This window comes from Flavobacterium longum, from assembly GCF_965137575.1.
Taxonomy (GTDB): domain Bacteria; phylum Bacteroidota; class Bacteroidia; order Flavobacteriales; family Flavobacteriaceae; genus Flavobacterium; species Flavobacterium longum.
Window position 1 is genome coordinate 1 of record NZ_CBCRZJ010000009.1, and the last position, 57671, is coordinate 57671.

The following is a 57671-nucleotide window of genomic DNA, read 5'->3' on the forward strand; positions in this document are numbered from 1 at the left end:
GGTTCACGTGGATCGGGAGCTCAACCACCGTGCGGCAGCCCGTGGCATCGTAGGCCACCGAGACGTACACCACCTGGTCGCAGGCGACGATGTTGGTATAGGAGCCCGGGGTGGCGATAGGAGTCTGCCCGTTCTGGGCATCGGTCAGGGTCTCATGGAAAGTCACCGTGATGCCCGCGGGGGGAACCGGCGAACCCAGGATGTCCGCGATGGAAAGCGTCAGGTCGAACGGTGCGAAGCAGTCGTTGTTCGGGTCGCAGACCTCAAGGGGCTGAGGGATTGCCGCCGGCGGGCCTTGGCTAACCGTCAGGGTGACCGGGGCCACCGAGATGCAGCCCGTGGCAAGGTCGACAACCGAGGCGTAAACCACCTGCGGGTTGACCGTATTCTGGAAATTGACAGGGTCGGCGATGTATGACGCGGCCGTGGCATCACCCGCCTGCGCACCCGCCTGGGTCAGGTAATACGAAACGCCCAATCCCGGAACGCCGCCCGAGACCGTAAGGGACTGGCTGGTCAGATCGAAAATCGAGATGCCCGTCGCGTCACCGCAGGCGTTCATCGAGGAGGCGAAGACCGCAGGGAGCGGATCGACCACAAGGTTGAAGCACGCCACGGCGAAACAGCCGCTGGTATCGTTGGTCAGCCTGGCGCATATCTGCTGCGGGCTGCCCGTATTGGTATAGGCCGTCGGGGTCGGGATCGCGTTGGTGCCCAGGACCGCATCGGCGTTGTTCACGTAATAGGTGACCGTAATGCCCGTCTGCCCGTTCAGGATCACGCCGTCCATGGTGGTCAAATCGAAGGATTCCTGGTTGTCCCCCGGAGCGTTGTAATCGCACAGGCGGTAGTCAGGGATCACCGGGTTGGGCACCGGTACCGGATCCACGAAGATATCGACGGTCTGCTGGCTCGAACACTGCGGCGCGGCAGGGTCGAATACCCTGATATGGATCGTCTGGGAGGAGGCCACGATGTTGCAGTAGGCAGAGGACGTCGCTATCGGGCTGGCGCCCGTCTGGGCGTCGGTGGCCGTCTCGTGGAAGCTCACCGAAAGGGCCGCATTGCCCCCGGTGACCTGCGCGATGGCCGGCGTAAGGTCGAAAAGGCACGAGAAGCCATCGTTGTTGTCGTCGCAGACATGGATGTCCGTGGCAGGCAAAGCCACCGGGCTGTTGAAGATCGTGATGGTGAAGCTGTGCTCGTCGGTGCAGTTCGGGGTCGTGCCCGTCTGCGCGAACACGTACATCGTCATCGAGGACGTGATCACGTCGCCAGCGGCATAGGACGTGCCCGTACCGCCGGGACCGCCGAAATATGAACCCGAGTTCAAAAACGGCAAAACATAACTGTCGCACGAAATCACGTTCGACGGGGCGTCGGCGATTGGAGCGGCACTTACATTCACTACAAAATCTGCCTCAGACGTGCAATTTGGCGTTGTACCGGTCTGTGAGAAGATATAAATCGTATTGGCGCCAACAGTGTCGATAACTGTGCCCGATACAATTTGTGTGGCCGCCGATCCGCCTGGTGCGCTGTGATAGGTTTGGCCGGCCGCGAGTGCGGGTAATGTATAACCGATTGATTCACAAACCGTAACATCTAGAGGGTTTGGCATGGCTGGTGTTTGATTCACCGTAATTGTGAAAGAAGCTTCCGCTGTACAATTCGGCACCGTACCAGATTGGGCAAACACATAAATCGTGGTCGTTCCCGGCGTAGTATAAACGGTTCCTGCCAGGATTTCGGTAGCGCCAGAACCACCAGATGCGCTATGATAAGTCTGTCCTGAAGGAAGCACCGGTAACGTATAGCCATCGGCACTACACACGACGACATTGGTCGGTACTGGAGTATTTGGCGTTTGGTTTACAGTGACGACAAAACTACCCTCGGCGGTACAATTTGGCGTTGTCCCCGTTTGAGAATACACATAAATCGTATTTGCGCCAACCGTGTTGATAGTGGTTCCCGCCGCAATTGTGGTCGCAGCCGAACCGCCAGACGCACTGTGGTACGTACTTCCGGCCGGCAATGCTGGCAACACATACCCTGTGGCGCTACAAACAGACACGTTTGAAGGGTTAATGGCCGTTGGCACCGCGTTTACGGTTACCACAAAACTACCTTCGGCCGTGCAGTTTGGCGTCGTGCCCGTTTGCGAATAAATATATATCGTATTTGCTCCGAGTGTATTGATTACAGTACCCGCTGCAATGAGTGTCGCCGCAGCGCCGCCCGATGCACTATGATAGGTGCTGCCTGCAGGTAATGCAGGTAACGTATATCCAACATCGTTACATACCGTCACATTCGACGGGTTCATTGCCGTTGGCGTGGTGTTGACAGTTACCACGAAATCGCCTTCGGCCGTACAATTTGGCGTTGTTCCAGACTGGGCGAACACATAAATCGTGTTTGCGCCCGGCGTATTGATGGTGGTGCCCGCTGCAATTTGAGTGGCCGCCGCTCCGCCCGATGCGCTGTGATAGGTTTGTCCGGCGGGTAAATTCGGCAACAGATAACCGTCACAAACCGTTACATCTGCGGGGTTCGGTGTCGCTGGAGACGGATGAACCGTAATCGTGAAACTCCCTTCCCTGGTGCAATTCGGCGTCGTTCCGGACTGTGCGAAAATGTAAAGTGTAGTCGTGGTATTCGGCGTATTGTATATCGTGCCCGCCACAACTTCCGTGGCCAGCGCTCCGCCCGATGCCGTATGATATGTTTGGCCAGCCGGCAAGATTGGCAACTGATAACCATCGTCACTGCAAACAGACACATTCGCAGGATTTGGTGTTACCGGTGTCTGAATAATGGTGATGTCAAATGAACCTTCAGCCGTACAATTCGGTGTTGTTGCTGATTGTGCAAATATGTAAACCGTTGTGGTTCCCGGCGTATTGTAAACTGTTCCAGCAGGAATTTCGGTCAATGCATCGCCGCCAGTGGCTGTGTGATAAGTTTGTCCAGCAGGCAATGCGGGTAAGGTGTAACCCACGTCGCTACACACGCTAACGTCGGCAGGATTTGGCGTGGCAGGCTGCGGATGGACCGTCAGTGTAAAATCGACCGTGCTGAAAGAAGTCGCATCGGCCACGTCTTCCATCCTGACATAAATGGTTTGCGGATTCGAAGTATTCTGGTACGCGTTGATGCCGGTCAAATCATTCGCGCCCGTATTTGCATCTGCCAGCGTCGTATGGAACGTAATAATGTAATTTGCCGGTGGATTCGATCCAAGAACCTCAGCGATTTGAGGTGTCAGGTCAAAGTCTTCAACGCCGTCGTTTGATAGGTCGTCACACAAAGCCAAATCTGGTGGGTTGTTCGCCGTACCGCAATTCTCATAGTGCAGTACAAAAGGGAATACAACGTAACAATCAAATCCTGAATTGGTTTCCAACACTTTTACCCAAATAATTTCGCCCTCGAAACCTGGATAATTTGTTCTTGGCCCGATAGGGGAAATTTCATTTTCAGCCTCGAACTGCGTGTGGTAGTAACCGATGTCATAGTTCGCAGGGTTCAATACACCGAACATATCGGGCTCAATTTGCGTCAAGTCAAAGTTGTCTCCAGGGCAAGCCGTAGCCTGACTTGGTTCATTACCGATTGGGATGACCGGGTCGCGGAACTCTACAACAATGCAGTCGATCTGCTCGCACGAACCTGTATAGGCGCGAACACAGTACTCGCCTTCTTGGGTTACAGTAATGGCAGGCGTCGTAAGTGGCAAGATGGCGCCATCGAGTGTCCATTCAAAATCATAAACGGTTGGGTCAAGTTCGGTATCAAGCGTCATGGAGGAACCATAACATCCGGCGGTTCCGGACGATACCAACATGTCGTTGCCTAAATCGGCTTGCCCTACGTTAAAACTTCCTGCTTCGATAAATACCGCTGAGTCAAATGCCTGATCCGTATAGTCGCCAATGACGAGTTTTATACTGTACAAATGGTTCGGGATTACGCTAGCAGAGGCTATCATAGGAACGGTTTGACCACGCATGTCTATGTCGGCATTTGCCGGATCGCCTTGGTTAAATTGATCGAAATACTGCGGATAAGATGACACGCAGCCATTATTGAACGCTTGATCCCTAATTGATGTCACTGATATCGGAACATTAGTACCCGGCACCACAGCGACATTCGTCAGTGTGCCTGTGACCTGGTCTTTCAGGATGAAAGCAAACACGTCCGAAAAACCGCACTGGAAGGTACCGTACTCATTGGAGGCAAAGAGAAATCTAAAACTGAAATTGTCCGTAAGCGGTATGAAATCAAATTGAACGTAAGACACATCCGACACAGCACCGCTATTTCCGTTATCATTGTTTACACCCCATAAGTCTTGATTATTTGTCGCTGGCCAACCAATGCTATTATTGTCTGGCAGCCCAGACGCGACCGTTGTAAATTGATCGTCGTTAAACGGCCCTTCACAAGCCTTGGCCTGCCCGCAACGGATCACCACACCACTTTTTAGCGGGAAATCGGAATTATTTCTATGGAAATATCCTACGCCAGGATTGGCAGATGAGCCTACCTGTGCCGTAAAATTTGAAACGTTGGCGCAATCAGAATCGATAAGAATATCTTCCACCAATTCCGGAACCGTATAAGTGCCTACATCTACGGTAACCCAACGCGGCCTTGGCGTATCGGTATCCGAACAACCCGGACAAGCCGGAACCGGATCGGGCGTATCACTGGTCACCGACACGGTATTGGTCAGGTTGACGAATGCGAGGTTATAGTTCAAGGGAACGGCAATCGTAACCGTGTACGTAACGGTTTGCCCGACAGCCAACGTCGCGATGGTATCCACCATATTGCCGGTGCCGCTTGGCCCTAAATCCGAAGACCATGTCATGTCAGAAATCCCCGGCGGCATGTTGTCGGTGACTTCTACATTGAGCGCCTCACTCGGCCCTTGATTGGTCACGGTAATCGTGTAGGTGGTATTTTCGTCCGTCAAATACTGAGTTTGTCCGTTCGTTTTTATTGTGACGATGTTGGCCTGCGGATCAGGAACATCCGTATCGGTACAATTCGGGCAAAGCGGATTTGGGTCAACGGTAGTGCTGTTCGTTGTGACCGTATTGACCAAATCAGTGGTCTGGTCGAAATTGGCCGGAACAGGCATTACCACGGTGTAAATGATCGTATCGCCCACCGCCATGTTCGGAATAGCATCACTCAAGTTACCAGTACCGGATGTACCGTTGTCGCCCGTCCAGGTTACCGTCGCTGGATTGATTCCCGCAGGCACCAAGTCTTGAATGGTCACGTTGGTTGCCGCAGCAGGCCCGTGATTGGTAAGAATGATGGAGTACGTTTGTGTACTACCGGCGGTGTAATTCAGGTCGTTGTCGGTCTTAAAAACAACAATGTCGGCACTGGCAGGAGCAGGCGCGACATCAGAATCAAGTGCGGTGTTGTTGGTGGCGTCGGTCTCGCCTATCGGTGCGGAAACCGAAGCGAGGCTGTCCAGCGTGCCCGTGTAGCCCACGGGGACAAAAATCGTAATGGTGTAGGTAATGGTTTCCCCCGCATTGAGCGTCGGGATCAAATCGTTCAGCGGAACATCCGTGCCACTGGAACCGTTGTCGCCAACCCAAGAAAACTGGGTAATTCCAACAGGAATCGGATTGGTGACGGTCACATTGTCTACATCGCCCGGGCCGTTGTTGGTCACCGTCACGGTATATACCGAAGGATAACCTACAATAAATGCCGATTGGTAGTTGGTGTTTGTGACCACTACGTCACCTTGCGCGCGGCCTTCAATGAAGCCAAAAACAATAAATAGCAAGAACAGTAATTTTCTTTTCATCGCAGCTTTTTTGTTGGTTGTTGGTTTGCTTTGCAACTTTTTTTAAAAAATAATAACAGCCTTTGTTAGGTAAGGACAAAGGCTAATCTTTTGTTAATAATTTTTTAATTCCCAAATATAATTATTTAGCGCAGAACATGTTTGTTAAATTTGCAAAAAAACCTCCCCATGAATAAAATCAGCATCAAGGAAACGCAAAACCCATCCATACTGAAGTTCGAAAGCACCGATTTCATCGTACCCAGCGGCAACTACGAATTCAAGAACATCGACGAGGCCAAATCGTCGCCGCTCGCCCAACAACTCTTCTACTTGCCATTCGTAAAAACCGTTTACTTGTCGGGCAATTTCGTAGCCATCGAACGTTACAGCATCGTAGAATGGGATGACGTAAAAGACGATGTCGCCGAACAAATCGAAGCCTATCTCGAAAAAGGCGCGCCGGTCATCCTCGAGGAAGCCGTTAAGGGCAAAACGCCCGTGTCTGTTTACGCCGAAATGACGCCAAACCCGTCGGCGATGAAATTCGTGGCCAACATCCGGCTCACGAAATCCATGGCAGAATTCAAGAACATCGACGAGGCTGCGCCATCCAACCTCGCGCAAGAGCTGTTCAATTTCCCATACGTCAAGGAAATTTTCATGGACGAAAATTACGTTTCCGTGACCAAATACGACCGTTTCAACTGGGAAGAAATCACCCAGGAAATCAGGACGTTCATCAAACAATTCATCGAAAATGGCGGCATCGTCATCGACGAAAATTACATCAGCCCGGCCAAGCAGGAAAAACAGCAGAACGCCAATTTCGACAACCTCGATGCCACTTCGCAGCAAATCATCAACATCCTCGAAGAATACGTCAAACCGGCTGTGCAAGCCGACGGCGGGAACATTCTTTTTGACTCGTATGATGAGCAGGAAAAGCGCGTAAAAGTCGTGTTGCAAGGCGCGTGCAACGGCTGTCCGTCGTCCACATTCACGCTCAAAAGCGGCATCGAAAACATGCTCAAAGACATGCTCCGCGACGAAAACATCAAAGTCGAAGCGCTCAACGCCTAAGAAAAAATTCAGTAACTTTAAGCGTTCCGGTTTCGGGGCGCTTTTTTTATTTTTTGAAGCATATTCCCGCTGTCCGGCTGTATCTTTTTCTCGGTTAAGAAACCTCAAAAAAGGATGCCGCTTCCATCGGGGCTAGGCTTCGCTCCCAACCCAAATGCCACTTCCATGAACGAACTTTCAAAAGAAACCAGCCCATATTTACTGCAACACGCAAACAACCCGGTGCATTGGAAAGCCTGGAACCGTGGCGCACGCGACAAAGCCACCGCAGAAAACAAGTTAATCATTGTCAGCTCCGGTTATTCGGCTTGCCATTGGTGCCATGTCATGGAGCACGAAAGCTTCGAGAACCAAGAAGTGGCCGATGTCATGAACCGGGATTTCATCGCCATCAAGGTCGATCGCGAAGAACGCCCAGACCTCGACGCCATCTACATGAAAGCCGTCCAAATCATGACCGGGCAAGGCGGCTGGCCCATGAATGTCATCTGTTTGCCCGACGGCCGCCCGGTTTGGGGCGGCACCTACTTCCCGAAACAAAACTGGATCGACGCGCTGGAGCAACTGGCCGACATGTACCGTACCGAGCCGCACCGCATGGAAGAATACGCAGACAAACTGCAAAACGGCTTGCAAACCATCAGCCTGATGCGCGCTGAGCAGCCAGTGGAAATCTCACAAGCTATGCTGGCGCCGCTGGTCGCGAAATGGGTCAAAAGTTTTGATTTGGACTTTGGCGGCCACGCCCGCGCACCCAAATTCATGATGCCTACCAACTGGAAATTCCTGCAACGGTTCGGCCACCAAACGCAAAACCCGGAAGTCCTGGCCCAAGTAGATTTAACCCTGACCAAAATGGCTTACGGCGGCTTGTTCGATACCGTCGGCGGCGGATTTTCACGGTATTCCGTCGATATGGAATGGCACGTACCGCACTTCGAAAAAATGCTGTACGACAACGGGCAACTGGTTTCACTTTACGCCGATGCCTACAAACGGACCCAAAACCCGCTATACCGGGAAGTCGTCGAAAAAACACTTGGCTTCGTGCGGCGCGAATGGGCCAACGGCGAAGGCGGTTTTTACGCCGCACGCGATGCAGACAGCTTAAACCCTGCCGGAAAACTGGAAGAAGGCGCATTCTACGTCTGGACCAAACCTGAATTAGAGCGAATCCTGGGCAATGATTTCGCTTTGTTTTCGGAAGTGTTCAACATCAACGATTTCGGGCATTGGGAACACGGCCACTACGTCTTGATCCAAACCCAGCCGCTCGCTGCCATCGCCCAAAAATTCAATATCGCCGAACAAGACCTGATTGCGCGAAAAAAAGACTGGGAAAAACAACTCTTCCGCCATCGGGAAAACAGGCCAAAACCACGGCTGGACGAAAAATGCATCACGTCCTGGAATGCCATCATGGGCAAGGGTTTCTGCGATGCGTTCAAAGCCTTCGGCCAAGAACAAGACCGCGACGATGCGCTGCAAACCGCACGTTTCATCACCCGGAAATTGTGGTCGCCCGACGGACATTTGTGGCGTTCATATAAAAACGGCCAGGCCGCCATCAATGCCTACCACGAAGATTACGCACATACCGTTGATTTTCTCATCGCTGCCTATGAAATCACCTTCGACGAACATTGGCTACGTGAGGCCAAAAGCCTGACCGACTATTGCTTTTCGCATTTTTACGACGACCACAACGGTTTCTTTCGTTTCACTTCAAACCTTGACGATGCGCTTGTGGCCGCACATTTTGAAACCGAAGACAACGTCATTCCGGCTTCCAACTCGGTCATGGCATCCAACCTTTATAAACTGTCGGTATTTTTCGGGAATGCCTACTATGAAACTGTTTGCGTGAACATGTTGAAACACATTATGCCAGTGGTTGATTATCCGTCGGCTTTTTCCAACTGGCTGAACGTCCTGATGGACTTTTCCGAACAACAACGCGAATTGGCCGTCTGCGGTGACCGCGCGACAGAATATGCGGCAGACATCAACCGGGAATTCCGCCCGAACGTATTGGTTTCGGGCACGGACAAACCGTCGTCGCTGCCATTCCTGGCGCAACGTTTCCAGCAAGGCAAATCACTTTTTTACATCTGCCACAACAAAACCTGCGGGCTTCCTACAGAAAACCCAGCAGAAGCGCGCGCCGCTTTACAGTGAGTTTTTTTTTATTACTTTAGCTTCATAACCAACACATTAAAATCATGGGATTAGGAAGTTTTTTCAAGAATCTTTTTGGCGGCGCAAAAGACAATGCAGACCAAGCAGGCCAAAAAGCCAGCGACACCGTTGACCAAGTGAAAGCCACAACCGAAGAATACGTGGACAAAGCCAAGGAAGCCGCCGCACCTTATATCGAAAAGGCCGAAGAATTCGTAGAAAAGGCCAAGGATTTTGCCGAGGAAAAAATCGAGCAAGCCAAAGAAGCCGCCGCACCTTACATGGAAAAGGCCGAAGAATACGCAGAGAAAGCTGGCGTTGTAGCCGGCGACGTCGTGGACAACGTCCGTGAAAAAGCCGCTCCGGTCATTGACAAGGTCGAAGATTTCGTGAAAGATGCCGCCGACACCGTCAAGGAAAAGGTCAACCAATTCGTAGACGACGGCTCGGAGAAAGCGGAAGATATTGCCAACCAAGCGACACAAACCGGCAACCGCATCGAGGAAGACGCGGATTAATGGGCAGAAAAGCGTAATTTTACAACCTTCCAAAACGGAAGGTTTTTTATGCTATGAGTACGTTTTTAAACATCCATTCGGCCGAAGAATATGCCTCGGCTTTTCTTCAGAAACTTGTTGACTATTCGCCAAGAGTTGTTTCGGCGTTTGTGGTTTTAATTGTTGGTTTGTATGCCATCCGGCTCATCAACCGTTTCGTAAAACGCGTTATGATCCAACGTGCGCTGGACCCGACGCTCTCGAAATTCCTCGCCGACATCTTGCTTTGGGCGCTGCGCGTACTGTTGTTCGTCACTTTCATTTCGAGATTGGGCATTGAAACCTCGTCGTTCGTGGCGATTTTGGGCGCTGCAGGTTTGGCCGTCGGATTGTCCTTGCAAGGTTCGCTGTCCAACTTCGCCGGCGGCATGCTCATCATTCTTTTCAAGCCTTTCCGCGTGGGCGATACGATTGAAGCGCAAAACGTGACCGGAACCGTCAGCGAAATCCAGATTTTCGTGACCAAACTCATCACCGGGCACAACCAGACGATTTTTATCCCGAACGGCATCCTTTCCAACGGTGTAATCATCAACTATTCCATGGAAAGCATCCGCAAGGCCGAACTCACGCTCGCCATTTCATACGATACAGATATCCGCCAAGCCAAAGAAATCATCACCGGCATCATGGCCGCCAACCCGAAAGTCCTGAAAGATCCGGAACCCGTAGTTGTAGTGCGAGAACTCACCGCGCAATCCATCATTTTGGCCGTAAGGCCTTGGAGTACCAATGACGATTTCGGGACGATGCCATCTGAAATCCTAGAAGCGTGTAAGGCAGCATTTGATAAGGCCGGATTGTCTATCCAACCGTATAATGTTGAAGTATCGCGATCGTAAATATGTTGGCCTTCTGTACGTTTTTAACTGACTTTCAACAAGATTTCGAGCATTTTTGACTACCTTGTCATAAAATTTTACTTATGAAAACTATTTTTCTCTGGAGTGCGGTGTTGACATTTTCGATGGGGTTTACCCAGACTTTATTCTACAACCCCACGACCGAAGGCAGGATGATTTATACAAAATCTGACGGTAAAAAGTTCGAGGGAAGCCCCTACTTTGAGGAAGTATTTAGGCCTGTGCGGTTCGATAACGGATCCGTTCGTCAACTCCGTTACAACGCGTACACCGACGCCTTGGAATATACATCTGAAGACAACGCTACGATGATGCTGTTACCCACCAAAGACTCTATAATAAGAACAGCCGATAACCGCCATAGGTATGTTTTCACGAGTTATATGTTCGAAAACAAACCTAAAGAAGGTTACCTGCTACACTTGGGTAATTTCAATAATGTCACACTGTATGCGAGACATTCGGTGACCTTAACCCCTGAATCGCCACCTTCTAATGGTTATAGCACTTACCGGCCTGCCGCATACAAAAAGATGCCAGTACAATACATGGTTAAAGTGGGCAACAATACCATAGTGCCATTTTCTACGAAGAAGAAAGAACTCGCTAAATTGTATCCGGACAAAGAATCACAGATTTCTGACTACCTCAAAAAAAACAAGGTGGATGCCGAAAACGAAGCCCAGATGATTGAGTTCGCAAGATTTCTCGGTACTTTATGATTTGCCGGCGATGAAATCCTTTAGGTAAAAAGGCTCGAAGTACGCGACATCCTCAAATTCCTTCCGCGAGAATTTATCAAGTGCGAGGCCAACCATTTCCTTGGCCGACGGATGCACAACAGCCTCGTGATATACGAATTGATCCGAATGCAAAACCGTTTTGATTTTAGACTGGCAATCGCCGATGATGTGGACTTTCCCCGCGGTTTCAGAAAACGAATCGGCCGTAATGATTTCAGCCTGTACGCCACGGATCAATTTATGCGACGGACTGAATACCGCGCTGTACACTTCCATGCGCCGCGCGTCGAGCATCGGGACGATCACACCGTCGGTGACCGATAATTGTCTGGCCAAAACTTCCAAAGTATCCACGGCAATCATCGGAATGCCGAGTGCGAAACACAACCCTTTGGCGGTGGAAGCACCGATGCGCAAACCCGTGTAAGAACCCGGTCCTTTACTGACGGCAACGGCCGACAAATCCCGGAATTCAATCCCGGCTTTCGCAATGGTTTCTTGTATAAATACGTGTAATTTTTCGGCGTGCGCGTAACCATCGGTAGCCAATTCCTGGCATTCGACAAGTGCGCCGTCGCGGGCCACGCCTACCGAACAATTCTTCGTGGCGGTTTCAATGTGAAGTATGTGCGCCATTAATCAACCGTTACCTGAACACCAGATTCGTCTTCTTTCTTGGCGTCTTTAGATGTGGATTTCTTTTTGTCGCCGCTCGCTTTCACCGCGTCGCCGGGCTTGAGGTCTTTGGTCACGGTCGTGTATGGCCCAACGATGACTTCGTCTCCTTTTTTCAATCCTTCCAGAACCTCGATGTTGGTGTCGTCCTGGATGCCGGTCTTGATGACACGGAGTTTGGCTTTTCCTTTCTCACGGACAAAAACACATTCAAATTTCTTGTCGGATTTGGCCTTGGCTTTGTCGTCTTTATTGGTCTCGCCGACCGGTTTTTTCGCCGAACTCGTATCCGATTTCACCACGACGGCACTAATCGGCACGCCGATGATGTTTTGTTTGCGCTTGGTGATGATGTCAACGGTAGCAGTCATGCCCGGACGGAATGGCGAGTAATTCTTAGGCTTGCCTTCCAGCAAATCCTGATACGATTCCTTCAATATCCTGACTTTCACTTTAAAGTTGGTGACTTGGTCGGCAGTCGTGGCCGTAGCCGCCGAATTCGCGATGCTGGTCACGACGCCTTTGAACTCTTTTTTGAGATACGCATCTACTTCTACATTGGCCGAATCACCGACGGAAATCTTGACGATGTCGTTTTCATTCACATCGACTTCCACTTCCATATTGTCAAGGTTGGCCACGCGAAGGATTTCGGTTCCCGTCATTTGCTGCGTTCCGAGTACACGTTCGCCCAATTCCACGCTGAGTACGGAAATCGTGCCGTCTGCCGGGGAATAAATCGTCGTCCTGCCCAAATTGTCCTTGGCTTCACGGACAGTTGCATTCGCGCTTTGCACGTTGTAATAGGCCGAATTCTTGGCCGCCAACGCCACTTCATACGCCGACACGGCTTTGTCCCAATCTGACTTTGATATAATGCCTTTTTCGTACAGGCTTTTGCTGCGCTCGTAGCTGGTTTTCGCTTCCTTGAATTGCGCGTCGGCCTGACTCAATCCGGCCTTGGTTTGCGACAATCCGGCGATGGTTCTGTTCAATCCCGAGGTGTACAAATCCGGGTTGATTTTTACCAGCAAATCGCCTTTCTTGACGCTTTGTCCTTCCTTGATCGGCAAGTCAATGATTTCGCCCGATACTTCAGAGGAAATCTTCACTTCTACTTCAGGCTGCACTTTTCCGGTAGCCGAAACCGTTTCAACGATGGTAATTTCGTCGGCTTTTGCGATTTCGACTTCTTTGCCTTCGTCCTTGTTGCCGATGGTGCCGGTTTTAGCGAGTACAACAAATAGGATGATGAGCGCCGAAAAGGTGCCGATAAGAATGTATAACGTTCTTTTTGACATGTCGTTTAATTTATGTTGATGGGAATGCCGAAGTAGAACTCGACGACTTTTACCCTAAAAATGTAATCATATTTCGCACGCAACAGTTCAGACTGTGCGTTGACAAACAGCGTTTGCGCCTGATTGAACTCGAACGCGTTCATCATCCCGACGGCCAGTTTTTCCTTGGCATAATTAAAGGCTTCCTGACGGGCTTCGAGTGCTGCCAATGCAGATTCATACGCATTGAGCGCGCCTTTCGCGTCGGTAAAAGCTTGATAGATATTGCGCTCCAGATCGAGTTCGGCTTGAGACAATGCGATTTGCGAACGGTCACGTGCTACTTTGGCGCGTTCTACGCCGTTTCGCGCAGCAAATCCGTTGAGGATTGGGATGTTCAATTGCAGGCCGAAAGAATGGCCTTTGTTGTCGCTGAATTGATCAATGACCGGGTCGGGTTTCCCGACCACCGGAAGCACGTTCGGCGAAAGCACGTTCTGGCCGGTGCCTTCCACCTGCCCTATGACCGAAAACGGCGTATTCGGGTCGGGAATTACGCCTACAACCTGATCGGCATACGCGGCGCGGGTCGTAAAACTGTAAAAGCCCTGCAACGTCGGATAATACGTTCCGCGGGCGATTTTGATGTCGCGCTCGGCAATTTCCATATTCGTGCGGGCAATCTTGAGTTCTACGCGGGTTTCCTTGGCTTTGTCGTAAATCGTTTTGGCCGTTTCGTTCATCGTCGGGCTTTCCTGGATCAGGTAATCCCGGTCTTCAATGTCGAAGGTTTCAAAATCGTCGAGCTGGAGCAATTGCGCCAACGATAATTTGGAAATGAGCAATGTGTTTTCGGCGGCGATGACCGCTTGTTTACTCGATGCTACCGTCGCGTTCATATCGAGCAAGTCGCCACGCGGAATGGAACCTGCATCCACCAAGGCATTGATGCGTTCTTGCTGCTTTTGGTTGATGCCTAGTTGCTCCTTTTGCACCTTCAGGTTTTCCTTGTTGAACAGGATTTGGAGAAATGCATTGGCGACGTTCAGGGAAATATCGTCGCGCACCTTCGAGGAGTTGTATTGCGCGGCGAGCACCGAAAGATTGGCCCGGCGCAAGCGGTTTTGGTTTTGTAAGCCTTTGAAGATGTCGACCCCGATTTGCACGCCGGCCGAGGTAAACTGTGTGGTTTGGTTTTCGAGCAAACCCGTGGTGATGTTCTGGTTCAAACCGATGTTCCAGGAATGTGATGCACTGGCGTTGATGGACGGCAGGAAATTCCCGAAAGCATCTTTCTTGTCAATGCCCGCGAGGTTGTTGTCCAGGTCGGTTTGCTTGATGGTGATGTTGTTCTTGAGCGCATGTTGCACACATTCCATCAACGTCCATTTCTTATCCGGCGCAGCAGGTTGATCGCCTTTTACTTGCGCATGCAACGACAGGCCAAACAACAGCACGAACGCCAAAAGCCGGAAGTTATTTTTCATAAATGAGGTCAGGTTGAGCCAGAGCAAATGTACAATATTTTGTAAGATGTCGGGCGCGTTCACATTCTTTTAAGAAGTCGTTTCACGTGCACAAGACTGGAATGTATATAAATTGTTACAACATCGGTTTCGGTTGGTTGCTTTTGCTAATTTTGCGCGAACATTTGAAACCTGTTTCCCATGAAACACCTAGCTTTTATTCTTTGCTTCGCATTTTTGCTCTCGGGCTGTTCATCGACCCAAAAAATCAACGCGCTGAAACCCGAACCGGACAACGCGGCGCCGCTGGCGTATGAAACCGCCGTGTCTTATTTGAACCTGCCGGTGTCCATCAAACTCAAGGACATCGAAAACCAAGCGAACAAATACATGACGGGCTTGATCTACGAAGACAATAAAATCGAGGACGATGACATCGAGATGAAAATCTGGAAACTTGCGCCGCTCACGATCAGCAATGACAACGGCAAGATCAAAACGGTGTTGCCGCTCAAGGCGTTTATCCGCTACCGCATCGGGACAGACAAATTGGGTGTTGACATGTACAGCACGCGAGAATTCAACCTCAACGGAAAAGTCGCCTTGCTCAGCGGCGTTAACCTCACGAACTGGAAACTCAACACCACGACTTCGTTACAGTCACTGGATTGGAACGAAAGCCCGACCACGACCATTATGGGCAAACAAGTCGCGATCACCTATCTGGTGAATCCGGCCATCAAACTGTTCAAGTCTAAAATCGAGAAAAGCATCGACGAATCCATTTCCAAATCGATGGATTTCAAACCCAACGTGCTTGACGCGCTCGAAAAAATCTGCACGCCGTTCGAGATGAGCGAAACCTACCAAAGTTGGCTGCGCATAGTGCCCCTGGAATTGTACACGACCAACTCGAAACTTTCAAAAGACGCGATATCGATGCAAATGGGCTTGAAATGTAACATGGAAACGCTCATCGGGCAAAAGCCGGCACCAAAATTCGACCGTAGCAAAATCGTCCTCAAGCCGGTATCGTCGATGCCCGATCATGTGACGGCCAACATCGTGGCGGTTTCAACCTACGAAGACGCGTCGAAAATCATGACCAAGAATTTTGCGGGCCAGGAATTCGCCTCGGGCAAACGCAAAGTCACCGTGCAAAACGTGAACATCTGGCACAAAAGCGGCAAAATGGTAATTGCGCTCGATTTGCTCGGCAGCATCAACGGCACGATTTATCTGGCCGGATTTCCGCAATACAACGCCGATACGAAGGAAATTTACTTCGACCAACTCGACTATGCCATCGAAACCAAAAGTACGCTGATGCGCACGGCCAGTTGGCTCGCCCAGGGTTACATTTTGCGGAAGATGCAGGAAAGTTGCCGGTATTCCATCAAACCCAATCTCGACGAAGGCAAACAGAACATCTTGCAGTACATGAAGAATTACTCGCCAATGCCGGGCGTGTTCGTCAACGGGAAAATGAATGACATCGAATTCCAGAAAATCCAATTGACCAACAAAGCGATTGTGGCGTTCGTAAAAGTGGATGGCGATGTGAATGTCACCATCGACGGGTTGAAATAATCAGCTTTTCTTTTTGCCGATTTGCGTCTTGTAGATGTAGAAGAAAATGATGGCGACCAGCACATACGGAATGGCCATCAAATACACGATGCCATCGTTGACCGCTTCGGCTTTCTTGGTGTTGCCTTCTCCTTCGAGTGCTGCGCGGCACATGGCGCATTGGGCGTTCGATGCCGCGGTCGTTAAAAACAGCGCCAACAGGAAGATTATCTTCGTTCCCCAACCCTGAGCCCTGAACCCTGAAATTTGCTTAGTGTGCATAATACGGGGAAATCATCAGGTAAACAACCACGCCGGTCACGGCCACATACAGCCATAAAGGAAAGGCAATTTTTGCAATTTTCTTGTGGCGGTCAAACCGTTGGGCCAGCGCCCGGACATAGGTCACCAACACCAGCGGAATGATGCCGATGGACAGCACGATGTGCGTCAAGAGCAGGAAAACATAGGCGTACAAAGAGGATCCGACAGCGGCTTTTTCTTCGTCTGAGCGGATGCCGTCGAAGTTCGTATCGCCGTATACCGTAGAATCGGCGGTCATGTGATACGCCACGTACATCAGCAGGAATAAGACCGAAAAACCAATGGCCGTAGTCATCAATTTCTCGTGCAATTTCCGGTTGCCTTTTTTGATGGCCATGACGGCCGCAACCAGCACGATGGCGGTTAGGCCGTTAATGGTGGCATAAATTGGCGGCAGGAATGACAATGGTTCGACCTGGATGCCGAAATCTTTTAGTTTAACTGAAAACAATACCGCCACGGCCACCGGAATGGCGATGGACACGATGACGATGAATTTGCTGAATTTCTTTTCGACCCCGATATTTTCTTGGTTACTCATTGAGCAAGATTTTAATGTCTTTGGTGATGGCTTCAATACCCGATTTTTCGATGCCGTCGTAATATACGATCGGGTTGCCGTACTCGTCTTTGCGGCAGCGGATGTTGCCCTTCTTGTCAATCAACGCAAAAAAGCCCGAATGTTCAAAACCGCCGGGGATTTTCGGGTTCTTGCCTGCATATACGTTGAACCCTTTATTGGCAAGATCGAAGATGTACTGTTGGTCTCCGGTGAGGAAATGCCAGTTCGATGATTTGGCACCGATGAGTTTCGCATGGTCTTTCAACACTTGTGGCGTATCATGCGTCGGGTCGATGCTGATGGAGGCGATGCCGAAATTCGGGTTGCCGAAAAACATGTTTTGGATGTCCACCATGTTGCGGTTCATCTTCGGGCAAATGGTCGGGCAGGTCGAAAAGAAAAACTCGACGATATAGACTTTGCCCAGGTAACTTTTGTCGGAAATCTTCTGGCCTTCCTGATTGGTCAGTTCAAATGCAGGGACTTTGCCCAACGTCAGGATAGACGTTTCGGAAGCTCCCGTTCCGCCGACGTTGTCCAGCCTTTCGCCTTTAACGACATCGTTGTTTTCGCAACGGCTGACAATTTTCGGAACGAACAAAATCCCGAAAACCAGGATGATGAACGCCACGCCGATATAGGATTTATTTTTCACGGGTAATGGATTTGGATGCGTTGTTGTTTTTCTTCAAAGCCGCTTTGTATTCATAGAGCAACACTTTAAAATCATCGAGCATCTTGTTGCTGAGTTCCGAGATGTGGAACGAATCATAGCCTTCTTTGTATTCATCGCCCTGACGGCCGCGCAGATTTCGCTTCTTGTCGAGCAAGTAAACATTTGAAGTGCCGACATCGGCGTTGAGCTTTCCTTTGAGTTTAAGTTGGGCATAATAGGCGTTGATTTCTTCCGGCGTGGCAAACACGAAATGCCAGTTGCCGGCTTTGGCCACGCCCTTGAATTGCGCCAAGATATAAGTCGCATCGCGCTCGGTACCGATTGGGCTGACATACACAAATTGCAAATCGTTGAACTCGTGGTAACGCTCGTAAACCCGTTGGTACACATTGTAAAGATTGCCCCGGTTCTTGAGCACGTTTTGCCCCGAAAAGCCCAACACGGTGATTTTCCCGTCAAGTGAAACACGCTGGCCGTTCAATGCGCTCCAACCGCTCGGAAGCTCGGGCACATTCGCGGTAACTACAGGTAATTTGGTGAAGTTGTTGACGCCCGACGCAAAAAAAAGATAGGCTACAATCGGCAAGACAAAAAGCACGAAAAGCACAAGTTTCTTTTTCATTTGGACGGAAAGATATTCGCTTGCAAAAATAAAAAAAGACGGTGTGAAAACCGTCTTTTTTGTGAATTAATATTACCTTTTAGAAATTCCACTTTATGGTGGAAGTCCTAAACACCTCGTAGATATAATCGGCCTCGACCAAGAGGATGAAAATAAGATATAGAACAAGGAAAATCACCGATGCGACCACGGACCAGCGCAAGCTCGCGCGTTCGCCTTCCATGTGCATGAAAGCCCAAACAATGTAGTATGCTTTGACGATGGTCAAAATGATGAAAATCCAGTTGAGCAGGTTCATGCTCAGGAAATTATTGTTGTGCAGTGCGGCCGGCTTGATGATACCGAGCGCCACTTCTACGATAGTCACGATAGAAAGCAATCCGAAAACAAACCAGATCCTCTTTGCGTTAGATTCGTGTGCGTGTGCCATGATGTTTATCTGATTGGAGAATTATACGAGATAGAAGAATGTAAATACGAATACCCAAACCAAGTCAACGAAGTGCCAGTACAAACCAACTTTCTCGACCATTTCATAGGTTCTGCGTTTTTCGTAGGTGCCCAACAACACATTGATGAAAATCAAGATGTTGATCAGCACGCCCGAGAATACGTGGAAACCGTGGAAACCAGTGATGAAGAAAAAGAAGTCTGCAAAGAGCTTGCTTCCGTATTCGTTGCGGTGCAGGTTCGCACCTTCTACAACGTAGTGTGCATTGGCCAACATCTTTTCAGATTCGGCGCGGGTCAAAATTTCTTTATGCTTGATTTTCTGCATGCCCGGCTGTAGACGCTTGTCTGCCAGGTCTTCCTTCGTACCTTGATAAATCCTTTCCGTACGGATCAGCAGGTTAGGATTAGCCGCAAAACCAGCCTGCACTTCGGCCACCGAAAAGCTTGGCAACGAAGGTTCGTCCATGAACCATTTCCCTTTGCTGCGCGTCAGTTGTTCACGCTCTTCCGGGAGTGTTGCCGCAAAATCTGCCAAAGCAACTCTTTTCCCTGTGGTATCAACGAACTGGAGCAAGCTGCCGCCTTTGGTTTCAATGGCACCGTACTCGCCTTTGATGAAGTTTTTCCATTCCCAGGCCTGTGAGCCAACGAAGATCAAACCACCAATAATGGTAAGCAACATGTAAACCGCCACTTTTTGTTGTTTCATCTGGTGCCCTGCATCCACGGCCAAAACCATGGTCACCGACGAGAAGATGAGGATAAAGGTCATGAAGGCCACATAGTACATCGGAGCCGCCACGCCGTGCATGAACGGAAAGTGCGTAAACACTTCGTCCGGCAACGGCCAAGTCTCGATGAACTTAAACCTTGAAAAACCATAAGCTGCGAGAAATCCGGAGAAAGTCAAGGCATCCGACACGATGAAAAACCACATCATGAGCTTGCCGTAGCTGGCGCCCATTGGCTCATTGCCGCCGCCCCATACTTTTTCTTCCGCTTTTACAATTGTCGCTTCCATAAAAGAGTTAGTCTGTTAAAAGTTTCCAAATTTACATTTTTTTCCTAAACACTTGCAAACATTGTTTTCATTTGAAGAAATATAAAAACAAAAACAAGTAAAGCCACAATATGTCCAGAAAGTGCCAGTACATCGCACCCAGTTCAATTCCAAGGGTTTGACCACTGTGGTATTTTTGTTTAAAATGATTATAAATTATAATCAGTAAAGAAATCATTCCGCCGGCAAGGTGCGCCAAATGGGCAACCACAATCACCCAAATGAAGGACACGGTAATCGCACCGGCGCCGCCCACGGGGAACATTTTTTTATCGTACATCGCCTCAAAACCCATGATCTGAAAATACGCAAACAAGCTTCCCAGAATGAGCGTCAGCAACAACATGGCCGTCACCAGACTTCGGTTGTCCTGCTTGATGGCGCGCTTGGCGAGATAGAACGAAATACTGCAACCGATAATCACCGCCGTGCTGATGTAAAACGGCGTCGGCATTTCGAAATTCTTCATCCAGTCTGTACGGGATTTGCTCACGACCCAGGCGCTGGTTAGTCCGGCGAACATCATCGTCATGCTCACCATCGCAAAACCCAGAATCAGTTTATACGAACGGGCGGTACGGGCTTTATGTTCGTCTTCAGACATTTGCGGCACTTTCGCTTTCAGGATATTCATGGCCATTATCTTAAGAATTTATCGATTATATAAGTCAATTGGAGCAACGTAATGTAAGACACGCTCACCAACATCAGCCTTTTCGCCGCCTTGGCCGAACGTTCGTTGTACAGTTTTACCGCGTGGAACAACATCCACAAACCCAGCACGAAAACCACCGACGCCGCCACCGGCGAGAGAAACAATTTCCCTGTATAACCCAATGCGGGCAACAAAGACGCAATCATGAGCCACAACGTGTAGAGCATGGTTTGCATCGCGGTCGACTTGTCTTTTTTCCCGGTCGGCAACATAAAAAAACCGGCCTTTTCATAGTCTTCGTACAAGAACCAGCCAATGGCCCAGAAATGCGGAAACTGCCAGAAAAACTGGATCAGGAAAAGCGTTCCGGCTTCAATCCCAAAATTGCCCGTCGCCGCAACCCAGCCCAGCATGAACGGAATCGCGCCCGGAAAAGCACCCACGAAAACAGACAACGGCGTCATGGTTTTCAGCGGCGTGTAAACACTCGTATACAAAAAGATGGAAATGGCGCCGAACATGGCCGTTTTCGGGTTGATCAAATAAAGCAACGTCAACCCAACAAGCGTCAGCACACTGGCAATGACCAGCGCGGTCTGCGAAGACATGCGGCCCGACGGCACCGGACGGTTTTTGGTGCGGTCCATTTTCGCGTCGAGTTCCTTTTCGATGACCTGATTGAACGCATTCGACGCGCCAACCATGCAATAACCGCCTACCATCAGCATCAGCAAAATACGCCAACTGAACGGATTTGCGCTGTCAAAACCCAGCAAATAACCGGCAATGGAAGAAAATAAAACGCTAATGGCCAAACCAGCCTTCGTGATTTCCTTGAAATCCGTAAACGCTGTCTTAAGCGAAAATGATGTGGCCGTATCCAATGCGGGATTCATTTGGTAAAAACTGGCGCAAAGATACGGCACGATTGTCTAGTAACAAAGCCTGAAAGTGACAAAGTTTGGGGCGTTGCCTGCGGCCCGCGCTATCCATTGCAATCTTTTGCGACAGCATCCGGAATCAAAACAAAAATCCCCGTCCGCAAAAGGATTTCCATTGCTATCGCTAACGCAGCGCGGTCAATCCGACGCTTTCACGCCAAGCCATTCCGCCTTTTCCACCTTGAAACCGTCGCCCGAAATCGCAAACGTGACCTTATTCCCGATCAGACATTGGTCATTTGAAACGCGGTCAATCGCTGGCATCGTGACCAACAAGCTATTTTCACGGGAACAATCAAAGTCAAAAAAAGGAAACTCTTCCGCCCACGTGCCGAGACAATCTTCGGCTGCATCTGCGGGCAAAAGCGCGTGGCGCAAAGCCTTTAAAAAATCTTCCCGCGCCTGAAGTTGCTTCCCGTCGAATAAAAAGATGTTGATGTCGTGGCCGCCCGTAACGTCGTCGGTAAAAACCAATCGGCTGCGTGGCCCGAGTTTGTAAATGGCCAATTTCCACGTGCCGTCCACGACCTGATAGTCCAAAAAATGCGGCGTGATGGTCTTGACGTTCATTACCGTTTCGGATGTATCCATCACAAATCCTTTGGTTTTGATGTCGTCAACCCATCGGCGGCGTTCAAATGCTTTCCATTCCCAACTCGCCATGGCGCTGTCGGGCAACAGGCATAGAATTTCGAGAAGTTCTTTGTTCGCATCGTAATCAACCCGCACTTTCTTGCCGTCAACTTTTTGGGCATCGTCCAAACTGACGCCCAAAACTTCCACTTTTGCATCAGGTTTACAGCCAATCAAAAGGGCAAAAGCCAACAGCGATGAAAGAATTATGCGCATCAATAATCGAAATACCAGTTGAAGATGTCGCACCGCAAGCCCACAGAAAACCACGTAGTCGAATCCTTAAAAGTGGTGAGCGTTTCCTGCGTCGGGTCAAAATTCCGGTAAATCAGACTCGCAAAAGCCTTGAGGTTCGTAGCCGGATTGATGAGATAACCCGCCTGAATATCGGCGATGAAAACCGTTGTCTTGTTGCCCTGCCCTACTTTGACGCCCTTGTCAAACGGCCGCCCGATTTCGTAATCCTTAAATATGTTGCCACCGTAGTTGAAGCCGTTTTCGGCGGTATCAAAATCAAGCCCGCGTTCCCCGAACGTAATCTTCGCATCGGCAAAATAGCGCCCGTTGTGGTAACGCGCCAACGCAATGAACTCGCGGAAATTGCCACCCCATTGGTGGCCCATGCTCTGGTTGTTGTGCGCATAATTGGTCAATGGGTCAGAATGGGCGTAAACGTACGGTCTAACGTGGTTATACTCGGCCTGCAAGAGCAAACCGTTAATGCCAAATGCGTTGAAATATTTCGCCCCGAACTGGTACCCGAATTTGTTTTTCCAACTGCTTTCGCCCGCTCTCATGTCGGCCAATGAAAATTCGTCAAGCAGGAATTGTCCGTATAGGTTTATACTGTTGTTCACTTTGTATTTGCCGGTTAAACCCAGCAAGGCGTTACCACTTCGCGCCGATGAAGCGAATTCCACCGAACGGTAGAAAATGAGTGGGTTCACGAAACTCATGTCAAAGCCACGGTCGTTGGTATCAGCCCAAACCACAGACTCGAAAAAACCCATGTTGAAACGTTTGGACATGTTCCAGCTCAAATAATGGTTCGCCATGTATTTCTTGGCGTACGTGCGCTCCACGGTCACTTCCGGACGTACATCCTTGAGCCACATATATGTATTGGTGTACTTGATTTTCCAGAATGTCGTATTGAGTTTGAAGAACGGGTACGGGCTCGCGCCGTCGCTCTGCAACAACGACCGGTAACCGTCGCCGATGAAATTCCTGCCGTAACCCAGCTGCATATTGAAGAATTGGTTCGGGGTGTAAGACAAATTGGCTTCGGCCAGTGGGAAATCGTATGCATCTTCCTTAAACCGTTTGGCTATGCCGATCCCTGGAATAATGGCCGGGTCGCCCGCGCCGGTTGCAATGGATTCCGCGTAAGCGTTGTAATAATCCGCAAAACGGCCTTGGCTTTCATAAAGCGTCGTGGTGAATGTTACTTGTTCGCCCAAACCGCCCTGAAATTGCAAACCTCTGGTGTTGACGTAAGTATAATCTACTTTACCTTCGGTGTTCTTGCCCAATTGGAGATCCAGAATCGGGTTGAGCGTAAACCAATAGCCTTCGCCCTGGATCTCGACCATGTTTTCGTTCCAGAGTTTGCGCCCGAGCCAGCCCGAACGATTCTTCTTGATCTTGTCGTTGGCCTCGGCGATGCTGTAATATTTGGCAACCTCTGCGTATGTAAACGGCTTTGAACCCGTGTGGTTGTTGCTTCCTACTTGGTTCAAGGCTGGATCAAACGTGGAATAATAATCGTGCGAAAACGGCACATTCAACTGGCTGGTGAGTTGCGGGTTCGTGAATTTCGAGTATTTGATGCTGTCAAATTCCGTGAGTTCCTTTTCAAACTTGCCTGAGGAATACGCCGGTTCTTTCACTTTTGCCGGCACCGCGTTCTCGCCCGGTTGCTGCAACGGGATGTTGATTTTTAAAGTGTATTTCGCATAGGTTGGCTTGCCGTTGTATGATGGCGGTGTCACCTGGGGCAACGCAGCGAATACGCGCTTGCTTTCGGCGGCCAGATCAGGCGTGCCATCGGCGTACAACACGTTGAACTTGCCCTGATCGGTCACTTCGAACAGCACCAGTACCGCGCCTTTGAACTCCTTTTGCGCATCCGGCACTTGGAATTTCTCAAAGACAAACTGCTGGACTTTCTGGTAAAAACAGGACTCGATGCCCGCGGCATCCTGGCCTTCGCAGCCCGGATAAACGGGATATTTCTCCAAGTTGGATTGGGCATGCGCCGCAAGGGCCACAACCGTCAACAATAAAACAAAGTATTTTTTCATAAACATCGTTAGTAGGCGTTTTGTGAAGTGCCGCCTTCGGCAATGGTTTTGGCGGCAGAAGTCCCGATGCGCGTTACCCCGAGATTCACCATCTCGACCGCTTCGTCAAAAGTGCGCACGCCGCCAGCGGCTTTCACCGGAAGTGGCGCGGCATTCTCGAGCATAATCGTAACCGAAGGAATCGTCGCCCCATTGGGTTTTCCGGCTTCGGTCGCGTAAAATCCGGTAGAGGATTTGACGAAAACCTGGTTGTAATGGCCTTCGAAATGCGTCACAACGACTGCCTTGATGAGCGCTGAAATACGCGCAATCTCCATGTCGTTGAGCGCCGCGACCTCGATGATCCATTTCACGGTTTTCATGTGGTCGAGGCCAAATTTCGTACAGGCGAATATTTCCTCTTTCAACAAATCGGTATCGCCATCTTTAAAAGCGTTGTAATTGCAGACGAAATCGAGTTCGTCGGCTCCGTCTGCAATGGCGCGTGCGGCTTCAGACAATTTGTCTTGAATTGAGGATTGGCCTTTCGGGAAATCGATGACCGTTCCTACCAATACGCTCGATTTAGCGGCATCGACCATTTTCCTGGCCATGGCAACGTGTTCGGGCCGGATCATCGCAAGTTTAAAACCCTCGGCGATGGCCTCGGCCACGCATTGCGTCACGACTTCGGTATTGGCCGATTCAGAAAGCCCGGCTTGTTGGGCCGTTTTGAGGTAAGTTGAATCAAGATATTGCCTGATTTCCATTTGGATTTGATTTGCGGGTAAAAATAAAAAAATCCCGCCGAAGCAGGAGTTTTTATGGTATTTATTCTTGATTTATTTCGCGGCTGTAATCCAACGCCCACAGCAGCATAACGCCTGCAAATGCGCCTATGAAATTGGCCAGCACGTCTCGGAGGTCGGCCATTCTCGTGGTGCAGCAACACTCCTGCGCCACTTCGATCAGGCAGCCGTACAATACCGAATACAGAAGCGATTTTCCGAGCAGCCACAATTTGGGCAAACCCCGGCTGCGTCTATAGTATTGATACCAAAGCACGACGAATAAAAAGTGCATGACACCGTGCACGTACTTGTCGGCGTTGGCCACACGAACCGTGGGGAATTCTTTAAAACTCACCAGACAAAGCACCGCAATGATGATGGTCCAGCTCCAGGCCAGTATGAGCCACGTTTTTTTAGGCACCGATAAGCGCTTTGTAATCGTCGGCCGAAAGCAATGCGTCAAATTCCGACGGATCGGAAACCTTTACTTTGATCATCCAGCCTTTTCCGTAAGGATCGCTGTTTACGGTCTCAGGATTCGTGTCCAGATGGTCATTGAATTCAATCACTTCTCCGGCCATCGGCAAGAAAAGGTCAGACACGGTTTTCACGGCTTCCACCGTACCGAAAACTTCTTCGGTTTCCAAGGTCTGGTCCAGGGTTTCAACTTCAACATACACAATGTCGCCGAGCTCCTTCTGGGCAAAATCTGTAATGCCGATGGTGGCCACATCGCCGTCAAGGCTTACCCATTCGTGGTCTTTCGTGTACTTTAAATGTGCTGGGATATTCATTTTATAAAGGTTTTGTTCTTATTTGTCTAGCCTTGTGGCAGCGCAAAAATACGTTTCGCCGGCCAATGTTTCATTAATTTTCGATGAATTTTTAGTTGCCGAAATTATACCGCAGCGTAAATCCAGCCCTGATGTTGGTCATCGGGAACGACGTCGAGATGACTGCCTTCGAGAATTGATGATCGTAATAGAAAATTGCCGTCAAATTCTTGCTGAACGAATAATCTGCGGTCAACTTCGCCGACCAGATGTTTTGCCCACCGGCCAACTGGTTGTTGTCGTAATCCAGGTAACGCACAATCGTTTTGTTGTTCCGGAACGAGAAATCGAGCTTGACGTTGATGTCGCTTTTGATCACGCCCTGCGGATTGTCGGCCAAACGCGAGGTTATGGTCACATCCTTGAAACGATACCCGATACCGGCCACGTATTCCATTCCGGTGACTTCGGTGAGCAAGTTGTTGTCAAAACTCATAGACAGCGCGCGGTCTTTCTTGAGTTCGGCCAAAATCTTCAGCGAATTCTTCATCTCGAAATCAAGTCGGATGAGCGGATTGAATTGCTCCACGAGGTTGATGTTTGAAATAATCGTCTTGCTGTAGAAGTTGCCCGCCTGATCGGTGCCGTTCGGGTTTTGGTCGTAATCAAAGTTCGAACGGAACGAGTTGATCGTGTAGGACGCACGATACGCGTGCTGCAACGAGAAGCGCTTGAACCTGTCCTTGAAGAATTTGTAACGCATCAGGCCGCTGTATTTCACGGTCCAGTTCGGGATTGGAATGTCGCGGAAAGCGCCTAAGGAAATATCGTTGGCGCGTTCGCCTTGTGCTTTGCTACTCAAGCCGGTGTATGCCGCCAGGAACGCCGGAAGCAATACCTGCTGGCTGTTCTTGCCGAAACCAACCGGATAACCTTCTGCGTCGGTCGGGAAACCGGTGCCGCCGTAATAGCGCTCGGCCAAACGGTTGGCGATGATGAGTCGGTTCGCCCGGAAATCATTGAACGCAGACGATTCGTTTTCATCGCTCGCCTTAAACGCGGTGGCCAACATCACGGTCGAAATCGAGAAGTTACCAAAAGTATATGGCGACTGCGACTGATATGGTTGCGCTTGGTTCAGATCCACATTGTATTGTTCCGAATAATTCTCGCTGTAATTGCGGTCTGCGGTCAGATCAATCTTGAAGTCCGGGAACAAATCCACGTTTGCGGTAAAGTTGAGCAACTTGTTTTCGGTGCGTGTGAAGTTCTGGTTGAAATCCGGATAGAGCGTCAACCAACCGCGTTTGGCGGCTTCGTAACGCACATCGTCCTGCGAACCGAGCACAAAGCCCAGCGTTGGCCGTGACGTGCCCCAGAACCCAATACCCGGCAAATAGCCCGGCAATACGGTACCGCGGTTGTCGGTGTAATTCATTTGTACGTTTTTCACGCTGGTCAATACACCGATCAGACCGTCGACAAACACGTTGCCTTCATTTTGTTTCGGCTGGGCCACCGGCGCCACTTTCTCGCCCGGTTTTGGCGGCGCGGCAGGTTTCGCCGGCGTCTTTTTCTTTTGTCCGCCTTTCACCAAGCCGATGTATTTGTAGAACGTGTCCATGGTAAGCGATGCATTCACTTTGTGCGACGCCGCATTCTGGATCGTGTTGCCCAATTCGTAAATCGTGCCGTTAGATTCCACTTGCTGCAACGCCAAGGATGCGCGCTGCCACTGGTAATCGCCTTGGTAGGAATAATTCGCCTTGACGAAACTCAGGAACGGGATTTTGTTGATCGGCAACTCGTAATTCACCACGAATTGCTGCGTCTGGCGGTTGGCTTCGCCGGCTTCGAAATAATCGTCCCACAACCCGATGCTGTTGTCTACGACGCCTTCATCGTCTATGTAATTCCGGACGATGTTATTCGTCGCCACCGTATAATTTACCTTGAGTGACTTGGTCAAGTTGTAGTTAAAGCCGTACTGGTAATTGAACAGGTAATTCCTGCGGTACAATGGATCGATCGGAATACCAGCCACTTCAACCTGACGGAACTGCTGCTTGTTGTACTGGCGGGTGATGTTCGTGTTGAAATTGATGCTCGACGGCAAGTAATTAAAGTTGAAATCCTGCAGCAACTTCCAGTACGAACTCTTCTTGAAAAACTTGTTCTTTTTGAACGGCTCAACGGCTTTCGGCTGGAACGTATAGGTATAATCCGCGGTCGTGTTCACCTGCTGGTCGAGGTAATTCTCAATCTCAAAATCGTGGTGTTCCACCTGATTATAAGAGTATGACAACGTGAGGTTTTCCGGATCGTAAACGTGCGGTTTCTGTTTTTCGCCACGCTCCTTCTTCACCCCGATGAAGTTGATGCTCTTGCGCTTGGTGTAATCAATGGCGCGGTTGCGGATGTTGTCGCGTTCGGCCTCGTCGGTAGTATTGTCGATCAATTGGTCCAGACGGATGTCCTGGTTGTACGGATCGTATTCCGGCGTGATGGTTTCTTCGCCGATGGCATAATTGAACGGCAACGTGATGCCCCACTTTTTCGGAAGCAATTTGCCGAGATTTAAGTTCGTGACAATGTTGTATTGCTTGACGTCTTCACGGCTTCTCTCGTTCGGGCCTTGTTCCAGCGCACCAAAACCAATCGTACTGATTTTACCCACGGCAGAAACCGTAGCGAAATCAGCAATGTTAGAATCGAGGTTCAGCACCGCGGCCATACCGCCTTTGTTGTCCATTTCGGCCAGACGCAACTCGTTGAACCACACTTCGCCGCAAACCGGATGCGGGTTTGACGCCGTTCCCGCAGGAATCGCCGGGTTGTAGGTGTTGTTCTTCACACCGACCATCAACGTCCTGACCAAGCCGAAATTCGGGTTACCCTTGATGCCCAGTCGCAATTCATTCGGGCGGCCCGCCAGCGAACCGTCCAGTTCGCCTTCGTTCAAGTATTTGATGCCATTGGCGTCGGCTACTGGCGACGAGCTTCCCATGGCGAGTATTTTCAGTTTGGTGAGCAACGCCAGCGACAGGTCAATCTCGTTTTCTTCCGGCCAGATTTCCTCAGCAGACTGCGCGTTCGGTGCGGTTACTTTCAACGGGATTTCCACTTCGTAGAAGTTCTCGGTAAAGTCGTTACCGAATCGGATGAAACCAATCAATTCGTCATTCTGCAACACCGGGTTGCCCGCGCCAGTCAATGTCTCGGCGTGCAGGAACATTTTCAGGCGTTTGAATTGGCGCATATCGACGCTCACGTTCTTGAACACCGCGCGCGAGTCGCCAGAAGAATCGCCCGTACCGATTGGGTCAGGCTCGCCTTCTTCCAAACCGCAGACACGCAAAGACAAGGATTGCTCGTTTTGCGACACCAAAGTATTGCCGTTGATGAGTTCCTCACGAACCACACCCGGAGGCGTCACGTAAGGAATCGGTTCGCGATCATTATTTTCCTGGATGTTCACGGCCTGTACGTCGAACGTCGTATTATCGTCGTCCACCGTCGGATCGGTCAGGTCGAGTGCGTTTACATATCGCCTCCATTCGCCACGCACCAAATCCATCGCCCCGAAACGGAACGTAATCTGGTCGTTGAAGCCCGTCGCGAAAATCCTCATGAACTGGATCGTACGGAAATCACTGATGCCGCCAATGGTATTCTCGGGAGATGAAATCGGAATTTTGTACTGGATCCAACGTGTCGTTGTGGCATTGGTTCCGGTAGGTAAGTTCACCGCCGGCACGTTTTCCTTGATATCTGTCACGTAGCGATCGGCCAATGAAATGCCCGGATGGACATCGATGCTGTATTCGTAATACGCATTGATGGTATTCATGGTATTGTCGCGGTTGATGTCTTCCACATCCGGAAGCGTCGTGGAACCACGATCGGTGTTGTTGACATCAACAGGCGAGTTGCCTTGCAGGCCATTATACTGGCGGTACCTTTCAATCACCGAACCGCTGGCACTCAGGAAATACTGATAGTTGTCTTCAGACGGGTCGGCCGCCGACGCAAACGCCGGGAATTGCGCGGCTTCATCGGCATCGTTCAAACCGTCCAGACCAACGTCTTGTGCGGTACGGTTACCGGCGTCGGTGTCGAAAGCGTAGATCAAGGATTGTGATGCAGGCACGCTACCCCAAATCGTGGACGACTGGATGGCATTTCCGCCGAGGCCGTTTTCGTATTGCTTGCGGCCATCTTTAAGTACGTCTTCGGAAATCGCGCCGAGGTTAAAATAAATCCGCCCTTCGTTGGTAGGGTTCGCCACGCCAGCATCAGGGTTGCCCGTGTTACCCGTGTCTACGTACGGATCCATCATCCAGAATTGGATGTATTCTACGTTGGCTTGTTCAAAATTCGTGGAGTTGATTGCGCGCATGATGCCGCCGAAATTGTTCACGGCATCGGTCGGCGTAAAACCGTTCGTAGCAGCAGCCAATGGGTTGTAGTTGTACGGCCCGCGTTCTGTTGGGTAGTACGTCAAATCCAGCGTGTTGATGACTTGCGATTGACCTACGGCAATGTCTACGTTCGGATACAATTCTTCGCTGTAGATGCGCCGCGTCATGTTATAGGCTACGTCCTGCGGTGCGAGTTCGCCCGGGGTTTGGGCGTAAAACGTCGGGTCGATGGTGTACCAGTTCAATTTCGCCCTGCGATAACCATAGGAAAGGTCGTTCGCGTCGGCACCGAAATCAGGGTACTCGGTGACATCGGCGTTGTGCACCGGCACCGATGATAGGAACCACGACAGTGGCGCACGCATATCGATTGTCGTTTGAGAACCTTCGAAATCATCCACATAAATGGTTGATTCGCCTTCAAACTGGTCGGCCTTTGGCGTGTCTGGTTTCAAGAAAGCGATTTCACCACGCAACGAAAGGTTGGACGGCACGTCGGTGTCGATGTTCGGTAATTTATTGGCCAATCGTGTCAAGAACGGCACTTCGGTCGCGTAATTCACGTTGGCGCCGAAGATGGTATTGTTTACCGACTCTTGCCCGTAGTTCGATTTTTGGGTAAACGGACGCTCGGTCATTTTCAGGAATGTTGCCCCAACGAGGAATTTCTCGTTGAATTTGTGCTCGACGTTCACACCCATAAAGCGGCGCGTTTGCTGCCCGAACACTGAGTTATTTTCTACGGAAACCTGAATCGGCGTACCCGAAGCCTGCAATGCCGGATCAAGGATTTGCACGCGGCCCAATTGGTAGTTCACGCTGTAATCAATACCTTCCTGCAACACGCGGCCACCGGCAGTTACGACCACGGAACCACGCGGTACGTTGAATGCCCCGATAGGAATACCGTCGCCGCCCGTGGATTTGAACCGTCCACGGAGTTGGAATTTATTTTTCTCACTTTCCTGCAACGCAGAGGCTTGCGTGCTGCGGTACAAATTGCGGAACACGTATTTGCGCTGGTTGTCGTTGTAGGTCAACGGATCGCCGTAAGTGTCCAATCCGCCGTCCAGGTGGAGTTTGTCGAACAGCGTTTTACCAAACGGTTCTACGGTCGTAAAAATCAGTCGGCCATTTTGTGTATCAACTGTCAATCCCGGGATGAAATCGAAAAAACCGTCGCCGCCAACCTGCGGGTCGTTGCTGGAGTTCAATCGGTCCATATTGAAGACTTTCAAAAGCGGCGTTTCGGCCACGGGCGCATTGGGCGGCGATGGCGGAAACGGCGTCGTGCCTACCGGCGTGATGTAGTTCAGCGGCGACGGGTCGGTGTACAAGATGTTAAACCTGAAATCTTCCTGCTCCAACTGGAACGCGCCCGGAATCTGGTAAATGTTCTTCATCATCAGGTTCCAGACCGGCTGGCTCACGCTGGTCAGGTTGCTCTTGAGCATTTTCAGGATCAAGCTTTGCGTCACGATCACCGTCGGGTTGACCGATGGGTCAACGTTGTTGGTTTGTGTGGCTTCAACGCCGTCGGTACCGAATTCACCTACTTGGTAAACCTGATCGCCAATCGTATATTGGTAGGCCACGGCCAGCACTTCGTCGTTAGACAAACGCTGTTGCAACGAGACGTAACCCAATTGCGGATGGTAGGTAAATTCGTTCGGCTGGAGTTTGCGCGCGTTTTCCAGTTTGGAATAGTCGCGGCCTTCACTAGGCGAAATTACGTTGAAACCGGAGTTCGCCGTCACGATTTCACGGATGTTCGAATTCAGGAGGTTGTCGCCGACGCCGATGTTTTCAGGGTCGAAATCGTTGTTGTTGTTGTCGGCCGGCGTATCCGGCGCCACGTTAAAGAAGTTGGCCGGCGGCGTACCGCTGAAGGCTGCCACCAGCGGATCTTGGTAACCGGTCAGTTCGGCTTCACCCAAATCCTGTAATGCGATGATGTTCCTTAGGTTATTCGCCTGCGTATTCACACGGTTCTGGCGGTTGGTCACCCAAACTTCGATGCGCGTGATCTGTACGCGGCTGTCAATGTAAGGGTAGTTTTTCATCGCCTGATCGTACTTGCTGCGGAAGTACTGCGAGAGGAAGAAGTGGCGGTCCGGGTCGTAGTCCAATCCAAACAATTCAAAGTCCTGGATCGTGCCGCCGCCTTGCGCCTGCACGGTTTTGGTCTGCGATTTCTGCTCCGAGAAAATACCGGTGACTGTCGTCTTTCCGAACTGCAACTGCGCTTTCACCCCAAAAAGGCTTTGCGCACCGCGGATAAGCGAATTCGTCAGCGGGAAACTCACGTTACCGACTTCGATTTTCTGGATGATGTCGTCTTCGGTCGGCGTATATTCGAGTTTGATCAGGTTCTGGAATGCAAAGGTCGATTCTGTGTCATAGTTCGCATTGACGTTCAATCGTGTACCCACTTTCCCTTGAAGGCTCATGCTGATGCGCTGGTCGAAATCAAAGGTCAGGTTCGAGCGGTTCCGCGGCGAAAACGAAGGGTTGTCTTGCCGCGTGTATCGGATACCCAAGTCCATTTCCACGGAACCCGTGGGCTTGACGTCGATGGTATTCCCGCCGAAAATCGTCTCGAAAAATCCGGAGTTCACGTAGTAGCGCGGCAACAAATCCTTCTTCTTCTCTTCGGCGCCGTCTTTCTTGCCGTCCATGGCGTCAGACTTTTCCTGGAAGTATTTGCGCATCGATTCGCGCGTGACCAATTGCTGGTATTCTTCCGGCGTTAAAATGATCGGGTAATTGATGTTGAAACCGTCCACCGATTGCGTGTAGATGTAGCGATTCGTGACCGGATCGTATGTATAAGCTTCGAGAATGCTCGGCGGATTCTTTAAATCGAGCTGGCCTTGTGAATAACCCGGAATGGAATCGTTCGGAAATGGCGGATCGTCCTGTGCAATGGCCTGAAACCCGATGAGCAACAGCACCATCAGGCAACTGAATTTCAAAATATGATTGGTCTTAGCGTAAACTGTTTTCAAGAACTATAGATTTTTTAACGCTTGTTTGATGATTGATTCAACTGTGGCGTCAGGCTGGGACGCGACAATTTTGTCGACAGTTTTTTCTGCCAACTTTTTGTTAAAGCCCAGCACTTCCAAAGCAGATAACGCCTCTTCTTTGTTTGTATTGCTTTGGCTGATGGAAACTTCGTCCAGATCGTAGACTTTTAACACTTTGTCCTTCAAATCCAGGATGGCGCGCTGTGCGGTTTTGGCGCCGATGCCTTTAATTCCTTGGATTGTAGCGATGTCGCCAGCACCCAAAGCATGAATGATCTGCTTCGGATCTAGCGACGAAAGCATCGTCCGTGCGATGGATGCCCCGATTCCGGAAACCGACAATAAAAGCTTAAACAATTCGCGCTCGGATTTTTCTACAAAACCAAAAAGCGTATGCGCATCTTCCTTGATTTGGAGATACGTGTAAAGCTTAAGATGTTCTGTATCAGGGATTAGCGAGTAGGTATGCAGCGATATGTTGACTTGGTATCCAACGCCGCCGCAATCTATGATGACCTCGGTTGGCGTTTTTTCAACGAGTTTCCCCTGTAAATGTGCTATCATTCCCGCTTAAGTAATGGCCAAATATAAAAAAATTTTGTTAAGGGAAGCCGAATAGTTATCACAACCCGCGGCGCACCCACAATATTTCCTTATCCGTGTTGCCAGCGCTTCCGGCGTTTCTCTTTTTCCTGTGCATCCACTACGGCTACGGCTACCATATTGACCATTTCCTCCACGCGTGCCCCGAGCTGGAAAATGTGCGCAGGCTTGTCCATGCCCATCATGATTGGGCCAACAGAATCCACTTCGTACAATTCCTTGAGCAACTTGTAGGTAATATTGGCCGATTCGAGGTTCGGGAAAATCAAGGTGTTCACTTTTTTTCCGGCGAGTTTCGAAAACGGGAATTTGTCCTTGAGCATTTCAGGATTGAGCGCAAAATCCGCCTGAACTTCGCCGTCCACAATCAAATCCGGGTAGTATTTGTGCAGGTAGGCCACGGCCTCGCGTACTTTCGACGCGCCAGTATCGGTCGAGGAACCAAAATTCGAGAACGACACCATGGCCACCACGGGTTCCATCCCGAAAAGCTTTACGGTTTTGGCGGTCATCAACGCGATTTTTGCCAAATCGTCGGCTGTCGGGTTTGGGTTGATGGCCGTGTCAGACAAAAACATCGCACCGCGCGAGGTCATCATCATGTTGGTCGTGGCAATCAGCGAAATGCCCGGCGCTTTCCCAATCAATTGCATCATCGGTTTGACGACCGTCGGGTAACTCCTGGAATAGCCCGAAACAACGGCATCGGCTTCGCCTTCGTTGACCATCATGGCCGCAAAATAATTGCGTTCGCGCATCCATTTCTGTGCATCGATTTTCTGGATGCCACGGCGTTCACGGGATTTCCAGAACGTGTCTGCATATCGGTCGCGGCGCGCGTCTTCCTCCTTCGTTTTAGGATCGATGATGGGCACTTCGGCGTCAAAACCGATTTCGGCCTTCAGGTCTAATATCGTGTCGCGGTTGCCCAGCAAAATCGGGAACGCGATCTTTTCCTCGTAAACGATTTGCGCCGCCTTGAGCACGTCGAGATGATCGGCTTCGGCGAATACGACGCGTTTCGGGTCGGTCTTGGCGCGGTTAGTGAGCAAGCGCACGGTCTTGTTGTCTGAACCCAATCGGGCCAGCAATTCTTCTTCGTATTCGGCCCAATCGTCAATCGGGAATTGCGCCACGCCAGATTCCATCGCGGCTTTTGCAACGGCGGGCGCTACAGTGGTAATCAAACGCGGATCGAAAGGTTTCGGGATGATGTAATCCTTGCCGAAAATCAGCTTGCGTTCGCCATATGCAATGTTCACTTGTTCCGGAACCGATTCCTTGGCGAGTGCGGCCAATGCCTTAACGGCGGCCATTTTCATCGCTTCGTTGATTTTGGTCGCCCGTACGTCAAGCGCGCCGCGGAAAATGTATGGGAAACCGAGCACGTTATTCACCTGATTCGGGTTGTCTGAACGTCCCGTGGCCATGATGATGTCGTCCCGTGTGGCTACGGCCAAATCATAGTCGATTTCGGGCGTGGGGTTGGCCATCGCAAAAACAATGGGTTTCGCCGCCATGTCGCGCAGCATGTCCGGCGTCATGATATTGCCGGCTGAAAGCCCGAGGAATACGTCGGCACCCTTGAGCGCGTCGGCCAAGGTCAATCCTGGTTTGGCTTTGGCGTATTTTTTCTGTATGTCAGACAAATCGTCGCGGTCGGCGGAGAGCACTCCAGCCTTGTCGAACATGATGATGTTCTCGGGGTTGACGCCCAACATCACGTAAAGGTTTGTACAAGCGAGTGCCGCAGAACCGGCGCCGGACACCACGAGTTTCACCTTGTCGATTTTCTTTTTGGCGAGTTCCAGCGCATTGAGCAATGCCGCCGAAGAAATGATGGCCGTGCCGTGCTGGTCGTCGTGCATGACCGGTATGTTCAGTTCTTCCACCAGCCTGCGTTCAATCTCGAATGACTCCGGTGCTTTGATGTCTTCGAGGTTGATGCCACCGAATGTGGGCGCTATGTTTTTAACCGTGTCAATGAACGCGTCGATGTCTTTGGTGCCGATTTCAATGTCGAACACATCGATGCCTGCAAAAATCTTGAACAAAAGCGCCTTGCCTTCCATGACGGGTTTTGACGCTTCCGGACCGATATCGCCCAAGCCGAGCACCGCCGTACCGTTTGAAATAACGGCCACAAGATTTCCTTTTGAGGTGTATTTGTAAACGTTGTTGACGTCCTTCGCGATCTCAAGGCAAGGTTCGGCCACGCCCGGCGAATACGCCAACGACAAATCGCGCTGTGTGGCGTATTTCTTCGTCGGGACAATCTGGATTTTACCCGGAATGGGTTTGGCGTGGTATAGAAGTGCTTCGCGGCGTTTGCTGAATTTGTTCATTGCTGGTTTATTCTGACTTGCAAAGGTAGAAGTATCGTGTTAATTGGAAATGGAAATTTTCACCATTTGTGGCATCGCCCGTCAAAAAAACGAAAAAGCCGCACCAACTGATACGGCTTTTCCACAACAACTAACTAAATATGATGCGTTTACTCCTGCAACAGCGCCTTGATGTTGATGTTGTCCGGCAGCCTGCCCACGTTCTGCAATTTTATGGCAGCCAGTTTCTGGGCCAGCGTAATGGTTTCCTCCAGACTTCTGCCGTGCAACTGCGCATAAAGAAATCCGGTCCAGAAAGCATCGCCTGCGCCGGTAGTGTCTTTCACTTCGGCGATGGGCATGGCTTTTTGGAAAAACAAACCTTGGTTCACGTCGGACACCACGACGCCTTCTTTCCCTTTGGTAAGGCAAATCGTGGACGCGCCCAATCCGTGGAAATAATCGAAAATATACTCTTCAGACTTCACGGCCGCAAACAGGCGGTAACAATCGTCTTCGCTCAACTTCACCAACGGATCATTGGCCACATACTGCTTCAGCACACGCTTGGCTTCCTCCCGGTCTGGCCAGATGCGCTCCGAGAAGTTTACGTCAATGCTGAGCTGCAAGCCCAGCGATTTGGCCTTCTGGGCGCGATTCAGGATGGTTTGCCGCGCCGGGTTTTTGCTCAGGGCGAAACAAGTAGTATGGAATACTTTGGCGTCGGCGATGACCGCATCGGGCAACTGGTGTGGAAAAATTTCGCAATCGGCCTGACGATATGGGATGAAATCTGGCGTGTCGGTTGATTTCGAGACGAATATGACCGACGTCGGGACGGTTTCAGACTTCTCGATGTAATTGGTATTTACGCGGTTTGACTTCAGTTTCCGGATGGCATAATCGCCCAATCCGTCCTGGCCGCAAGACGCCACCAAGACCGCATTCAGGCCCAGACGCGATGCATTCACGGCCACATTGGTTGGCGAACCGCCCAAAAACCGATGGTAATCTTTGGTCCTGTTGATGGATGTATTGACCTCATGGCCGATAAAATCGATCAAAACTTCTCCTATGCTGATGATGTCTATGGGTTTCAACTTAAAATGCTATTTTGAAATTTTGGTGTATTGACTGGTGCACCAATACCGTGGCCGCCGCACTCCAGGCGCAATAGCAGACGCCGTTGGGCTCGGCCGTTTTGGTGTTGAAGTTCTCGTAGAACGCATCGCCGCCGCGGGCATTCGCCAGATTGATCTTCTCGAGCAACAACGCCGCATCTTGCCGCGCGCCTTTAGACAATAATGCCATTCCAAAAAAACCATTTACCATGGGCCAGCTTCCGCCGTTGTGGAATTCATACGGATGATTCCGGAATTCATATTTGCAATTGCTTTTGAGCAGGTGCCAATCTGGGTCGGTAGGAAAAACCGGCGGCCAGAACGCGGGCAGCAATCCCATAGCCGTTTCGGAAGCCAAACGGATGGCATGCTCCAGTATCCTGGATTGAAATCCTTCTGTACCGATGTTGAGCAAAAGCGCCAGCGAATGAGCAAAAGCGTCAAACTGCGTTTTGTAACCGGCCGGCGAAAACGAGCACGGCATGTAATCCTGAAAATCGAGTTCGCGGTATGCGCGCTCGTGGTATTTTTCACCGCCAGTGCCCGGCGTGAAATTGATTTCGATCTGGTGTACAATGGCATCTATTTTTTGTTGGATGGCCTCGCCTTTCGCAAAATGGTTGTAGCTTTTTAACGCCCAGACACGCAACAACTGGTCGTACAGCACATAGCCGTCGGTGATGTATTCGTCTGCCCAGTTTCCGGAAAGCGGCACATACACCAAATGTTTGTTGTTGAATTCCCAAGCATCCAAAAGACCAAGCGCTTTTTCAATTTCGACTTGATATCGGGTTACATACGAAGCGTCGGACATATGATAGGCATACTGGCAAACCCCGATGATGAACCACGCCACGGCATCAACGCGGCCGGCCAAACCGCCGTAGCTGACTTCGGTTGCCTCTCCCGAAACCAACACATTTGAAGGAATCGTCCCGACGGAATGTTGGTTCCTTGCCAATGTATCCAAGGTGTTTTTGAACGCTGCCACCAAATCTTCTTCGCCGGAAGCCAAGGCAGCCAAGCCGCAAATCACACCGTCGCGTGCCCAAACCCTTTTGTAGTTGGTCGTGTCTTCGGCGCTGGCCAAGAAACCTTCGGGCGAAACAACGCTTCGCAACAAACTGATTGCTTTATGGTAGCCGATGTCATTCACCTTGTACGATTTGATTTTTGTTTTTGACGGTGATAAAAAGAGTCAGCACACCGGCGACAATTAAAAACACGCCGGCGAGCTTGATGACGTTGGTCGGATTATTCCCGAGCCAGTCGTACACGAAGTATTGCATGGTCAGGATTTGGATGGCCATCGGGATAACGATAAACATGTTGAAAATGCCCATGTACACGCCTGTTTTTTCCTTCGGGATGGAACCGGCGAGCAACTGGTACGGCATCGCCATCGTGGATGCCCATGAAATGCCCAACCCAAAGGCGTAGACGAAAATGGTCGTGACGGGAATGTTGTTGCCAAAAGGATTGTGCATGATGAAAAGTACGTCGGTATTGTTTAAAAATGGGATAGTCAACAACCCGACGCCGCCCAAGGTGAGCGCGATGAAATGAACGCCTTTTGCCCCGATTTTAAGCGCCAAAGGCACGAGTAAGAATGCCACCATAAAGCAGATAATGTTGTACGTACCATTCAGGCTGCCGGTGAGCAACTGGGCTTTTGAGAATTCCGCCGAAGCCTGATCTGTGGTGCCGAACAACGACAATGACAACGACGATGTGATGTATTGCCAGTAACAAAACATGGCGTACCAAGTGAAGAATTTCACCGGAATCAGTTGTTTCATCGTGAGCGGCATCGTTCGGAAGGCTTCGGTGATGTCGTTCCAGACCGATTTTAGGATGTTCTCTTTTTTCTTTTCGCGAATGATTTCCAGTTCTTCGTCGGTGGGCGGATACTCTTTGGTAGTCATGACCGACAACAACACCGAAGCGATCGACGCAAACGCACCGATGAAAAATGCCCAATACGTGTACGCCGGAATACCGTTCTGCATTTTATCGGTAATGGCCAGAAACCCTAAAGACACCAAAATCGCGGGTGTAAAGTTGGCCAGCGTGATGCCAAAACCGGTAAAAAAACTCTGCATCAAAAAGCCAAGCGACATTTGTTTTTCGTTGAGCTTGTCGGCTACGAATGCCCGATACGGTTCCATGGCCACATTGTTGGCGGCATCGAGAATCCAAAGCAGGCTCGCCGCCATGAACAACGTCTTTGAAAACGGCATGAGCAACAACGCCAAGCTGGACACCAATGCGCCAATGAGGAAAAATGGCTTCCTGCGGCCAAATTTCGGTGACCATGTGCCGTCGCTGATTGCTCCAACTATCGGCTGAACAATCAATCCGGTAATTGGGCCTGCAAGCCACAACATCGGCAAACTGCCTTCGTCCGCGCCCAAATATTTGTAGATGGCGCTCATGTTACTTTGCTGCAAACCAAAACTGAATTGAATCCCGAAAAAGCCGAAATTCATATTCCAGATTTGCCAAAAGCCCAGGTTTATCTTTTTGCTCATGCGTTATTCCAGTTTCTTCAGAAAGTCTTCAAAAGGGATGTCATTGGTAAAGATTACGCCTTTTTTGTCGATGACAGGAATCTGCAAATTGTTGGTGCTGATGTTGTGCTTTCGAAGTTTCGAGAGCATTTCCTGCAACGCTTCGGGGTTTCGGTCGATGTCGTAAAAAACGAACGCGATGTTGTGCTCGGTAAGGTATTTCTTGGTGTCGATGCAATGGTGACAATCGTTGCTGCCGTACACGATGATGACTGATTGACCTGCTTTTTGCGCAGCATCCGGCCGGACTTCCTGCGACCAGCCTTGGCCGACGCACAGCATCAAGAAAAACAAGAGCGCCACTAACTTTTTCATTGGGAGCGTTTTAAAGAGATTTAAAGATAGGCGTTCTGCGTAAAAATAATTCCCACACCAAAAAGATATGGTATAGGAATTATTCAAACTAAACATGAAATCTTGATTTTAGAACCTGTAAGACAACGACATCGAAATCGATCTTCCCGGCAACGGCCTCGCCCTGACAATGTTCGTCGTGTTGTCTGTGATGCTGCCTTCTTCAGCTTCGGTGATGGCCAACGTGTTGAACAGGTTGTTTCCAGCCAAATTCAAAGACAATCCTTTGGTGATGCCGACTTCCACAAAACCGTTGACGATGACATAACCGTTCATCACCAACTCATTGTTGTCTTGCGCGTATGCTTTGGTTTGCCCGATGAAACTCAAACCGACCATGTTTTTTCCTTTAGAGAATTTGTACGTCGGGATGAAGTTGTACATCAATTTTGGTTGCCTTCTCGGTTCGTTGCCATCATTGGCACCAGAAGTGATTTCGGCTTTGGTATAAGTAAAGCCACCGCGGAGGTTCAAGTCGTTGTTGACACTGTAAGACGATTCGATTTCCAGGCCCATCGAACGGTAATCGTTCTCGATGATGCTGTTTGACGTGGCTTCGAAACCGCCTTCCTCTGTTGTGGTCGAGCTGAAGAATGTAGCATAAAGATAGCCTTTGTCGAATTTACGCTTGTAACCGATTTCCGCTTGTGCGAGATAATCCAAGGCGTTGATCTTGTCGCCATCCAGATAGTCCAGTCCCGAGAACAGGATTCGGTCTGCCTTGGCCGATGCGCCTTTGCTGTAACGGGCAAACACAGATTGCTTGGCGTCGAGCAGGTAATTGGCGCCCACAGAATAAGACACATAATCATAGTCATAATCAACAGCGGTCGTGTTGGCGGTATTGATGGCCGACACGCTGGTTTCCGGAGCCGAAATGACGTTGTCGTTATTGATGTCGTAAACCGTTTGCGACGATCCGGCGAATGAACCGTTCACTTGACCGATGTCGAAACGGATGCCGCCTTCCAAAGACAATTTATCGGTGGCTTCGAAAGACACATTGGCGTAAGGCGCAGACACATTGTATTGTGTATCGTAATTCCGGGTGCAGCAGTTGCCCCAGAACGGCACGCCGTACGCGTACAATCCGTTGCTGGAAAGCAGGTTTCCTGAACCGTCGGTAACGTTGATCAAACGCGGATTGTTGTCTGACACTTCCTGCAGGTAGGAATTCCACAGCCATGACATTGAAATATTTTGGATGGATTTGAAGTAACCGGCCGTGATGCCTACTTTGTCGAATTTCTTGGTGATCCGCAAATCGTTCATGAAGTTGTTGAAATTGTTCAATTCTACGTCGAACATATGGATTCTGGACACCAAACCGTTCGGGTTGTTGAACGGCGTTCCGTCATTGGCGTAAGTCAGGGTTGAACCCGCTCCGAAAGAGTTCGCAATGGTTGCAGCCGAAGCGACTTCTGCCGGGAATGGCGTAATGAACTGACCGCTATTAGAGGAGAACCGGCCATTGTTGGTCACTTTCCAGCCGTCGGCCAACTCGAAATTCACCGATGCGCCTATGCTTTTCGAAACCGGATGCATACCGTCGGCGACATTGCCCCGGCGGATGTTGCCATTGCCGTCCAAGCCCACGTTATGGAGTAGATAGGGAGATTGTTGCGTGGCGGATGTGGCATCGAAACCACTGATGCTTTCCCAGTTCGGGTCTGAGTTGGTGCCCGTTACCTTAATCGGCATCGGCATGTACGCGGCTGCCCTGTCGTTCAGGAATTTCGCATAAACCGTTACCGATCCGCTTTCAAATTCCTTGGTGACATTCATCTTGAATTGGCCGCCGTTGTTGGCCGTAAAACCAGGGCTTCTGACGCCTTCTCCGGTACGGTAAAACCCGCCTGCGTGGAAATACAATCCGTCGCCAATACGCGCGCCGTATTCAATGTCTGTCCGGAAATCGCTGTAGTCAAGTCCGAAACTGGTGGCCATGCTGCCGCCTTCGGTTTTGCCCGTTTTGCTGATGAAGTTGATGATGCCGCCCGGCGAGTTTGAGGACAACGTCGAGGCCGAACCGCCGCGGATGGCTTCGATCTTGGCGACATTGCGGTCAAATCGGGTGAAAATATCAGCGGTCGCAAACGCGATATCACCGTAAAGCAACACCGGCAAACCGTCTTCCTGAAGTTGTAAATATTTTGAACCGCCAGAGGAAATCGGAACACCGCGAACAGAGATGTTGGCGTTTCCTTCGCCGCCCGAAGATTCGGAACGGATGCCTGGAATGGTGCGGAAAATTTCGGCCGTTGACCTTGGCGCAGACTGTTCCACTTGCTTTACATCGAGTGTCGTGATGGAAACGCTGGACTTTATTTTCGCCCGCGGATTGACCACACCGGTCACGACGATTTCTTCCAAAACCTTGGAATCTTCCTGCAACTGGAAGTCGAGCGTCGTGCTTCCGCTGACATCGGCGGTTTTTTGCTCGGTGGCGAAACCAACGTAGGAAACCGTCACGGTAACCGAACCGTCGGCAAGTGATGTAAACGTGTACACTCCGTCTGCATCGGTCAGCGTTGATTTGGAATTGCTCAATACCACGTTTGCACCTGCAATGGCGCTGCCTTTGGCGTCGGTCACTTTTCCTGATAAACTACTGTTTTGAGAAAAAGAAACATTGCAGAGCAGCACAGCCACTACAAACAACATCTTTTTCAGAAATTGAGTATTTTTTTCCATCATTTGTAATTTGTTTGATTAGTAATTTTTGTCGGTCTATTTTCCGAAATTATATTTTTACTTAACATATAATTAAGGAATCGTTACCGAAAACGTTTTCGAAATCACCGAAAACGTTTTCGATTGGAAATTGCGGGGTTTTTATGATATTTGTTAAATGAGAGACATTACGTTAAAACAAATTGCCGAAACCTTAGGAATATCCATCACGACAGTGTCCAAGGCGTTGAAGAATTACCCGGACGTGAGCCAGAAGACACGAAAGGCAGTTTTAGAGTTGGCCGAATCGCTCAGTTATACGCCCAACAGTTTCGCCGTAAATCTCCGGACGAAGGAATCGCGCACCATCGGGCTGATCATTCCTGAAGTCGTGCATCATTTTTTCTCCAATGTCATCAACGGGATTATTGACGAAGCCGAAAAAAACGGCTACTTGGTCATCATCCTGCAATCCAACGAATCGCTCGAACTCGAAAAAAAGCAAGTGGAACTTTTGATGCAGAAACGGGTTGACGGCATCATCATGTCTTTGTCGAACGAATCCAACGATGACCTGCACATCAAGGAAATCCTCCGAAAGGAAGTGCCTTTTGTGATGTTCGATAAAATCTCGAAGCTCATCCCGTGCTCCAAAGTAATCATCAACGACCAGAAAGCGGCGTTCAATGCCGTGAACCATCTGATCGAGAAAGGCTGCCGAAAAATCGCGCACATCCGCGGCCCAGTGAATCCTCAAAACGCGATAGACCGGTTTCTGGGATATAAGAAAGCCCTCGAACAAAATCGGATTCCCTTCGATCCTAAATTGGTTTACACGTGCAAGAATGTTACGTTTGAGGAAGGGCTCGCATTTGCGCGGCAAATCGTGAATGAACACCCGGACGTCGACGGCATTTTCATCATTACCGATTTGGTGGCGGTGGGCGTTCTGGCGCATTTCAACGAAGTCGAGATCAAATCGCCTGAACAAGTAAAAGTGATTGGCTTCAGCAATTGGTTCATGTCGCAGGTCATCACCCCGAAACTCAGCACTGTGGACCAGCCGAGTTTTGAAATGGGCGTACAATCCTTTAAATTACTGCTGGAGGAAATCAACGCCAAGAAAGAAATGCAACCGTTTAAACCGAAAACCGTAGAGCTGGAAACCAGCATCATCGAACGGGAATCGACTTCTGGACGCTGAGGAAGTATTTCTCAGCATAGGCGTACCTTCTCTTTCGGCCATCTGCAAACAAAAAAAGGCACCGGAAAGGCACCTTTTTGTTTTATCATACGAGTAGTTTTAACGCTTGATCAATTTCTGTGAAAACATACCGGTTTGGCTTGCTACCTGAACAATGTAAATGCCCGGAGCCAAATCATCGACATTGATGGTGTACAACGACGTGCCCGAAACGGGCTGCGCTACCTTCACGACCTGCCCCAACTGGTTTACAATCTTCACGTGCATGATTTCCGCGGACAAATCTGTACGGATATTTAGTGTGCTCGTTGCAGGATTCGGGCACAGCACGACATTGTTGACCACGCCATACGACGGATTCCCCAACGTGGTAAACGTCGTAGAAACGGTGTTGGTGATAATCGGGAAATTGAAATCGAAATAAATATCGGCTGTATTTTCAATCGTCGTCCCGATGGCGACAGTATTTACCGGTTTGATCTTAAACGACACAAAGCCATTACTGCCAGGCTCGTCTTCGCTCTCAGGCGGTAGATTAATGTTGTCGAAGAAGAATTGCAGACGATTTCCGTTGGTAAGCGTAGAACGATAGGAATGGCTCGCGGCAACCACTTGCAAGGTCGACGGATCCAGGTTGGCGGACAGCAAGTCTTCTACCCTGATGTTTTCGGCCATAAAGTTTCCGGAATTCTGGAACCGGATCAGATAGTGCAAATAATCGCCGGCGTTGTCGATGTGTACCGACGAACCTTCCAGCACGGTTTTGTCATTCGGGTCAAATGAGCCAACCACGATTTGAGTATATAAATCCGTGTTGTCGTTCGGCGTTTCGTCGCCGGAGAGCGGATCGATTGCCGCAATGAAATTCAGTATGTCGCCGATATTCACCGCCGGGGTTTCCACAGGAGAATTTACATTAAGCACAAAGGTGACTGTGCGGGTTTCGAATGGCAACAAGTCGGCATACGTCCATGCCAGGTTATTCGTGGTTTGCGACGAAGGCGGCGATGAAGCGGATATGAAATCCAGCCGCGAATCATCGAAAGTAAAGCTGAGCGCTCCGGACATGGTTTGGTTGCCTTTATTCTTGTATACTAACTTGTAGGTAGCGTCAAATCCCGGGCGCGCGGCCGTTTGCGGAAGTATCATGATGTCGACGTCATTGTGCGTGCCATTGGCCGAGAGACAGAAATCGGCGGTTTGGCTAAGGTTGTCGACCGTCGCAAAATTGGCCGAGCCACTCGCAGGCGCGACAGTGAAATAGGGCAATTCAGGCTGCGGCGTTACGGTAAAGTTGCCTGCACCTACATAAAACGAATAATACCCCGAACTGTCTGTAAACGTATAGCTGCTGTTGGTGCCATCGTTTAGGAATACCTTCACGCCAGGTCTTGGCGGATCTGACGCATCACAGCCGTTCCCATTGACATCCAACCTCACGATTCCGGAGATGACGTTGTTGTTGTTGGTAACGTAAAAGCCGGCGGGCATTGTAGGAAACGGCCAGACGGAAAATACCGTCACATCATAGGCACCGGTCGGTACATTATTGGGGATTGTCAGCATGATCGTCATCTGATCAGGTGCCAAGACCTGTATTGTACTCGAAAAAAACTCCGAAGACATATTGTTGTAGAAAGAAACGCCCTCTACGCCACTGGCGGAAGTAAAATTGGTGTTTTCTCCCGTGATGGTGACCTGAAGGGTTTCGCCGGCAAGCCCACTATTTGGAGTAACCGAAATGAGATTTTGGGCGGCGCCGCAAAACATGCAGGAGAGTGCCAAAAATAGTAGTAGTTTTTTCATAAATTGTTTTTTAACTGGCTGATTAGCTGTTGCTCAAATGTAATATTATTCTTTTTGGAGACAAAGTAAATCTGCGAATAATCTGGCAGGTTTAAGATTGTGCCCTTCTTATCGGGCGAAACCGCGGACAATTTTTCGGCCAGCAACGCCGCTTTGGCCTTCAGGATTGGCGGCAGGAACATTTTATATTTCGGATCTTTTGAAGTCGTGGCGCAGGAATCAATCGTCTCGAAGGCTTTTTCAAACTGCTTGTCGTTGAAGTAAACCGCCGCCAGGTTCAATCGTGCTTCTTCAAAAAGAGGCGAAATACGCAACGCCTTTCCGTAGAGCGCAATGGCTTTTTTTCGGCTTCCGTTGACTTCGTAACAACTCGCCAGATTGTTCATCGCGTGGATGTTGTACGGCGTTAAGCGGTAGGCGTTCTCGAAACTGGCTTGGCTTTCGGCGTACTGACGTATGGAGAATTCCGCGACACCTTTGTACCATTGCATCGGAATCGTCTTGGAATCAATCTGGTACAGACTACTTTCAGCATCCGTTGCGAACTTGAGCGCTTCCTGACTGTAACCGTCTCTCCTGGCAGCTTGCAATTTATAGACGTTTTTCTCGGCGACAAATCGCGTCCCGGCGACGTACAAAGAAAAACATGCGCTACAGACCACGAAAAACACCAATGCAGTTTTACCTACCGGTACGGCAAGACTGTTGCCTCCTATCGTTTCATATCGGTGGACAATCAGCGCGAAGAGCAACATTAAAAGCACGAGATGTTCGATGCGTTCCATCGGAAAATCAAAAAAGGCGATGAACACAAACCCGACCACGCCTGAAAACAGTGACACAGATAGCCACTTTTCATCTTTATTGCCAGCCCGTTTAATCAACCTGAACGAGCGATAAATTACCCCTACGAAAATGCAAAGGAAAACCGCGAATCCCAAAATGCCGGTTTCGCACAGCACCCATAAAAAGTCATTGTGCGGCCGTTGCACCGTTGTAATGCCGTTTGCGATGTCGTACTGGAAATGACTTAAACCGTATTTCGGAAAATAAATTTGCCAATTGCCCAGTCCTACCCCAAACGGATGTTCGCGAAACATTGCCCATGAATTCCGCCAGAATAAAAAACGCTCGCTCAACGTATCTGCACTGAGAAGCCTTGAAAAATACTTTTCCGAATCGGCGCTTGTGCCGCCGCTATAGCATAAAACAGCCACAATGGTTAAAGCGACAAACGCTCCGCCCAACCAACGCAACTTTCCCTTGACATAATCAACGCCATAAAACAAAATGAAGAGGCCAAAAAAGACAGCCGTTGCAATCATGACGATGCGCGTCCTTAAGATAACGACAAATGCAACGATCAAAAACAGCGAAACCCACGAGACAATCCTTATATAACGCTTTTCCCGCAGGCCAATCATGAAGAACGGTAGGCATAAAAACAATATGGAAGTCAGCAGGTTTTTGTTGCCGAAACTCCCTAAAATCGTGTAAACCCAATGAAATAGGTTTTGCCCACGCATGGTTTTTTCGGTCATGTCGACGAGCGCCGTTCCCAGCGCCGCGCAACCGAAAATGATTCCGGCGTTGATGAGTTGTTTGCCGGTAATGAGATTGGCCCTGAGCAACAATCCGGTCATTACCGAAAACGACACCACAATCCACAACTTTGACAAAACGTAAAACGCCTCAGACAGTACCGTCGCATTCGGTAGTGAAATGATGGCCGAAAGCGCAAGAAAAATCAGCATCGCCAGATGAACCGCATCTATGCGTAGTCTGCCGTCTTTTCGGTTCACTCTCGCAATCAAAAACCCCTGCAGCAGAACAAACAAGGAAAGCAACAATTGTCTGGGCAACAAAATCTTGTCGCCGATATCGCTGTAGAAAATAAGCGGCAACAACAGTAAAAATACATAGTAAGCTTTCGCCGTAAAGCTGGTTCGCATATCGGTGGTTTGTGGTCAAAGATAGCAAAGTAGCCGGATTGAAACTTTCCGCGCGGCTATTTTAGAAAATCGATGTTTCGCGTCAGGCCATCGAATTTAGTGCGCTTCACCGCTGAGTTCTTAAATACTTTCCGAAACGTGTCTTCGGTGATTTCTTCCCAGTCTTTTCGGGTCATCTGTAAAAGCTCCGGATGTGGGTCAAACAAAGGCTCGTTGTGCGGTTTGGAGAAACGGTTCCAAGGGCAAACGTCTTGGCACACATCGCACCCGAACGCCCAATCGCCGAACTTCCCGCGCATGTCTTCGGGCAGATTTCCCTTGAGTTCGATGGTGAAATACGAAATGCATTTGCTGCCGTCAACCACGTATGGCGCGACAATGGCCTCCGTCGGACATGCGTCAAGACAAGCGGTACAGGTGCCGCAATGGTCGGTGACGGCATGGTCATAGTCAAGTTCGAGATCGACGATCAATTCGGCGATGAAATAAAACGAACCGGTTTTCTGGGTGAGCAGATTGGCGTTTTTCCCGATCCAGCCGAGCCCGCCTTTGGCCGCCCAAGCTTTGTCTAGCACCGGCGCCGAATCTACGAACGCGCGGCCGTACACGTCGCCGATTTCGTTCTGGATCGAAAACAACAATTCCTTGAGTTTGTCCTTGATGACGAAATGGTAGTCCTGCCCATAGGCGTATTTGGAAATTTTGTAGGTGTCAGATTTTTGGATTTCCGCCGGATAATAGTTCAACAGCAACGAAATGACACTTTTGGCGCTATCGACGAGTTTGGTCGGGTCAAGCCGCTTGTCAAAATGATTTTCCATGTACGACATTTCGCCGTGCATGCCGTTCTGCAACCAGGCTTCCAAGCGCGGCGCTTCTTCTTCGAGAAACCCGGCTTTCGAAATTCCACACGATAAAAATCCGAGGCGTTTGGCTTCAGATTTAACGAATGCGGTGCGGGCAGATTGGTTCACTTCGGAAAAAAAATTACATTTACTGAGACAAAGAACGGAAAAAGCGCCGACTATTTCCCGAAGATCAAATCCCTATGACGAAAATCTGCATCGTTGAAGACAATGCCGAAATGCGGCACGCGCTATCGTTGATCATCCAACTCACCGACGGTTATTCGTTGGAAGGCGTTTACGAAAATGCAGAAGTCGCGATGCGGGAAATCCCGACTCGGCAGCCCGATGTTGTTTTGATGGACATCAACTTACCCGGCTCCAGTGGTATTGATTGCGTCTGGAACTTGAAACAAGCGCATCCGAAAATGCTTTTTTTGATGTGTACGTCTTACGATGACAACGACAAAATCTTCCAAAGCCTCGAATCTGGCGCGAGCGGTTACTTGCTCAAATCTGACGGTCCGGCGAAAATCGTGGAAGCCATTGCAGATTTACTCGACGGCGGCAGTCCGATGAGCGCGGCCATTGCCCGAAAAGTCGTCGCGAGTTTCTCCAAAATAAAATCCGACAACCCGTCGGTGCAATCGTTGACCAATCGGGAAATGGAAATCCTGGACCTGCTCTCGAAAGGACTGCTGAACAAAGAAGTGGCCGACGCGACCCATACCAGTGTGGCCACGGTACGCAAACACGTGCAACACATTTACGAAAAATTGCATGTCAATACGCGGGTGGAAGCCGTCAACAAATACCTGAAGCGATAGATTTCATTCGGGTTTCGTCTTTTCCAAAATCTTCACGTACGCCAAACGGCGTATTTTTTTTGTTCCTGCTTTTCATCCATCTTCCGGATACCAGGCCTTCGATACTGGTTCTTGGCCTGTTGCCTTTCCCTTTGTCGTCCGGACAAAAAGCCGCGCATTGGCGTATTGTGAGGCTTCGATTACTGATTCAATTTTACCACTACAAAATAGTGTTGAACTGAATCTATGAATTAAATCGAAGAAATCATGCGTTACATTTATCTCAAACCGGTACGGAATGCCGAAGACAAACAACGGGTGGCCAATCATCCGAAAATGTCAAAAGCCAACCTTGAAAAATTAATCAAGGACAAAACGGAAACGAAAATCATCACCGAGCAAACGAAGGAAACCGCGAAAAAACGGAACGAAACCGTGCGAAATCTCATTTGGGAAGAATCGTCAAAAGCACTTGTGGGGAAAAAACATGCGCTATCTGAACTCGTGAGCGGAAAAATTAAGCCGTTGCCGTCTGCACCTAAATTCAAGGACGGCGATGATCTATTTTTCCTCAACGATGTTGAATCGTTGGCAACAGACGCGCTCTACGTGAGGAAAATGAACGAGAACAAGGCGAATGACTTCAAGTTGTACCAAGAGTTACGGGCCGAAATCGCACCACTGATCAAAGACGCGCCGGCGAAATTGCAAAAATTGTTTTCTTCATTGCCCGATTCACCCAATATCCTTTCAGTTGCGCTTCGGAAAGACTTACTGAAGTTGGCCAAGATTGGTCTGGAATTGCCGTCTGTCACGCTGGTTCGCCAATATGACCTGAACAATCCCGGGCCGGAACAAGGTGAAGGAAACAAATCAGACCAACACCTCTCCAACAGTTGCCGCCGGTCTAATCCTGCACCCAACGCAAAAGGTTTTGTAGCGAACGTGAACTGGCCATTGAAACCGCACTTGACCAGCGTCAAGAACCAAGGCCGTCGCGGCACTTGTACGGCGTTCGGTACCGTGGCAGCCGTTGAAAGCGCCATCTCGGTTCGCTATGGCCGAAAAGTCAATTTGAGCGAACAGGATTTGTACAAAAAACAGAAGCTGGACTGGAATCCGAATATTTTCGACGACTACTATGGCGACGGCTATTTTCCGCCAATGAGCGCGCTGTTCCAGATGGTTTCCGGATATGTTTTTCCGTTTGAATCTTCCTGGGAATACAACCCATCGTTATCGCGCGTGGAAAATGACGCCACGCGTCGCTACACCCATTCTTGCGACAACTATTCGGGTGACTGTTCCAACACAAACCATCAGGCAGACCGTGATTGCTACGTGATGGACATCACCGACACCAAAAAAGTGGTCCGTGAAGTGTGCGATTGGTTTGAAGGCATTCCAATCTTGGGCGTATTGGCGGGCTGGGTATGCCACACCGTTACGGATTGGGTAACCGAAGTGATCGATCAGGTGGAGGTTTGCGTGTTTGACACGAATGTCCGCGGAACATCAAGGTTCAAGCTCACCAACTTCAGCTTAATCTGGGATCCAATCTGGCAAAGTGACATCACCTTGGCCAAATGGTGCCTGAGCCGGAGACGACCTATCATTTTCTGCTTCAGCGTTGCGCCGAGTTTCCGCACGGGTAACCACAGCGCTACCGACGGAAAAGGGTTTGTGGTGTTCGACGAGAAAGAAAAACTCCCCGCGGACGCCGGTGGCCACTGCGTTGAACTCGTCGGCTATGTAGACAACGACCAGATTCCCGCCTCGTTAAACATCGCCAAAGGCGCTGGCGGAGGCTATTTCATCGTCAAGAATTCTTGGGGAAAATGCTTCGGCGATGTTGGCTACGCGTACTTGCCCTACGCCTGGGTAGACAAATGGGGAACCTCAATGGTGGCGCTCACCGGGGTGCAAAGGGTTTAAATATTTGATAATAAGCAAAATAGAGTGGGCGTTTCGTTTACTTTACTTTAATTTAAGTACATTTAGTTAATCACCAAAACAAGAAATCATGGAAACAAAAACAAAACTACGGCTGTCATTGGTAGCCAATGCCGTTGCTATTGCACTGATTGTAAGCAATTGCCAGCCACAGCAAACCGATGAATGTACAATGGACGAAAATGTAGCGATTTCTAAGACCCAAGCCGCATTACTCGCCTATACCTACCAATCGCAGCTGCGCGAAGACCCAACTTCAGATAAGGATAAAGGAGACAGTCGCTCCTCATGGTTTTCCGTAGCCGAAATTGAAGCGTTTATATGTAAGGCGCGGAGACAACAACAAGTAAATCAAACTCCTGGACCACTAGGCATCCGGATTTATTACGGAAGATATCCTGACCAGTCTTTAAGCCACTTTGACTTCGACCCGGATTATAAGGGAAAGCACTGTCTGTTTTTTGTTCCGACCGTCGATGTCCAAATCCCGAAAGTCGACCAAGAAAAATTTGGTGGCGACACCGTATTTCGCAAAGACTTCGAGCTTGAAGGGAAAAACTTCCTGTTCTCAGGAGTTAAAAGGAATCACGGTGCGCTAGTTCCACCCGAAAATGCGGAAGGTTCGATGTTCGCTTATGTCACTCCGCAAGATGTTAACCCTTAAGGGCATAAGGTATATATTGTACATCGCTGAATTCATTGCATTGATTTCGGCGGTGTACAGTTTTAAACGAAGTGCGCCAATCCAGCAAAAGACGCTGCCGCTCTATTTCCTGTTCATTGTGTTCGCAGAGTACGTCGGGCGATACTTCGACAATGCGCGGCTACTCGATTACACCCGCAACTGGTACGCATACTTCGTGATTCCTATTGAATTCCTTTTCTTTTACTGGTTCCTGTGGAGACATTTCGCAGGGCAAAAAACGCGGTTGTGGATTGCTGTTGGTTCGGTTCTTTTCATGTTGTCGCTCGTGATGGAATGGCTGGTTTTTTATGACACGACTACCACGTTCATTTCGTTGTCTTACACGATGGGCAACCTGATTTTATTGATTTTCATTCTAATGTATTTCAACGGTCTGGTCCATTCCAAGCGCATCCTGAATTTTACCAACGAACTGGAGTTTTGGATTTGCTCGGGGCTGCTGTTGTTTTACTTGTGTACTTTCCCGTTCTTTGGTTTGTATAATTATTTTCTCGAGAAGTTTCCGGATGAGTTCAGGACCTACTACGTGGTCATGTTGCTACTGAATATCCTGATGTATGCAATCTTCTCTTTTGGAATGATATGGACAAGACGGAAATAAACATATTCCTCATCCTTTCCTTCCTGATTGTCATCACGATGATCTCGGGTTTGTTCTATTTCATTTTCCAATTCCGGAAACGGAAAATCCAGGAAGAACTTGACCGCGTGATGAGCATCAATGCCGAGCGCGAGCGGATTATCCGCGATTTGCACGATGAACTCGGTGGCAATTTGAACAGCATTGCACTTATTGCTGATTTGATTATGCAAAAAAAACTACCTGAAATAGACCGTGAAGAAGCCATCGCGAGAATTGCAGGAACAGCGCGGCACATTTCGCAGCAGATCCGGATGGTGATTTGGAGTCTGGACGAAACAAAAGACTCGCTGCATAATCTTTCAGATTACATCCGTTGGTACGCCACGCAATTTTTTGAATTGACGGGAATCCATCTTACGGTCACCGATCCGCGCCATTACACCGACGACTACGTCAGTGCGCTGTTTCGGAAAAATGTGTTTCTTGTGGTCAAGGAAGCGCTCACCAACATCTTGAAACACGCAAAAGCCAACACGGTCGTCATCGCCATCGACGTATCCGACGATTGGCTGGCCATCGAGATTACCGACGACGGCAACGGTTTGCAAAACAGCGGTAACGGCAACGGTTTGCACAACATGAAGAAAAGAATGGACGAAATCTCGGGCCGTTTCCATTTAAAGTCCGTCAATGGCACGTCTATTACGCTGTCTGCCCCAATTGGAAGATCGTAACTGCTAAAGACCGTATTTCAGGATGCAGTAAATGGCGCGAAAACCGTCCTTCCAGTTGATTTTCTTGCCTTCTTCGAACGTTCGGCCATAGTAGCTGATGCCGACTTCGTAAATGCGGATTTTCGGGATTTTTGAAATCTTCGCGGTCACTTCAGGTTCAAAACCAAAGCGCTTTTCGGAAAGTTGTACAGACTTCAGGACTTCGGACCTGAACATTTTGTAACAAGTTTCCATGTCGGTCAGGTTCAGGTTGGTGAACATGTTGCTCAAAAACGTCAGGAATTTATTCCCGATGCTGTGCCAGAAAAACAAGATGCGGTGCGGCTTCCCACCCATAAAGCGGCTTCCGTACACTACATCGGCGTGGCCTTCGAGAATCGGCTTCAACAAAATGTTGTATTCCTGCGGATCGTATTCCAAGTCGGCATCCTGAACCACGATGACATCACCTGTCGCGGCAGCAATTCCGGTATGCAGCGCGGCGCCCTTCCCCTGATTGTATTCGTGTTTGTAGTATTGGATGTCTAGCGACGGATGCTGGCCCATGTAGCGGTGGATGCTTTCCTCGGTATCATCGGTGCTGAAATCGTTGACGACGATGATTTCCTTGGACAAATCGCCGACCAGCACCACGTCTTTCACCTTGTCGAGAATACGGTGAATGGTCGGGCCTTCGTTAAACGCCGGAATCACAATCGATAACTTCGAGATTTCACCCATGCGTTAAAATAATCCTTGCTGGCTGTTGTAATTGACCTTGCCCAAATGTTTGTAGGCCTTTTCGGTGACTTCGCGGCCGCGCGGCGTGCGAATGATGAATCCTTCCTGGATCAGGAACGGCTCATAAACTTCTTCGATGGTTTCGGCGCTTTCAGAGACAGCGGTAGCCAGCGTTGACAAACCAACCGGACCGCCTTTGAATTTGTCGATGATCGTGACAAGGATTTTGTTGTCCATTTCATCGAGCCCGTGCGCATCTACATTCAAGGCTTTGAGTGCATACCGCGCAATTTCGATATCGATTTTGCCATTGCCCTTAATCTGGGCGAAATCCCGCACGCGACGCAACAAGGCATTGGCGATACGCGGCGTACCACGACTGCGGCCGGCGATTTCGATGGCCGCTTCCATCGTGATGGGCATTTTGATGATGGACGACGAACGCTGCACAATGGTCGTCAGCAACTCGGTGTTGTAGTATTCCAATCGGGAAGAAATCCCGAAACGGGCGCGCATCGGCGCGGTAAGCAAGCCTGAACGTGTTGTAGCACCAACCAACGTAAACGGATTGAGGTTGATTTGCACCGAGCGGGCATTTGGCCCAGACTCGATCATGATGTCGATCTTGAAATCTTCCATCGCCGAGTAAAGATATTCTTCCACGACCGGACTCAACCTGTGGATTTCGTCGATAAACAAAACGTCGCGCTCGTCAAGGTTGGTGAGCAATCCGGCCAAATCGCCGGGTTTGTCCAGCACCGGGCCGGACGTAATTTTGATCCCGACACCCAGTTCATTCGCCAAGATATTGGCCAAGGTGGTTTTCCCCAATCCGGGTGGGCCATGAAACAAAGCGTGGTCCAGCGCTTCGCCGCGATGATTGGCTGCGGCGACAAACACTTTAAGGTTGTCTAATACATGATCCTGCCCAGAAAAATCATCGAAACTCAGTGGCCTGAGCTTCCTTTCGATATCAAGTTCTTCGGGCGTAAACCTTTCGTTGGTAGGATCGAGGTTTTCGTTCATGTGGCAAATATAGCCAAAAGCAATTCGTTTCGGCGTTAAACTTTGTATCCGCGCGCGAGCAAAGACTGCCACTCCGGATGCTTGCGCAAGTATGCCGCGACGAACGGGCACAACGGCGCAAGCGTGTAATTCTTTCCCTTGATATATTCCAAAGCCTGACGCACGATGCTGCTGCCCACGCCTTTGCCCTCGAGTGCGGGCGGCACTTCAGTATGTGTCAGGAACATTATGTCTTCTTTGTTGAGGATGTATTCGATGAACGCCACATGCCCTTGTGCAGTGAGCTCAAACCGATGCTTTGTCTCGTTGATCTTGAATTCGTCCGTCATGGCTTCTCTGTGTTAAGATAAGTGGTAAGCGCGCCCGACGGACATCGCCTTACCTGATGGACGATTTCTTCGGTCGTAGCTCCGTGAGGATCAACCCACGGCTTTTCTCGCGGCTTGAATACGCTGGCCAACCCGCGGGCGCAATTGGCGGAATGGGTGCACAAGGATGCATTCCAAACAATGGTTACTTCACCGTTAGTGTATTCTTTGGTTTCCATCTTTATAAATTTTTGTTCGTGATAAACCTCAGAGGTTTTGAAAACCTCTGAGGTTTTAAATTTACAAAAACTTGAATGGTTACGCTACGGTAAAACCACACAAAACAAAAATGCCTCCGCGTTGGAGGCATTTTGTATTAGTGGTGCATGACTTCTTCACCTGGTTTAAATGGCACGTCCTGCGGCACAAAATCTTCGTCGTGGCCAGGTTTGCTGTAATCGTATGGCCAACGGTGTACGGTCGGGATTTCGCCTTCCCAGTTGCCGTGGATATGCTTGATTGGCGCTGTCCATTCCAGCGTATTTGACTTCCAAGGGTTTTGAACGGTCTTCTTACCGATGAAAATGCTGCTGAAGAAGTTCCAAAGGAAAACCACCTGGAACACGCCTCCGAACAAGGCAAACATCGTAATCAAGACGTTTACATCCTGCAGATCATCAAACAACGGGAAGTTTGTATTGGTGTAATAACGGCGCGGCAGACCGGCCATCCCGATAAAGTGCATCGGGAAGAATACACCATACGCACAAACCGTTGTTACCCAGAAGTGCGCATAACCCATATTCTTGTTGAGCATACGGCCATACATTTTAGGGAACCAATGGTAAATGCCCGCGAACATGCCGTAAAGGGCAGAAATACCCATTACCAAGTGGAAGTGCGCTACGACAAAGTAAGTGTCGTGTACGTTGATGTCGAGGGTAGAGTCGCCCAAGATAATACCTGTCAAACCACCGGTGATGAATGTCGATACGAAACCAATCGAGAACAACATTGCCGGGTTCATTTGCAGGTTGCCTTTCCACAAGGTCGTAATCCAGTTAAAGGCTTTTACCGCCGACGGAATCGCAATCAAGAGCGTCGTGAACGTAAATACTGATCCAAGGAATGGGTTCATACCAGACATGAACATGTGGTGGCCCCAAACAATCGTGGACAAGAATGCGATGGCAAGAATTGACATGATCATCGCGCGGTAACCAAAGATCGGCTTACGGGCGTTGGTGGCCATGATTTCTGATACCAAGCCCATCGCTGGCAAGATAACGATATAAACTTCCGGGTGTCCGAGGAACCAGAACAAGTGTTCGAACAATACCGGCGAACCGCCTTGGTAGTGCAATACTTCACCCGCCAAATAGATGTCTGACAAGAAGAATGACGTTCCAAAACTACGGTCCATCAAGAGCAACAAAGCCGCAGATAACAAGACAGGGAACGACAAGATACCGATAACAGCCGTGATGAAAAATGCCCAAACCGTCAACGGAAGACGCGTCATGGACATGCCTTTTGTACGAAGGTTAATCACGGTTACAACATAGTTCAATGAACCCATCAAAGACGAAGCGATGAATATGGCCATCGATGTCAACCATAAAGTCATACCCGCGCCAGAACCTGGAATCGCTTGTGGCAACGCACTCAATGGTGGATAAATCGTCCAACCTGCCGATGCGGGACCTGCTTCCACAAATAGGGAGCAAACCATTACTACGGATGACAAGAAGAACAACCAATAGGAAATCATGTTCATAAAGCCCGAGGCCATGTCTCGTGCACCAATCTGCAACGGAATCAAGAGGTTACTGAACGTACCGCTCAAACCGGCTGTTAACACGAAGAATACCATGATCGTACCGTGGATGGTCACCAAAGCCAAATACATGTCGTTGTTCATGA

45 protein-coding genes (1 of these 45 running past the window's edge) are annotated in these 57671 nt (G+C 49.7%); 12 read left to right on the top strand and 33 right to left on the bottom strand.

Annotated elements, in window-relative coordinates; genetic code table 11:
- On the bottom strand, positions 1 to 5845 hold a 5845-nt coding region (locus ACM9J1_RS13600; protein ID WP_415582627.1), incomplete at its 3' end, for a choice-of-anchor L domain-containing protein.
- Positions 5846 to 6013: 168 nt separating this feature from the next.
- Here ACM9J1_RS13600 and ACM9J1_RS13605 point away from each other — a divergent pair.
- The 5 genes from ACM9J1_RS13605 (at position 6014) to ACM9J1_RS13625 (ending at position 11227) form a co-directional block, all read left to right on the top strand.
- A complete protein-coding gene (locus ACM9J1_RS13605; RefSeq protein WP_415582628.1) occupies positions 6014 to 6907 on the top strand; it encodes a NifU family protein in 894 nt (297 codons plus the stop codon).
- A gap of 165 nt (positions 6908 to 7072) precedes the next feature.
- Entirely contained in the window at positions 7073 to 9085 is a 2013-nt protein-coding gene (locus ACM9J1_RS13610; RefSeq protein WP_415582629.1) for a thioredoxin domain-containing protein, read from the top strand.
- Between the two features lie 44 nt (positions 9086 to 9129).
- Positions 9130 to 9603 carry a YtxH domain-containing protein gene (locus ACM9J1_RS13615; protein ID WP_415582630.1) on the top strand — a complete coding sequence of 158 codons (474 nt, stop codon included), beginning with the start codon at positions 9130 to 9132 and terminating at the stop codon, positions 9601 to 9603.
- Positions 9604 to 9656: 53 nt separating this feature from the next.
- A complete protein-coding gene (locus ACM9J1_RS13620) occupies positions 9657 to 10484 on the top strand; it encodes a mechanosensitive ion channel family protein (protein ID WP_415582631.1) in 828 nt (275 codons plus the stop codon).
- An 83-nt stretch (positions 10485 to 10567) separates the two neighbouring features.
- Positions 10568 to 11227 carry a hypothetical protein gene (locus ACM9J1_RS13625; RefSeq protein ID WP_415582632.1) on the top strand — a complete coding sequence of 220 codons (660 nt, stop codon included), beginning with the start codon at positions 10568 to 10570 and terminating at the stop codon, positions 11225 to 11227.
- On the opposite strand, the gene tsaB is transcribed toward ACM9J1_RS13625, so the two are convergent.
- Genes tsaB through ACM9J1_RS13640 form a run of 3 tightly spaced genes read right to left on the bottom strand, consistent with a single transcriptional unit; the run spans position 11222 to position 14690 of the window.
- On the bottom strand, positions 11222 to 11884 hold the full coding sequence (gene tsaB, locus ACM9J1_RS13630) for a tRNA (adenosine(37)-N6)-threonylcarbamoyltransferase complex dimerization subunit type 1 TsaB (protein ID WP_415582633.1): 663 nt from the start codon (positions 11882 to 11884) through the stop codon (positions 11222 to 11224). The genes ACM9J1_RS13625 and tsaB overlap by 6 nt on opposite strands.
- Positions 11884 to 13224 (bottom strand): efflux RND transporter periplasmic adaptor subunit, encoded by a 1341-nt coding sequence (locus tag ACM9J1_RS13635; protein WP_415582634.1) that lies wholly within the window; start codon positions 13222 to 13224, stop codon positions 11884 to 11886. The genes tsaB and ACM9J1_RS13635 overlap by 1 nt, the downstream gene beginning before the upstream one ends.
- 5 nt (positions 13225 to 13229) lie before the next feature.
- Positions 13230 to 14690, bottom strand: coding sequence for a TolC family protein (locus ACM9J1_RS13640; protein ID WP_415582635.1), 1461 nt, complete (start codon positions 14688 to 14690; stop codon positions 13230 to 13232).
- Positions 14691 to 14870: 180 nt separating this feature from the next.
- Between ACM9J1_RS13640 and ACM9J1_RS13645 the strand changes: the two genes are divergently transcribed.
- Positions 14871 to 16259 carry a DUF4403 family protein gene (locus ACM9J1_RS13645; RefSeq protein ID WP_415582636.1) on the top strand — a complete coding sequence of 463 codons (1389 nt, stop codon included), beginning with the start codon at positions 14871 to 14873 and terminating at the stop codon, positions 16257 to 16259.
- Here the strand turns inward: ACM9J1_RS13645 and ACM9J1_RS13650 are convergent, their stop codons facing one another.
- From ACM9J1_RS13650 to ACM9J1_RS13750, 21 genes are all read right to left on the bottom strand, one after another.
- Positions 16260 to 16520 carry a hypothetical protein gene (locus tag ACM9J1_RS13650; RefSeq protein ID WP_415582637.1) on the bottom strand — a complete coding sequence of 87 codons (261 nt, stop codon included), beginning with the start codon at positions 16518 to 16520 and terminating at the stop codon, positions 16260 to 16262. It lies immediately after the preceding gene.
- Positions 16510 to 17103 carry a DUF420 domain-containing protein gene (locus ACM9J1_RS13655; protein WP_415582638.1) on the bottom strand — a complete coding sequence of 198 codons (594 nt, stop codon included), beginning with the start codon at positions 17101 to 17103 and terminating at the stop codon, positions 16510 to 16512. Before ACM9J1_RS13655 ends, ACM9J1_RS13650 begins: the two co-directional genes overlap by 11 nt.
- Positions 17096 to 17779 carry an SCO family protein gene (locus tag ACM9J1_RS13660; RefSeq protein WP_415582639.1) on the bottom strand — a complete coding sequence of 228 codons (684 nt, stop codon included), beginning with the start codon at positions 17777 to 17779 and terminating at the stop codon, positions 17096 to 17098. Before ACM9J1_RS13660 ends, ACM9J1_RS13655 begins: the two co-directional genes overlap by 8 nt.
- Positions 17769 to 18422, bottom strand: a complete 654-nt coding sequence (locus tag ACM9J1_RS13665) for a hypothetical protein (RefSeq protein ID WP_415582640.1) — start codon at positions 18420 to 18422, stop codon at positions 17769 to 17771. The genes ACM9J1_RS13660 and ACM9J1_RS13665 overlap by 11 nt, the downstream gene beginning before the upstream one ends.
- A gap of 79 nt (positions 18423 to 18501) precedes the next feature.
- Positions 18502 to 18852 (bottom strand): cytochrome C oxidase subunit IV family protein, encoded by a 351-nt coding sequence (locus tag ACM9J1_RS13670; protein WP_415582641.1) that lies wholly within the window; start codon positions 18850 to 18852, stop codon positions 18502 to 18504.
- 21 nt (positions 18853 to 18873) lie between these two features.
- Positions 18874 to 19896: a cytochrome c oxidase subunit 3 gene (locus ACM9J1_RS13675; protein ID WP_415582642.1), complete on the bottom strand. Its 1023-nt coding sequence runs from the start codon at positions 19894 to 19896 to the stop codon at positions 18874 to 18876.
- Between the two features lie 67 nt (positions 19897 to 19963).
- Complete coding sequence (locus tag ACM9J1_RS13680; RefSeq protein WP_415582644.1) at positions 19964 to 20569, bottom strand: cytochrome c oxidase subunit 3; 606 nt, start codon at positions 20567 to 20569, stop codon at positions 19964 to 19966.
- A 5-nt stretch (positions 20570 to 20574) separates the two neighbouring features.
- Complete coding sequence (gene cyoE, locus ACM9J1_RS13685; RefSeq protein ID WP_415582645.1) at positions 20575 to 21486, bottom strand: heme o synthase; 912 nt, start codon at positions 21484 to 21486, stop codon at positions 20575 to 20577.
- Between the two features lie 183 nt (positions 21487 to 21669).
- Complete coding sequence (locus tag ACM9J1_RS13690; protein WP_415582646.1) at positions 21670 to 22380, bottom strand: hypothetical protein; 711 nt, start codon at positions 22378 to 22380, stop codon at positions 21670 to 21672.
- Entirely contained in the window at positions 22380 to 24467 is a 2088-nt protein-coding gene (locus ACM9J1_RS13695) for a gliding motility protein RemB (protein ID WP_415582647.1), read from the bottom strand. Before ACM9J1_RS13695 ends, ACM9J1_RS13690 begins: the two co-directional genes overlap by 1 nt.
- Before the next feature lie 8 nt (positions 24468 to 24475).
- Positions 24476 to 25216, bottom strand: a complete 741-nt coding sequence (deoC, locus tag ACM9J1_RS13700; protein ID WP_415582649.1) for a deoxyribose-phosphate aldolase — start codon at positions 25214 to 25216, stop codon at positions 24476 to 24478.
- Between the two features lie 61 nt (positions 25217 to 25277).
- Positions 25278 to 25658: a VanZ family protein gene (locus ACM9J1_RS13705; protein ID WP_415582650.1), complete on the bottom strand. Its 381-nt coding sequence runs from the start codon at positions 25656 to 25658 to the stop codon at positions 25278 to 25280.
- Positions 25651 to 26031: a glycine cleavage system protein GcvH gene (gcvH, locus tag ACM9J1_RS13710; RefSeq protein ID WP_415582651.1), complete on the bottom strand. Its 381-nt coding sequence runs from the start codon at positions 26029 to 26031 to the stop codon at positions 25651 to 25653. Before gcvH ends, ACM9J1_RS13705 begins: the two co-directional genes overlap by 8 nt.
- 91 nt (positions 26032 to 26122) lie before the next feature.
- Entirely contained in the window at positions 26123 to 33409 is a 7287-nt protein-coding gene (gene sov / locus ACM9J1_RS13715; RefSeq protein WP_462917004.1) for a T9SS outer membrane translocon Sov/SprA, read from the bottom strand.
- Between the two features lie 33 nt (positions 33410 to 33442).
- Positions 33443 to 34024, bottom strand: a complete 582-nt coding sequence (gene ruvA / locus ACM9J1_RS13720; protein ID WP_415582652.1) for a Holliday junction branch migration protein RuvA — start codon at positions 34022 to 34024, stop codon at positions 33443 to 33445.
- An 89-nt stretch (positions 34025 to 34113) separates the two neighbouring features.
- Positions 34114 to 36408 (bottom strand): NADP-dependent malic enzyme, encoded by a 2295-nt coding sequence (locus ACM9J1_RS13725; protein WP_415582653.1) that lies wholly within the window; start codon positions 36406 to 36408, stop codon positions 34114 to 34116.
- Positions 36409 to 36557: 149 nt separating this feature from the next.
- Complete coding sequence (locus ACM9J1_RS13730; RefSeq protein ID WP_415582654.1) at positions 36558 to 37487, bottom strand: carbohydrate kinase family protein; 930 nt, start codon at positions 37485 to 37487, stop codon at positions 36558 to 36560.
- Position 37488: 1 nt separating this feature from the next.
- Positions 37489 to 38664, bottom strand: coding sequence for a glycoside hydrolase 100 family protein (locus ACM9J1_RS13735; RefSeq protein WP_415582655.1), 1176 nt, complete (start codon positions 38662 to 38664; stop codon positions 37489 to 37491).
- Positions 38657 to 40039, bottom strand: coding sequence for an MFS transporter (locus ACM9J1_RS13740; protein WP_415582656.1), 1383 nt, complete (start codon positions 40037 to 40039; stop codon positions 38657 to 38659). The genes ACM9J1_RS13735 and ACM9J1_RS13740 overlap by 8 nt, the downstream gene beginning before the upstream one ends.
- Before the next feature lie 3 nt (positions 40040 to 40042).
- Entirely contained in the window at positions 40043 to 40393 is a 351-nt protein-coding gene (locus ACM9J1_RS13745) for a glutaredoxin family protein (protein WP_415582658.1), read from the bottom strand.
- Positions 40394 to 40501: 108 nt separating this feature from the next.
- The gene (locus tag ACM9J1_RS13750; protein ID WP_415582659.1) at positions 40502 to 43126 is read right to left on the bottom strand and encodes a TonB-dependent receptor domain-containing protein; all 2625 of its coding nucleotides are present in this window, start codon (positions 43124 to 43126) and stop codon (positions 40502 to 40504) included.
- Positions 43127 to 43283: 157 nt separating this feature from the next.
- Here ACM9J1_RS13750 and ACM9J1_RS13755 point away from each other — a divergent pair, with 157 nt between their 5' ends.
- On the top strand, positions 43284 to 44309 hold the full coding sequence (locus tag ACM9J1_RS13755; protein ID WP_415582660.1) for a LacI family DNA-binding transcriptional regulator: 1026 nt from the start codon (positions 43284 to 43286) through the stop codon (positions 44307 to 44309).
- A gap of 99 nt (positions 44310 to 44408) precedes the next feature.
- Here ACM9J1_RS13755 and ACM9J1_RS13760 read toward each other — a convergent pair whose 3' ends face one another.
- Genes ACM9J1_RS13760 through queG form a run of 3 tightly spaced genes read right to left on the bottom strand, consistent with a single transcriptional unit; the run spans position 44409 to position 49041 of the window.
- The gene (locus ACM9J1_RS13760) at positions 44409 to 46115 is read right to left on the bottom strand and encodes a DUF7619 domain-containing protein (RefSeq protein ID WP_415582661.1); all 1707 of its coding nucleotides are present in this window, start codon (positions 46113 to 46115) and stop codon (positions 44409 to 44411) included.
- A complete protein-coding gene (locus ACM9J1_RS13765) occupies positions 46112 to 48067 on the bottom strand; it encodes an O-antigen ligase family protein (RefSeq protein WP_415582662.1) in 1956 nt (651 codons plus the stop codon). Before ACM9J1_RS13765 ends, ACM9J1_RS13760 begins: the two co-directional genes overlap by 4 nt.
- A 56-nt stretch (positions 48068 to 48123) precedes the next feature.
- Positions 48124 to 49041 carry a tRNA epoxyqueuosine(34) reductase QueG gene (gene queG / locus ACM9J1_RS13770; protein WP_415582663.1) on the bottom strand — a complete coding sequence of 306 codons (918 nt, stop codon included), beginning with the start codon at positions 49039 to 49041 and terminating at the stop codon, positions 48124 to 48126.
- A gap of 74 nt (positions 49042 to 49115) precedes the next feature.
- On the opposite strand from queG, the gene ACM9J1_RS13775 reads away from it, so the two are divergent.
- From ACM9J1_RS13775 to ACM9J1_RS13795, 5 genes are all read left to right on the top strand, one after another.
- Positions 49116 to 49739: a response regulator gene (locus ACM9J1_RS13775; RefSeq protein WP_415582664.1), complete on the top strand. Its 624-nt coding sequence runs from the start codon at positions 49116 to 49118 to the stop codon at positions 49737 to 49739.
- 246 nt (positions 49740 to 49985) lie between these two features.
- Positions 49986 to 51653, top strand: coding sequence for a C1 family peptidase (locus tag ACM9J1_RS13780; RefSeq protein ID WP_415582665.1), 1668 nt, complete (start codon positions 49986 to 49988; stop codon positions 51651 to 51653).
- An 88-nt stretch (positions 51654 to 51741) separates the two neighbouring features.
- Entirely contained in the window at positions 51742 to 52335 is a 594-nt protein-coding gene (locus ACM9J1_RS13785) for a hypothetical protein (protein WP_415582666.1), read from the top strand.
- Positions 52322 to 52978 carry a hypothetical protein gene (locus ACM9J1_RS13790; RefSeq protein ID WP_415582667.1) on the top strand — a complete coding sequence of 219 codons (657 nt, stop codon included), beginning with the start codon at positions 52322 to 52324 and terminating at the stop codon, positions 52976 to 52978. Before ACM9J1_RS13785 ends, ACM9J1_RS13790 begins: the two co-directional genes overlap by 14 nt.
- Complete coding sequence (locus ACM9J1_RS13795) at positions 52960 to 53694, top strand: sensor histidine kinase (RefSeq protein ID WP_415582668.1); 735 nt, start codon at positions 52960 to 52962, stop codon at positions 53692 to 53694. The genes ACM9J1_RS13790 and ACM9J1_RS13795 overlap by 19 nt, the downstream gene beginning before the upstream one ends.
- A 3-nt stretch (positions 53695 to 53697) precedes the next feature.
- Here the strand turns inward: ACM9J1_RS13795 and ACM9J1_RS13800 are convergent, their stop codons facing one another.
- The 5 genes from ACM9J1_RS13800 to ACM9J1_RS13820 form a co-directional block, all read right to left on the bottom strand.
- Positions 53698 to 54414 (bottom strand): glycosyltransferase family 2 protein, encoded by a 717-nt coding sequence (locus ACM9J1_RS13800; RefSeq protein ID WP_415582669.1) that lies wholly within the window; start codon positions 54412 to 54414, stop codon positions 53698 to 53700.
- A gap of 3 nt (positions 54415 to 54417) precedes the next feature.
- Positions 54418 to 55440 carry a Holliday junction branch migration DNA helicase RuvB gene (ruvB, locus tag ACM9J1_RS13805; RefSeq protein WP_415582671.1) on the bottom strand — a complete coding sequence of 341 codons (1023 nt, stop codon included), beginning with the start codon at positions 55438 to 55440 and terminating at the stop codon, positions 54418 to 54420.
- A gap of 35 nt (positions 55441 to 55475) precedes the next feature.
- Positions 55476 to 55769: a GNAT family N-acetyltransferase gene (locus tag ACM9J1_RS13810; RefSeq protein ID WP_415582672.1), complete on the bottom strand. Its 294-nt coding sequence runs from the start codon at positions 55767 to 55769 to the stop codon at positions 55476 to 55478.
- Positions 55766 to 55987 (bottom strand): (4Fe-4S)-binding protein, encoded by a 222-nt coding sequence (locus ACM9J1_RS13815; protein ID WP_415582673.1) that lies wholly within the window; start codon positions 55985 to 55987, stop codon positions 55766 to 55768. Before ACM9J1_RS13815 ends, ACM9J1_RS13810 begins: the two co-directional genes overlap by 4 nt.
- 137 nt (positions 55988 to 56124) lie before the next feature.
- On the bottom strand, positions 56125 to 57671 hold the 3' portion of the coding sequence (locus tag ACM9J1_RS13820) for a cytochrome c oxidase subunit I (RefSeq protein ID WP_415582674.1). Its footprint extends 265 nt past the window's final position; the window shows 1547 of its 1812 coding nt (coding positions 266-1812); the start codon falls outside the window, past its right edge; it ends in the stop codon at positions 56125 to 56127.

Bases quoted from the DNA above. Each gene is read 5' to 3' on its own strand.
- ACM9J1_RS13605 (WP_415582628.1), top strand. From the start codon at position 6,014: ATGAATAAAATCAGCATCAAGGAAACGCAAAACCCATCCATACTGAAG.
- ACM9J1_RS13610 (WP_415582629.1), top strand. From the start codon at position 7,073: ATGAACGAACTTTCAAAAGAAACCAGCCCATATTTACTGCAACACGCA.
- ACM9J1_RS13615 (WP_415582630.1), top strand. From the start codon at position 9,130: ATGGGATTAGGAAGTTTTTTCAAGAATCTTTTTGGCGGCGCAAAAGAC.
- ACM9J1_RS13620 (WP_415582631.1), top strand. From the start codon at position 9,657: ATGAGTACGTTTTTAAACATCCATTCGGCCGAAGAATATGCCTCGGCT.
- ACM9J1_RS13625 (WP_415582632.1), top strand. From the start codon at position 10,568: ATGAAAACTATTTTTCTCTGGAGTGCGGTGTTGACATTTTCGATGGGG.
- tsaB (WP_415582633.1), bottom strand. From the start codon at position 11,884: ATGGCGCACATACTTCACATTGAAACCGCCACGAAGAATTGTTCGGTA.
- ACM9J1_RS13635 (WP_415582634.1), bottom strand. From the start codon at position 13,224: ATGTCAAAAAGAACGTTATACATTCTTATCGGCACCTTTTCGGCGCTC.
- ACM9J1_RS13640 (WP_415582635.1), bottom strand. From the start codon at position 14,690: ATGAAAAATAACTTCCGGCTTTTGGCGTTCGTGCTGTTGTTTGGCCTG.
- ACM9J1_RS13645 (WP_415582636.1), top strand. From the start codon at position 14,871: ATGAAACACCTAGCTTTTATTCTTTGCTTCGCATTTTTGCTCTCGGGC.
- ACM9J1_RS13650 (WP_415582637.1), bottom strand. From the start codon at position 16,520: ATGCACACTAAGCAAATTTCAGGGTTCAGGGCTCAGGGTTGGGGAACG.
- ACM9J1_RS13655 (WP_415582638.1), bottom strand. From the start codon at position 17,103: ATGAGTAACCAAGAAAATATCGGGGTCGAAAAGAAATTCAGCAAATTC.
- ACM9J1_RS13665 (WP_415582640.1), bottom strand. From the start codon at position 18,422: ATGAAAAAGAAACTTGTGCTTTTCGTGCTTTTTGTCTTGCCGATTGTA.
- ACM9J1_RS13670 (WP_415582641.1), bottom strand. From the start codon at position 18,852: ATGGCACACGCACACGAATCTAACGCAAAGAGGATCTGGTTTGTTTTC.
- ACM9J1_RS13675 (WP_415582642.1), bottom strand. From the start codon at position 19,896: ATGGAAGCGACAATTGTAAAAGCGGAAGAAAAAGTATGGGGCGGCGGC.
- ACM9J1_RS13680 (WP_415582644.1), bottom strand. From the start codon at position 20,569: ATGAATATCCTGAAAGCGAAAGTGCCGCAAATGTCTGAAGACGAACAT.
- cyoE (WP_415582645.1), bottom strand. From the start codon at position 21,486: ATGAATCCCGCATTGGATACGGCCACATCATTTTCGCTTAAGACAGCG.
- ACM9J1_RS13690 (WP_415582646.1), bottom strand. From the start codon at position 22,380: ATGCGCATAATTCTTTCATCGCTGTTGGCTTTTGCCCTTTTGATTGGC.
- ACM9J1_RS13695 (WP_415582647.1), bottom strand. From the start codon at position 24,467: ATGAAAAAATACTTTGTTTTATTGTTGACGGTTGTGGCCCTTGCGGCG.
- deoC (WP_415582649.1), bottom strand. From the start codon at position 25,216: ATGGAAATCAGGCAATATCTTGATTCAACTTACCTCAAAACGGCCCAA.
- gcvH (WP_415582651.1), bottom strand. From the start codon at position 26,031: ATGAATATCCCAGCACATTTAAAGTACACGAAAGACCACGAATGGGTA.
- ruvA (WP_415582652.1), bottom strand. From the start codon at position 34,024: ATGATAGCACATTTACAGGGGAAACTCGTTGAAAAAACGCCAACCGAG.
- ACM9J1_RS13725 (WP_415582653.1), bottom strand. From the start codon at position 36,408: ATGAACAAATTCAGCAAACGCCGCGAAGCACTTCTATACCACGCCAAA.
- ACM9J1_RS13740 (WP_415582656.1), bottom strand. From the start codon at position 40,039: ATGAGCAAAAAGATAAACCTGGGCTTTTGGCAAATCTGGAATATGAAT.
- ACM9J1_RS13745 (WP_415582658.1), bottom strand. From the start codon at position 40,393: ATGAAAAAGTTAGTGGCGCTCTTGTTTTTCTTGATGCTGTGCGTCGGC.
- ACM9J1_RS13750 (WP_415582659.1), bottom strand. From the start codon at position 43,126: ATGGAAAAAAATACTCAATTTCTGAAAAAGATGTTGTTTGTAGTGGCT.
- ACM9J1_RS13755 (WP_415582660.1), top strand. From the start codon at position 43,284: ATGAGAGACATTACGTTAAAACAAATTGCCGAAACCTTAGGAATATCC.
- ACM9J1_RS13760 (WP_415582661.1), bottom strand. From the start codon at position 46,115: ATGAAAAAACTACTACTATTTTTGGCACTCTCCTGCATGTTTTGCGGC.
- ACM9J1_RS13765 (WP_415582662.1), bottom strand. From the start codon at position 48,067: ATGCGAACCAGCTTTACGGCGAAAGCTTACTATGTATTTTTACTGTTG.
- ACM9J1_RS13775 (WP_415582664.1), top strand. From the start codon at position 49,116: ATGACGAAAATCTGCATCGTTGAAGACAATGCCGAAATGCGGCACGCG.
- ACM9J1_RS13780 (WP_415582665.1), top strand. From the start codon at position 49,986: ATGCGTTACATTTATCTCAAACCGGTACGGAATGCCGAAGACAAACAA.
- ACM9J1_RS13785 (WP_415582666.1), top strand. From the start codon at position 51,742: ATGGAAACAAAAACAAAACTACGGCTGTCATTGGTAGCCAATGCCGTT.
- ACM9J1_RS13790 (WP_415582667.1), top strand. From the start codon at position 52,322: ATGTTAACCCTTAAGGGCATAAGGTATATATTGTACATCGCTGAATTC.
- ACM9J1_RS13795 (WP_415582668.1), top strand. From the start codon at position 52,960: ATGGACAAGACGGAAATAAACATATTCCTCATCCTTTCCTTCCTGATT.
- ACM9J1_RS13800 (WP_415582669.1), bottom strand. From the start codon at position 54,414: ATGGGTGAAATCTCGAAGTTATCGATTGTGATTCCGGCGTTTAACGAA.
- ruvB (WP_415582671.1), bottom strand. From the start codon at position 55,440: ATGAACGAAAACCTCGATCCTACCAACGAAAGGTTTACGCCCGAAGAA.
- ACM9J1_RS13810 (WP_415582672.1), bottom strand. From the start codon at position 55,769: ATGACGGACGAATTCAAGATCAACGAGACAAAGCATCGGTTTGAGCTC.
- ACM9J1_RS13815 (WP_415582673.1), bottom strand. From the start codon at position 55,987: ATGGAAACCAAAGAATACACTAACGGTGAAGTAACCATTGTTTGGAAT.